Consider the following 57,671-nt stretch of genomic DNA (forward strand, 5'->3'; position numbering starts at 1 on the left):
ACGACAGTACCATCCGCATCCTGCAGCGCGTGATGGCCCGGGGCAATGTCGCTCTCGACTACAGCGTCGTTCCCGGCATCACCAGCATCCAGGCCTTGACGGCCAGCCACCGTATCCCCCTCAATCTGGTCGGCAAGCCGGTCGAGATCACCACCGGGCGACGACTGGCAGCGCGCTTCCCGGAGCTGGAAGGCACAGCGGTCGTCATGCTCGACGGCGAGCAGGCCTTTGCCGGGCTCGACGACCCCGATGCCTATATCTACTGGGGCGCCTATCTCGGGAGCAAGGACGAGATCGTCCTTTCCGGTCGCCTTCACGAGGTGGCGCAGACGATTATCGAGACCCGCGCTGCAGCCCGTGCCCGGCACGGCTGGATCATGGATATCTACCTGCTCCGCAAGGGGCAGGATTTCGACGACTGAGCAGGCCCAGCCGTGCCTGCCAAATTGTTTGCCTCAAGGACGGGATGATGTAAGGAGACAGCAGGAAAGGGTGTGGATATGGCGATAGATGGGCAAACGATGGCCAAACCGGGTCTCGCTGTGCCGCGCGTCGGTCTTGGCCATGACGTGTCGTTGCCGTCCCGCCTCGTCCGCGGTGCCTGCCCCTCGCTGGCCACACCCATGCAGACCGGCGACGGCCTGCTTGTGCGGCTGCGCCCATCGACTGCGGGCCTGACTGTCGCCCAGTTTCGCCAACTCGCCAGCGCCGCCGCAAGACATGGAAACGGCCTGATCGAGGTCACCGCCCGTGGAAACCTGCAATTGCGTGGCCTCGCCTGGGAGACGGTGCCGTGCCTCGAAGCCGACATAGCCGCTGCCGGCATCGTCCCCGTTACCGGCCTGACGATCGAAACGCCACCCCTGTCTGGCCTCGACCCCGATGAAATCGCTGACGCCCGCCGCATGGCAGCCCGCCTCGGAGAGGTGGTCGCTTGTCTTCCTGCGCAGCTGACGCTCGCCCCAAAATTGTCGATCATCGTCGATGGCGGCGGCCAATTGGTGCTCGATCATGTCACCGCCGATATCCGCCTCACGGCAATACCGAGCGTCGATGCAAGGCCGCTATGGCAGGTGGCGGTGGGGGGAACGCGTGCCGCGGCGCTCCCGGTGTTGCTCGGTTCAGACGAGCAGGCCCTGTCTGCGGTCCTCGATCTGCTGAAGAGCCTGGATGCACTCGGCCCCCGCGCACGCGGCCGCGACCTTGCTAAAAGCTTTCGTGGCGAAAAGGAGAGGCTCGCCAATACCTCTTTGGAAATCCAATCTTCAAAGGCCTGTGTCGGCATCCATCCGCTGGGTCCGACGTCGGTCGCACTTGGCCTGCAGCTGGCTTTTGGTCAGATCCACGCCGTCGAGCTGACTGCTTTTCTCGATATCGCCAAGGCGAAGGGCATTACCGAAATCCGGACGGCACCCGACCACGCGCTTCTGCTCTTGGGCGCGTCGACCGATGTCATGGCCGAGATACTAGCACAGGCTGTAGACTTCGGTTTCTGGACCGACGCCAATACGCCAGCCAGCGCCATTGCCACCTGCGCTGGCGCCGGCGGGTGTGCTTCGGGCACATACCGTACCAAACATCTGGCGGCCAAGGCGGTGGGCTGGGTCCCGGAATTACTGGATGGCTCTGTCGTGCTACACCTTTCGGGTTGTCCAAAAGGCTGCGCCCACCCCGCCGCGAGTGCCCTTGCGGTCGTCGGCATGCCTTCCGGTTTTGGCATCGGCGTCAATGAAAAAGCCTCCGGCGTCCCAGCCGTTTCCGTTGACGAATACGGACTGCAAATCGCCCTGGAGAGACTGGCACGAATGGTCGCAGCGACGAAAGCGGCTGGCGAATCGGTCGGGGACTGCCTTACACGGCTTGGCAGCGACGCGACCGTCGCCGCGTTGAGACAGGAATAGGCATGGTTGACTACGATTATATCCATCAGGGCGACGCGATCTACGAAAAATCCTTCGCGATTATCCGGAGCGAGGCGGACCTGTCGCGCTTCTCGGAAGACGAAGCCGATGTCGCCGTTCGGATGATCCATGCCTGTGGCCTCGTCGAAGCGGCCGCTCATTTCCAGTTTTCTCCCGATTTCGTGACCTCGGCCCGTGCAGCGCTTGCTGCCGGCGCTCCGATCTTCTGCGACGCCGAGATGGTGGCGCAGGGCGTCACCCGCGCCCGGTTGGCCGCCAAAAACGATGTCATCTGCACGCTCCGCGATCCGCGCACGCCTGACCTCGCGAAGGATAGCGGCAACACCCGTTCGGCTGCCGCCATGCACCTCTGGGGTGAGCGGCTGGGCGGCTCCGTGGTGGCCATTGGCAACGCGCCGACGGCTCTCTTCCATCTGCTCGAAATGCTGCGCGACGGCGCCCCGAGGCCGGCGGCGATCATCGGCATGCCGGTCGGCTTTGTGGGCGCTGCGGAATCGAAGGATGCGCTGGCGGAATATTCCTATGGCGTTCCCTATGGCATCGTCCGTGGCCGGCTTGGCGGCAGCGCCATGACTGCGGCGGCCGTCAACGCCCTGGCGCGAGGCGGCCTATGACCCTTGTTTCGACCGGTCGCCTGATCGGAGTCGGCACCGGTCCCGGCGATCCCGACCTTTTGACCGTCAAAGCCGTCAAGGCTCTGGAGCGGGCAGATGTCGTCGCCTATTTTGCCAAGGCCGGTCGCCATGGCAATGGACGCACGGTTGTCGATGATCTCCTGCGCGCGGACGTCTCGATGCTGCCGCTCTACTATCCCGTCACCACCGAGATCGACCGACACCACGAGGATTACAAGCGGCAGATTACCGCGTTCTACGATCTTTCGGCCGAGGCGGTCGCCGCACATCTCGACGCCGGACGCACCGTTGCCGTCCTCAGCGAAGGCGACCCGATGTTCTACGGCTCCTATATGCACCTGCATGTCAGGCTCGCGCACCGTTACCCGACCGAGGTTATCCCTGGGATCACGGCGATGTCCGGCTGCTGGTCGCTGGCCGGCATGCCCATCGTCCAGGGCGACGATGTGATGTCCGTGCTGCCTGGCACCATGGAGGAGGCCGAGCTGGCCCGTCGTCTGGTGGACACGGAGGCCGCGGTTATCATGAAGGTCGGGCGCAACCTGCCCAAGATCCGCCGTGCGCTTGCCGCCTCCGGTCGGCTTCACCATGCCGTCTATGTCGAGCGCGGTACGATGAGAAATCAGTCGGTGACCCGGATGATCGAGCGCGACGACGGCGAGGCGCCGTATTTCTCGCTGATTTTGGTGCCCGGCTGGGAACGCAGTTCATGACCGGCCGCCTCTATGTAATCGGCACCGGGCCGGGCAACCCCGGGCAGATGACGCCGGAGGCCATGGCAGCCGTCGCGGCCTCGATAGAGTTCTTCGGCTACGGCCCTTATCTTGACCGCCTCTCGCTGAGGCCTGACCAGTTGCGGATCGCCTCCGACAACCGCGAGGAAATCGATCGTGCCAGGGCATCGCTGGAGCGGGCGGCAGCGGGTTCGACAGTCTGTGTCGTCTCCGGCGGCGATCCAGGCGTATTCGCCATGGCTGCCGCCGTCTGCGAGGCGATCGACAACGGGCCCGAACACTGGCGCAACATCGACCTCGTCATCGTTCCAGGCATCACTGCGATGCTGGCCGTGGCTGCGCGTCTTGGAGCGCCCCTCGGGCATGATTTCTGTGCTATGTCGCTGTCCGACAACCTCAAGCCATGGGAACTGATCGAGCGGCGGCTGACGCTTGCAGCGCAGGCCGGTTTCGTCATCGCGCTGTATAATCCGATCAGCAAGGCACGTCCCTGGCAGCTGGGTCGCGCTTTCGAGATTTTGCGCCTAGCCCTGCCGCCGACGACACCCGTGATTTTCGGCCGTGCGGCGGGACGCCCCGACGAGAAGCTGGCCATTGTCCTGCTGGCGGATGCCGATGCGTCGGTCGCGGACATGGCCACCTGCGTCATCATCGGATCGCCGGAAACGAAGATCGTCAGGCGGCCGGTCCTGCCGGACCTGGTTTATACCCCGCGTTTTGCTTCCCCGGAGACAAAATGATCGATCCGTGCCAGCGCAGCCTCGAGCGAAACGACCGATGCCACCGCGGTGGCCGCGCGGCGGGCAATCATCAGCACAGGAATGCCGAGCAGCCTTGCCGCCTCGATCTTGGCATAGGTGGCGCTTCCACCGCTGTTTTTGGCAATGACGCAATCGATCAGGTGAAGCTTCATAAGGCGCAGTTCGGCGTGAAGGTCAAACGGCCCGCGTTCCAGGATGCTGACGACATCGGGTGCGAGCAGAGGCGGATCGACGGGATCGACGCTGCGCAACAGATAGAAATGCTGCGGAAAAAGATCGGTCCGGTGTGCCTCCTGCCGGCCGACGGCCAGAAATACGCGGCGTGGCACGGAGCCCAGCGCGGTAAGAGCCTCCGTCACATCCGCGACCTCGTGCCAATGGTCGCCGGCAACCCGCTGCCAGGCTTCGCGGCTGAGGGCAAAGATCGGAATGCCCGCTATCGTCGCGGCGATGGCGGCGTTTGCGGATATCTGCGTGGCAAAGGGGTGTGTAGCATCGACCACGAGATCGATGGCTTCAGCCTTCAGAAACGCGGCCAGTCCTTCTCTGCCGCCAAACCCGCCGGTGCGAACCGGAGCGTGCTGGGGGAGGGGATCCTTCGTCCGTCCGGCCAGCGACAGCAGCACGTCGATGCCATCGCGTGTCGCCAGCGTCTCTGCCAGCAGCCGCGCCTCCGTCGTGCCACCCAGAATAAGGATGCGAGTCCTGCCCATGTCTGAGACGCTTTCTTCGTTGCCAACGCAATGGCTCACCCTTATCGGCCTCGGCGAGGACGGTCCAGCCGGCTTGACCGAGGCAACCAGGCAGCGGATCGCCTCAGCACCGATCGTCTATGGTGGGGCCCGCCATCTGGAACTGGTGGCGCCACTGATAAGCGGCGAAACTCACAGCTGGCTCAGCCCGTTCGAGCGCTCGATAGATCACCTGCTTGCCCGGCGTGGAATGCCAACCGTCGTCCTGGCATCGGGCAACCCCTTCTGGTTCGGGATCGGCGCCACCCTCTCGCGCTTCATTCCGCCCGAAGAAATGTACGTCATCCCGGCGCCGTCGGCTTTCAGCCTGGCAGCAGCAAGGCTGGGGTGGCCGATGCAATCGGCGACGCTCCTGTCGCTGCATGGGCGCCCGATCGATCTTCTCCGGCCCCATCTCCATCCCGGCCGAAAGATCATCGCGCTGACCTCTGATGCTACCAGTCCGCAAGCGATAGCCGCACTTCTGACAAGGCTCGGCTTCGGTCGTTCGACGCTGACGCTGCTGGAGGCGATGGGCGGAGCACGCGAGCGGGTAACCCTGCACAAGGCATCAAGCTTTACACTCGAGGATATCGACGCCTTGAATGTGATGGCGGTCGAGATCGTCGCCGACCGGGATGCACGGCTGTTGCCGCTGGCGCAAGGCCTGGACGACGCCCTGTTCAGCCATGATGGCCAGATTACCAAGCGGGAGGTGCGGGCGATGACGCTGTCGGCGCTGGCCCCCCGTCACGGCGATCTGCTCTGGGATATTGGCGCCGGCTCTGGCTCGGTCTCCATCGAATGGTTACTGGCCGATCCGAGCCTGCGGGCAATCGCGATCGAGGCGGTGCGGGACCGTGCCGCGCGCATCCGCCGGAATGCCGACGATTTCGGCGTGCCGATGCTGCATCTGGTCGAAGGCACGGCGCCTGAAGCCTTGACCGGGTTGGCCCAGCCAGACGCAATTTTCATCGGCGGCGGCGGCAGCGAGGCCGGGGTGATGGAGGCTGTAAAGGCAGCCTTGAAACCGGGAGGCCGGCTCGTTGCAAACGGGGTAACGACCGAAATGGAAGCCGTGCTGCTTGCCGAATATGCCCGCCACGGCGGATCGCTGACAAGGATCGACATCGCCCGTGTCACACCCGTCGGCACGATGCACGGATGGCGTCCGGCGATGCCGGTGACGCAATGGTGCTGGACCAAGCCTGAAACCACAGAGATCGCCCAATGACAGTCCATTTCATCGGCGCCGGACCTGGCGCCGCCGACCTCATCACCGTGCGCGGCCGCGACCTCATCGCAAAGTGCCCGGTCTGCCTCTATGCCGGCTCGCTGGTGTCGAGGGACCTGCTTGCCTACTGCCCGCCGGACGCCCGCATTATCGACACGGCGCCGCTATCGCTCGATGAAATCGAGATGGAATTCCGGCGCGCCAATGAGGCAGGCGAGGATGTTGCGCGTCTGCATTCCGGCGATCTGTCGGTGTGGAGCGCGGTCGCCGAGCAGATCCGCCGGCTGAATGCATGTGGTATCGGCTACACGATGACCCCCGGCGTTCCGGCATTTGCTGCGGCTGCCTCGGCACTCGGTCGCGAGCTGACGATACCGGCCGTGGCGCAAAGCCTGGTGCTAACCCGCGTCTCCGGCCGTGCCTCGCCGATGCCATCGGGCGAGACATTGCGGGCTTTTGCCGTGACGGGGTCGACGCTTGCCATTCACCTGGCCATCCATGCCTTGCCTCAGGTGGTCGAGGAACTGACGCCGCACTACGGCGCCGATTGCCCCGTTGCCATCGTCGTCAAGGCGTCCTGGCCCGACGAGCGCATCCTGCGCGGCCGGCTGGATGATATCGAAGCAAAAGTTGCGGCCGAGCCGATAGAACGCACCGCGCTGATTTTTGTCGGGCGGTCGCTTGCATCCGACTATTTTCGCGAAAGCGCGCTGTACGACCCTGCCTACCAGAGACGGTTTCGCGACCGGTTATAGGCGCGACCGCCTATCCCCTGGCTCCGGCTTGGCGCAAATAACTATGATCCAGAACGGATCTCGCTTAAACTCCAGTCGCGAAAGCGGTTCTCCGCCTCCCTCCCGCCACTGCTATTTCCAATGTTTGCCGCGAGTAGTCATGAACGTCACCAAAAGCGGCTATATCTTCACGATCGTCGCTATCACGCTTTTTTCCATCCAGGACGGCATATCGAAGCACCTGGCCGGCGCCTATCCTCCGTTTCTGGTCGCAATGATCCGCTACTGGACATTCGCCCTGTTCGCCATCGCCCTTGCCGCCCGTTCGCGCGGCGGTCTCGCGGTGACGGTGCGCACCAGGCGCCCGTGGCTGCAGATCCTCCGCGGCCTTCTTCTTGCGGCGCAGATCGTCATCGTCATCCAGTCCTTTGCCATGGTGGGGTTGGCCCGTTCCCAGGCGATTTTCTCGTCCGGCCCGTTGATCGTTGCCCTGCTATCGGTGCCGATCCTCGGAGAAAAAGTCGGCTGGAGGCGCTGGACGGCGATTTTTGTCGGTTTTCTCGGTGTGTTGCTGATCCTCAAGCCGGAAAGTGGATTTTTCGACGTCCGGTTTCTGGTTCCGTTGTCCTCCGCCCTGCTGTTCTCGTTCTACGTCATCGTCACCCGCCTGGTCAGCCGGCAGGACGCGTCGATGACCAGTTTCTTCTACACCGGCGTGGTTGGCGCCATCGCCATGAGTTGTATCGGGCCGTTCTTCTGGATGCCGCTGACGCCCCATGACTGGATCTGGATGGGGCTGCTCTGCCTTACCGGCATGTCGAGCCATTATTGCCTGATCCGCGCCTATGACCTGCTGGATGCCGTTGTCATCCAGCCGCTGACCTATCTGCAGCTGGTCTACGCCGCCATCATCGGGGTCGTCGTGTTCGGGGAGGTCTTGACGGCAAACATGGTGGTTGGCGCGGCAATCGTGGTCGGCGCCGGAATGTTTACCGTGTGGCGGGAAAATGTCCTCGCCAAACGAAGGGCCGGGCACTGAGGCCCGGCCGCAAGGATCAATTGTCGTGGTAATATGACGTGTAGCGCGAGTAGTAATATTCGCTCGAGCCGTGGGCACGATACAGCTTCATCTTTTCCGTATCGACCTTGTTGAGGATGACGCCTGCGCACTTGCTGGCGATTGCCGGTTCCGAGGTAAACATGCTGCGGACAACCTTGCGCGATGTCTTGCCCCACTCGACGACGAACAGAAAGGCGTCGATGTTGGGGCTGATCGCCCGCGCATCGACGACGGGTCCGAGCGGCGGAAGGTCGATGACGATATAGTCGAAGTTCGCCCTCGCCATGTCGAGCAGTGCGTTCATCGCCGGTGATGACAGCAGTTCAGACGAGTGTGGCACACGCCGTTTGACGATAGCGGGCAGGAAGGCGAGCTTGGTCTTCTGGTCGATAAGCAGCAGATCCTGGATCGGTCTGCGTTCCAGAAGTGCTTCCAGCAGGCCGGCCTCGGCATGCCGCCCGATGCTCCGGGTGGCACCAGGATTGCGCAAGTCGGCGTCGATCAGCAGTGTTCGCGCACCTTGCATCGCAAGCAACTGCGCGAAGTTCATGGAGATCGTCGACTTACCTTCGCCCGGCAGGCTGGATACGATGCCGACGACTTTGGCCATTCGCTCGCCGCTTTCGACATCGATGGCGATCTTGGCGCTGCGCATCGTCTCGGCGAATGCTGAAAGCGGATGCTCGGCAACATAGTTCGAAACGCCGTTCACCTGCCTGATACTGCGCGGATGATCCTGCACGATCTCGGCGGCAGTCACCGGTTTGACGATCGGCGCGATGCCGAGATACTCCTGATGCAGGCTGTCGCGCACCTGATCGCCGGTGCGGAAGAAGCGGTCGCGGAACTCCCTGAAGACCCCGATGCCGCCACCGACGATACCGCCAAGGATGATCGACAGTGCAAGCACGATGATCTTCTTCGGCTTGCTGGCGCCGATCGGGAAAGTCGCCTTGGTGATCACGCGGGCTTCGGTGATCGGAAACGACTCCTGCTGGGAAGCCTGCTGGTAGCGGGTGAGGAAGCTCTGGTAGAGATCGCGGTAGGTATCGCGCGTCCGCTCCAGTTCGCGCAATTGCACCTGCGCATCGCTGGCCGTCGCCGAAACCGTCGTCGCCGAGGCAACGCTGTCGGCCAACGACTTCTCGCGCGCCTTGGCGACATCGAGGTCGTTGCGATAGCTCTGGGCAATACGACCGAGCTCCTCGAACATCAGGCGCTGGTATTCCTGCATTTCACCGCGCAGACGCACCGCTTGCTCGTGATCAGGACCAAGCCGGCGGGCAATGTCCGCCTGCATCTTCGAGGCGTCGAGGTACTTCTTGCGCAGGTCGTTGATCGTAGTGCTTCCCAGCACATCGGAAACGACAGCATCCATGTTCTTGGATTGGATGATGGATTCGACGCGGTCATATTTCGCCTGCGCGGCTGCCGTGTCGCCTTGCGCAGTCGTCAGCGCGGTATTCAGCTGTGACAGCTGCTGGTCGCTGACAAGCTGGCCGCTGGTCTCCACCAGTCCGTTGTCGGACCGGAATTTCTGGACGGCCAGGTCGGATGCGAGCGACTTCTTGCGCAGTTCCTCGATGCGGTCCTGCAGCCAGTCGCTGGCACGCCGGGTGGCGTCGTATTTTGAATTCAGCTTGTCGACGAGGTAGGCGTCGGCGATGCCGTCCGCAATCTGCTGTGCCAGCTTGGGCGAGGGCGATGTATAGCTGATCGAGAGCACGAAGGAGCGGTTGACGCGCTCGACAAGCATGTTCCGCTCGATCTGGGCTGCAGCATTCTCCAGTTTGACTTCGGCTTCATCGACAGGAACTGCGGGTGTTCCAAGCCCAAGCCAGGATTTGATCTTGATCGACCCGATGAGCTTGCTGATCCAGGAGGGGCCCTTGCCGACGAAATCGGGATTGTTCAAGAGGTCGAGTTTCTGGATAACGGCAACCGCAATCGTGTCCGATCGAAGCACTTCGACCTGGGTGAGGATGTTGCCTTCTTCGTCCACAGACCCCGGCGGCACGGTCGTGTCCGTCATCTGGTTGACGATGGTGGACGTGCCATGGTCGATCAGTACGCTGGTGTTTGCCGTATACTGCGGCGTGGCCAGCAGCAGGTAAACGATACCAAGCACGATGAAGGCGCCGATGGCAGCGGCAACGACCTTCCATTGCCGCCGGGCGGCAGCAAGGATGCGGTCGAGATCGATGATCTCGGAAATCTCGTCGTGGTCGAAGCCGGCCCAGCTGTCGGTGTTGGACTTTTTGGGTGATAGCAAAGAGCGATCTCCTACTCTCGGTGGCTGAGCGTTTCATCCTCCGGCCACGCCGAAGGAGCACATAAAAGAGGCAAAAGCCCTGGGTCTGGCCGGTCTTGCCGAGCCGCGTTTCAGGCGGCCCGGCAAACTTGTCGGTTCTATAGTTCGCGTATCGATTTGCGCGTCGTAACGGCATCGCTTGTCGTTCCCGCCGCCGTCGATGTGACGGAGTTGGCGATGTCGAGGAACTTCAGCAGTTCGACGGAGTCGGAGTTGGAGATGTAGATGACATCCTTGTCCTCCATCGAGAACTTCTGGGCAGCAAAGAAGCCGGCTGGATCACGCAAGTTGGCACGGAAAACGACAGGCACCAGTTCGTCGCGGAAATGCGTGGTGTCGACTCCCATTTGACGCAGCAACGTCTTGTCGACCAGGCGGTACAGCAGCACCTGCGCCGGATTTGCCTGCGTATCGAGCGCGCCTCCGGCCTTGCCCAGACCATCCGCCAGGGTCAGGTTTTCATCGTCGAAGGTGTAGCGTCCGTTGGTGCCGGTCGCACCGAAGGCGACATAGCTACGCGGATGATGATCGGCGATAACGGTGTCCATCGGCGACACGAAGATGTTTTCCGACGGGTTCTTCAGCAGTGTCTCGTAGGGAACTGTGACAGTCTTGCCCCGGCGCTGCAGTGTGATGTTTGTTTCCATCGCCGCCGTCGACAGGCCGCCGGCCTGAGAAATAGCATCAAGGACGCGTTCACCGGCCGGGCTGAGTTCCACCTTTGCCGGCGCGTTGACGTCGCCGAGAACGGAGACCTGGCTCGAGTTGCTGGTGACCGTCGTGATCACCACCTGCGGCTCGATGGCCCGGCTGGAGAGCTTCTTGACGATATCCGCCTCGACCTGCTCCTTGCGCTTGCCGGCAGCGACGATGCGTCCGGCATAGGGAACGCTGATCGTTCCGCCACGGTCGATCGTCTGACTTGGAATGGTCACGAAATTGCCGGCGCGGCTGCCGGCATCTGCGGGAATGAACAGTCCGCCTGCCTGGGATTCAAAGATCGTCACCTGCACGACGTCGCCATAGCCAAGCGGGATATCAGGCGCAGAGGAACGCGAAGTGCCGAAGGTTGCCTTCAGCGATGCACTCGCCTTCCCGTCGAAGTATTTCAATGTGTTCTGGTTGAGGTCGACCAGTGCGTAGTCGATGCCGACCTTGCGGTCTTTCGACGAAACCTTGACGACCGCCTGGCTGTCGATCAGGCCGGCATCCGGTCCTGACCGAGGGAGCGAGGTGCAACTGGACAGCATGACCATCAGCGCAACAACGGAGCCTCGACGTATACGGATAGTGGTCTTCATGCCCAATCCCATCTTCATCCCCCCGTAAACAGCCCCCTGGGCAGATCGATAGCAGGCTTTATTTATAAATTCGATGAGCAACCGGCCGCGCCACTTCAGGTTTTTGCCAGTGGCACCATGGAAGACGATCGGTGGATTGGGATTTGACGTAGAGAATGACAATCCTGCTTTCGACTGGATCGTGGAAGACGTCCAGTCATTCATCGCAGGTACGCTGTCGGTTACAAACAAAGCATTCATAGATCGCGGTACTCTTTATTAGCCTGTATAAGGCTCGGGATAACGAAAACACATGGCAGCTCGATGTCAGTTGGCATCAGACGAACCTCCTCAGGATAGTCTTGCGGAACGGGATCTCGATAAATCGGCAAGTAAGCCAGCCAAGGATCACAGCAGCAACGATTGCCGCCAGGAAGCATAGCCAGCTTGCAACGGGCTTTGTCGGATCGATGCCCAGGACGAGCGGTGCCAGTTTCATCCATAAGCTGATCCCCACGATGCTGACCAGGGCGTGCGTCATATACAGGCTGTAGGAAATCTTGCCCAGAAACAGGGCAGGCCGGTTTGTAAACAAAAGCGCAGACCCCGGAGATTGCAGGACGGCGAGGACGAGAACCGGCGCCAGCAGCACTGAAAACGAGGCGATGGACGGAACGCTCAAGATAACGAGAAGAGCGGCGATGACTGCCCAGACGGTCCATCGGGCGAACAAAAAGTGACTATAGGAGAGATTGAGGCGAAACAGCGCCATCCCCGCAACAAACAGCGGCAGCACGCGCAGCAGGACCACGAGCGAGTTGGTCGGATACTGGTCGGTGTGCATGTCGATGTTGTAGAGCGCAAAGGCACCGAGGCAGCAGAGCGTGAGGATCACCGCAGAAAAACGCGCGCTCCACCGGCTTGCAAAAACCGCCATGAACGGAAAGATCAGATAGGCATGCCATTCGGCACTGATCGACCAGGATGGGAAATTCCATGTCCGATGATCGATCCAGGGACCGTGCAGCATGAACAGTGCTGCGAGCGCGGAATTCCATGAGTAGCGCCCGTCAACCGACGTGAAATCCGGTTTGGCATGAATGAACGGCAGCAGCGCCAGTATCAGGATGCCCATGGCAAACAGGTGCACGGGATAGAGTCGCGCGATGCGGGCCGCAAAGAAGTCGCGGAAGTCTGCCCAGCGCACTTTGTCGGAGAATGCCGTTCCATAGACGTACATCATCACAAAGCCGCTCATGATGAAGAACACGTCTACCGAAAACCAGGCCTGCGAAAGGATCGGCAGATAGGCCGTCAGAGTGCCCGCTACCTGCGCGAACGGATCCTGGAGGTGATACACCACGACGAAAAGTGCGAGGATGCCGCGCAGGCCATCCAGTTGCTCCAGTCGTTCACGGCGCTGCTTTGGCGCGTTTTCCCCGTGAACGTCTGTCGCTGGCGCCGGGTCTGCATTGGCCACGGCTATCGCTGCTACTTGCGAGGTCATGCAGAAAATCCTCCTGTCAGAGGAATATTAAAGCAAGCGGCGTGCCGGCTGCGAATAGGAGAGACGTTCTCGCTCAAGCGGCGTTCTCCTCGGCTGTCGCGGCGAATTCGGGCGTCGCCTTGTCCTCGACCAGGAAGGCTGCAAGCCACATCGCTCCCGCCAGGCAGGCGTGACTTGCAAGGAACGCCATCACCAGCCCGGGAACGCCGGCAATCTTCACCCCGAGCGCCATCAGAAGTCCGAAACCGAAAGTGGCGCAGAGTGAGATGAAGGCGCGAATGCCCTGCTTTCCCGCACCGGTGAGCGCGTCGGCCGGCGGATATTGCAAGGCGATCAGCGGCAGGGCCAGCCCGAGCATCGCAGAGATATTCGCCATGCTGGCAAAGTCCTTGCCGAGCGCAAAAGGCGCAAGATAGCCGGCGGCAGCGACTGCGATGCTGGAAGCAATGCCCACTCCGAAGAGCATGGGCGTAATTTTCAGCGCATAGCTGCGGCTTGCGGCAAGGCCGCTTTTGCCGTGGACGAAGAAATTGGGATAGGTGATGCGGGTGACCACCTGAAGGGGGAACAGGCCGAGCGCCAGCACGCGCGAGGCGGCGCCATAAATCCCGACGCTGGCGGCATCGGCGAAACGGCCGAGAATGATACGGTCGAAATTGCCCTGCGATGCACGGGCTGCCTGGTTGACGCAGAATGCGCCGCCGGCCTTCCACTCCTGTCGCTTCAGCATGAAATCCGGGCGCCCGTAAAGCTTCACCACGAGCGCGATGTAGACGAGGGAAGTCACTGCGCATTGTGCGAACGCGACTTCTATCCAGCCGCCGAGATCGGTTAGCCCCAGGAGGCCGAAATAGACGAGGGCAAGCAGCATCCGCACGGAAGCTGTGGTCAGCCGTATCCAGCCGGCCCGCACGGTATGGCGATGCGCAACCATGATCAGTTCGACGGACGCGGCAATCCTGTTGAGCGCCACTTCGCCGACGATGATTGCCAGCACATGCCAAATCTCGATCTGCGTCTGCATGAAGCTGACCGCAACGACGACACCGGCGGCAACGACGACAGGGAACGTGGCTGCAGCAAGAATCAGGAGGTTGCCGAAATAGGACGAGAATTTCTGAGGCTCGCGCGACACCGCCCGCACCAGCAGGTCGGCGCCACCGAAGCCAACCAGTTCGACGCTGACGACCGTGACGGCAAGGATCGCAGTGTATGAGCCGAAAGCCTCGACGCCGAGACCGCGTGCCGTTACCGCAAAGGCCACAAGCTGTACGGCAAGCGCCGACACCGTCGGCATCAGGGCGCCAACGAAGGTCATCAGTTTGAAGCGGCTCTCGAGATGACGGACAAACGTCATCAGTCGTTTCAGCATGCCTTCCCGGCTCCTTGCTTGGTCCTAAAACAGGCGGGCGTGTCAGCCCGTCCTCGCTGCATCAGCGGCAAACCCTGCCGCTGTCTTCCGGTTTCTGGGTGTCGGACGGCTTGGCTTCGTCAGGCTTCGGCCTGGCATATTCTACAAAGACATCACCGAAATGTGCATTGTAGCGACCGCGAACCTTGTCGTATTCCAGCATCCAGCCGAGCATTCGAGATTCAGGCTCGCGCTGCAGGAGAGGATAGAGAACCAGCCGCGCTGTAAGCCCTAGTGTCTTCGCCAGGCTTTTGCGCCCGCCGCCACCGAGGCTCTCCCAGCGAACGGCATGGTTGCCTACGCGAAAACGTCGCTGCCGCATCCAGGCGATGGAAGCGCGAGATTGCGGCACTTCCTCATAGACGAAGGCTTCTTCCGACCAGGCCATCTTCATGCCGGCAAAGAACAGGCCACGGAAGAACACCGTGTCGCCGCCGCCCGAAAGTCCGAATTCCTCATCGAAAAGCGGCCTCGGGATGGCCGCGACAGCTTGCAGGTCGATCAGGAAGTTGCAGGTGCAGAACACGAACGGCTTGCCGTTCAGGAACTGCTTATCCACTGACCAGTAGCGCGAGTATTTGCGCAGATGGGCTGCGTTGTCCGGGAATACCGGGCGCACCGGACCGCCGACCACGGCAGCGCCCTCGGACGCTTGTGCTTTCAGCATTTCGCTCAGCCACTCCGGCGACGGCCATTCGTCGTCGTCGATCATCGCGACGAACCGCAGGTTCAGCTTTTCGGCTTCGTCGAAAACGGCATTGCGAGCTGCCGAAATGCCTGGATGTGTCTCGATCCTGTAGTGGACCTTCAGTCCCGATTGCTCGGAAAATGCGGCAACGCTCGCAGCGACAGCGGGATCCTGCCCGTCATTGTCGGCGATGATGATCTGCGGCGGCGACGACAGTGCCTTGGCGCTGATGGCAATGTGATCGAGAAGCCTCATCAGCGATGGCAGGCGCTTATAGGTGCACAGGCCAACTGCCAGACCCTCGCGGGGCCCCTTCGTACTCACATGTGTGTCAGGTGGCGTCACGGTCTCTCCTTGACGTTAAGTGTATCGCGCGGTGCTTCCGCCGAGCAGGCCGACGGCCCGTCCTGCGTAATGCGCCGTTGAAAGCATTCCCTGTGCGACCGCGTTCCGGTCACGGCGAAATCCGGCGCCGATCGTTCGCAGCAACGAAGAGGCAAAGCCCTTGAACGCTGTGGTGTATGTCTTGCGCGGCCCGTCGTAGAAGCGATCGATCTGCGACATGTAGATCCCGGTCGTATAATATCGCGAGAGCACGCTGCCATGCGACAGCCTGTTTTCAGGTGTGGGCTCGAAGACGACCGCCTCGTCGCACCAGGCGATCCGGCCGCCGCTCTGCCTTACCCTGCGGAACAGATCGTAGTCCTCACCACCGGACGCACTGTATTCGTTGCGAAACAGAGGTGCCGGTGCAAGCGTCAGTAATTTTCGCGAGATCAGCAGGTTTTGCGTTGTGTTCAGTGAATCCACCAGGCCGGTCTTCCAGCGCCGGCGCCGCGCAAAAATGCTGTTGCGGGCAAGAATGTTTGCGCCCTCAGGCAGCACCCCCTCGACCGGTCCGCCGGTGAGATGGGCATCGTAGGTTTCGCCGCACGCGACGATGCGAGCCAGCCAGCCTTCGGACACATAGCCGTCATCGTCGAGCATCGCCAGCCAGCGCCAATCCGGCACAAGATCGGTCACTGCACTCACCAGCCCGTTACGCACGGGAGCCAGCCCGCGTTCCGGAATTGGGACATAAAAACAACGCGGAAAATCCGCCGCAAAGGCAGTGACAACTGCCTTCGTATCGTCGGAACATCCGTTGTCCGCTACAACCAGCCATACGCTCTGGTTAATTTCGTTAACCAAACTCGACAGAAGTTTTTGCAGCAGTTCCGGCCGCTTAAAAGTGGGAATGCCGATCACAATATCAGCCATCTAGTGCAATCTCGTTTGTCAAGGTTGTCGTCCTAGCCTGGGTCCAGTCTATAGTGCAATGCAGCATTAGGCTATGGCAAATCGGTAAATTTTCCTCTACAGTCCGCTTCTAAGTGCGGGTCTTTGGCCGGTTATTGGATGAATATGCTATTACTATCAATGGCATATCTCTCGGTGTAGGTCTGTCGAAGATGTCGATGCGTAAGCCCTCGGAACACCACCTGAGAAACCAAGCGGGATGGGAATTTAGATGGTTCGAAGTGTTTTGGTTGCTATTCCGACGCTGAACGAAGCTGCTCATATAGAGGCTGTCCTGGATCAGCTTTACGTCGATCTTCCCGACTGCAATATACAATTTGTAATTGCAGATGGCGGAAGCACCGATGGCACCGTGGATGTCGTTCGGCGCCTCGAAAAGCAGCGTGATGGCCTTTCGTTCGTTCACAATCCGCAGCGTCTCCAGAGTGCCGGTGTAAACCTCGTCGTGCGCCAGTTTGGACAGGATAAGGACGTGTTGGTTCGTTGCGATGCACATGCATCTTACCCGAGGGGCTTTCTCCGCTCACTGGTCAATAGCCTGCAAGGGGTCGAAGCAGACTCCGTCGTCGTACCGATGGATTCGGTCGGAAACGGCTGCCTGCAGCGCGCTGTCGCCTGGGTTTCGGACTCGCCGATAGGCTCCGGCGGATCTGCGCATCGGGGCGGTCGCCAGAGCCGTTTCGTCGATCACGGCCATCATGCCGCTATGCTGATGGAAAGTTTTCGCCGCGCAGGCGGATATGAAGAGACGTTCACCCACAATGAGGACGCGGAGTTCGATTGCAGGCTGCGCGCGCTCGGCGGCAAGATCTACCTCGATACCGATATCCGCATCGAGTACCAGCCGCGCGCAACATTCGCCAAACTTGCCAGGCAGTATTTCAATTACGGCAAGGGGCGCTCCCGCACTGTCCGCCGTCACCCGACATCGTTCAAGATTCGCCAGTTCGCCGTTCCGGCTTTCATGAGTGCCTGTGCTGCGGCAATCGTTCTGAGCCCGCTGTTTCCGCTGCTGCTGATGGTGCCGGCCTTCTATGTCTTCGTACTGGCGGTGACCTCGGTTGCCATCGCCTTCAACAAGCGGTCTGCCTGCGGCCTGCTGGCCGGGCCTGCGGCTTTTACAATGCATGCCTCATGGGCGCTTGGCTTTATCACAGGGATCCTGACGCTGCGGGAAACCCAGTGGCAGCCGGACAAGGCCTATCGTGGGCTGGGAGAAGCTGTTTGAATTCCGTAACGGAAAAAGCGCCCGTGCGGGCCTTGCTGATCGACCCCTCGCTGTTCACGCCGGCCTATGACGCCGGATTGACGCGGGGCCTGCGCGCTGTCGGCATCGCGCCCTATTGGGCAGCGCGGCCCTTGCGCAAGGGGGAGCATTCCGAGATCACGGTCGCCGATATCGGCATCACCTTCTATCGCGGCGTCGAAGCTATCCCCGCGAAATGGAACAAGCTGCGCGGTCTGGCCAAGGGCCTGTCGCACATCGTCGATCTGGTTCGCTTGGTAGCCCATGTCCACCGTCGCCGCCCGGCGGTCATGCACGTGCAATGGGCCGTCCTGCCGTTGTTCGATGCCTTGGCGATGCGCCTCGTGCGCCGTGTTTGCCCGGTCATCATGACCGTCCATGACACGGTACCATTCAACGGCGAGAAGATTTCCTTTCTGCAGAACTCTGGCTTCGACATGCCGATTGCGGCCGCTGACCACGTCATCGTCCACACCCGCGGCGCTCGCCAGAACCTGATCGCGCGCGGCATCGCCGAAGGCAAGATCTCCATCGTCCCGCATGGCCCGCTGACCCTCAATGTCGAGCCTGCTCCTCTTGCGCCGGGTGCGATCCGCGATCCGCGCTGGACGTTCGTCATGTTCGGCCAGATCAAGCCGTACAAGGGACTTGATGTGTTGATCGAGGCGCTCGGTCAATTGCCGCCGACCCTCCGCCAGCGTGCCCGCGTGGTCATTGCCGGCGCCGCTCACATGGACATGGCGCCGATTAGCCAGCGCATTGCGGCCCTCGGTCTGGAGGATGTTGTTGAATTGCGCCTTGGCCGACTGGACGAAACCCAGATGGCCTCGCTTTTCGAGGAGGCCGACAGCTTTCTCTTTCCCTACCGGCAGATCGATGCCAGCGGTGTCTACTTCCTCTTGAAGCCGACGGGCAAATGGATGATCGCATCCGACGTCGGTATCTTTGCCGAAGACATGCAGGAGGCCAACGGCGCGCTGGTGCCACCGGCGGATGCCAATGCGCTTGCGGCAGCCCTTGCCGATGCCATCGAACGCCGTCCGGAGATCACGATTACCGCCGGCGGCGACTGGACCAGCATCGGCGAGCGCACCTTGGAAATTTATCACGAGGCGATGCGCCAGCGCGGCGCCGTCGTGGCTGGCCAGCCTTCGCCAGCCCGTTCCTCCCTCTAGTCCCAGAAGGGTTCTTCCCACTTGCAGCAGCCCCAGAAGAAGCAAATCCAGGAAATTCAGGTGCTTCGCCTCGTGGCGTCGATGATGGTGCTGATCAGCCATCTCCAGCACGAAGTGATGGATCAGTCATTTGTCGATACGGCAAACTTCAAGCCATTCGATCCGGTCTTCTGGGCCGGGGGTGTCGATCTGTTCTTCATCATCAGCGGCTTCATTATGTACCACCTGTCGCGCAACAGCTTCGGAAAGCCGGGCGCGCCGCTTCAGTTCATCCTGCGCCGCATCGTCCGCGTCGCGCCGCCCTATTGGTTCTTCACCATCGCCATGCTCTGCGCCATGGTGGTGTTTGCAAGTTCGATCCGCTACGGCAGCCCGTCTCTCGAACAGATCGTCGGCTCTTTCCTCTTCATTCCGCTGCCTGATCCGTATGGCCACTTCTATCCGGTCCTCATCCTCGGCTGGACGCTGAATTTCGAGATGTTGTTCTACGTCGTCTTCGCGATCGGCCTTTTCTTCAGCAAGGGCTGGGGCATGACCTGGGTCATCGCCGCGCTTCTGGTACTCGGCGGCTTGCCGTATTTTCACGTTGTCCAGACACCACCGTTTGCATTCTGGGCCAACCCAATCGTCTTCGAGTTCTTGTTCGGCATCGCGCTGGCGCATCTGCGCGACCGCGGCGTCCGCCTCGGCGCGTTGGCCGGCTGGTCGCTGTTCGTCGCCGGCATGCTGCTGATGGTGGTCTTCAAGTCGACAGGCCTGACGGAACTTGGCGGTCTCTGGCGGCCGCTTTGGATGGGGCTTCCCGCTTTCGTCGCCTGCGCCGGACCTGCCTTGCTCGATGAAAAGCTCGACAACGCCCTGAAGCCGCTGATGCGCGTTCTGGTGTTTGGCGGCAATGCGTCCTTCGCGCTCTACCTGTCGCATCCGTTCTCGATAAACCTGGTGGCGCTTGTTGCCCCGCGCATCGGCATCCACAGCCCCTGGCTTTACATCTTCGTCGCCGGTGGCTTTGCCATGTTCGTGGCTGCCTTCGTCTACCTGTTGCTCGAACGACCAATGACCGGCTGGTTGCACCGGCGCTTCTGGGGGCCAAAGGTGCCGAAGAGTTTCGACGTTCCGGCGGTGGGTCCAAGATGACGTGCGCTCGCTATCTTCATACGGCCACGAGCCACACGCTATCGGGAGACAGCCATGACTGACGCCAAGGTCGCCATCATCACGCCGTCCTATCGCAACGATTTCGAGAACGCCGTCGACCTCTGCCAGAGCATTGACACGTTCTGCCAGTTCGACTTCGAGCACCTGGTCATCGTGCCCCAAAGCGACATGAAGCTGTTCGCCTCGCTGCAAGGGCCGCGTCGCCGGGTCATGGCGCGCGAAAGCATCCTGCGGCCGCACGGGTTTATCAGGCTTCCCGTGCCGACTATCATCAAGCTGCCGTTCGGCAAGACGCTGCGCCTCCGCGAGCAGTACTATCTGCCCGGCGTCGGGCGGATCAGCGGTTGGCTGGTGCAGCAGATCGTCAAGCTCTGCGCGGGAGATCTTACCAAGGCCGACATCTTCATCTTTGCCGACAGCGATGTCTTCCTGGTCCGCCCGTTCTCGCTCGAAGCGCTGCAGAGCGGTGGCCAAATCATCCTACAGCAGCATGTCAGGGGTCGCGATCTCGATACGCACCGGCTCTGGAGAAAGACGGCGCACGAGCTTCTCGGCGTCGGCAAGCCCCCGGAGACCGAGCATTTCAACTATATCGGCCAGCTGATCCCCTGGGATCGCGCTACCCTCGATGGGCTCATTAAACGCATCCAGTCGGTGAAGGGCCCGGACTGGCAGCGCGCCATCGCCAAGGCCAAGACCGTCTCGGAATACATTCTCTACGGCGAATACGTCGTCGAGATCGCCGCCGTTGCCGAACCGCGCCCGATCAAGGACATGAAGCTCGCAAACTCCGTCTGGTCGCCGGATGCCGTGATCGACGTCGAGGCGATCATTGCGGCCATGGAGCCGGAAAATATCGCCGTCCACATCCAGTCGACGAACCCGCTGCCCATCGCGGAAAGACGTGCAGCCATCGCGACAATCAGCGGCCGGGTCCTGGATCCGCAAGTTGCCTAGTTTCAAGGAAACAGCATGAACCGATCCCGCAAGATTCTCGCCATGCTCATCTCGCGCTTGCCTCACAAGGCTTTGCGCGCGGGAGCATACCGTATGCTGATGGGTTACAGCTTGGCCCGGGGGGCAAGCATCGGCTTCGGCGTGGTCATCGCTGTCGACCGCTTCTCTTGCGGACCCGATGTCATCATTCGCCGCGGCACAAGCTTCATGGGCCCCATTTCGGTGACGCTTGGCGAAGGCACGTTTATCGGCCGATGGAACCGCTTCGAATGCGGTGACGCTGCTGCCGATCCGCGCCAGGCGCATATGGGCTATGCCCGCAGCTTCGGGACCGGGCGCGATTGCCTGATCAACGAAAGCCACCTGTTCGATATTCTCGGCAGCATCTCCATCGGTGACGGCACCTGGGTCGCAGGCTTCGCCTCGCAATTCCTGACGCACGGCGCGGGCACGATGAACCGTGACATCGTCATTGGCGAAAAGAGTTTCCTAGGCACCGCCGTACGCTTCGCCCCAGGCAGCGGTGTGGCCGACCGGGTGATCGTCGGCATGGGTGCGGTGGTCACGAAAAGACTTCCGGAGAGCGACGTCATTGTCGGCGGCTTGCCGGCCAAGGTGCTGCGCGTACGCAGCGAAGCCGATGTCTATTCATTCGAGCGGACGTGGTGAAGGTAAGCGCGCGATCGTGAGATCGGGCCCTGGGCAACGTCAAGGAACGAGTGCGGAATGAGCAATGTGAAATATCGCGGCGATATCGATGGCCTGCGTGCCGTCGCTGTCTTGTCGGTGATCCTCTACCATTTTCAGTCAGGGATTTTTCGCGGCGGCTTCGTCGGGGTCGATGTATTCTTCGTCATCTCCGGCTATCTGATCACCAGCATCATCAGCCGCGAGATGCTGGCCGGCCAGTTCTCCTTCATCAAATTCTATGAGCGGCGCGTGCGGCGCATATTTCCGGCGCTTGCCTTCATGCTGGTGGCGTCGGCCATCGCAGCCTTCGTGCTGCTTTACCCGTCGGAACTGATCGACTACTCGAAAAGCATCATCTCGACGCTGACCTTCACTTCCAACTTCTACTTCTACGGTTTTCGCGGCTATTTCCTCAGCGATGTCGAGACCAAGCCGCTGCTGCACACCTGGTCGTTGGCGGTCGAAGAGCAGTACTACATTTTCTTTCCACTGCTGCTGCTCGGCCTCTATCGCTTCCTGCCGCGCTTCGTCACTGCAGCTATCGCCGTCATGGCTGTCCTTTCCTTTGGCCTCGCGCTCTGGCTGATGCACACGCAGCAGCCAGCGGCCTTCTATTTCTCTCCACCGCGATTCTGGGAGATGCTGGCCGGATCGCTGCTGGCGCTGGCAAAGATCCCCGTCTTTCCGCAGCGCATCCTGCGCGAGGGTGCCGGCGCGGCTGGCCTGTTTCTGATCCTTGCCGCCGGCCTGCTCTACAAGCCGACGACGGCCTTTCCGGGCATGACAGCCCTTGCTCCGGTGCTCGGGGCGACGCTGGTCATCTATTCCGGCTCCGGTCCGGCAACCCTTGTCAGCCGGCTCCTGTCGCTCAGGCCGATGGTCTTCATCGGCCTGCTCTCCTATTCGCTCTACCTCTGGCACTGGCCGGTTGCCGTCTTCTATCATCTGTTTGTCGAGCGGCCACTCGAGCCGAAGGACATTGTCATCGTCGCGCCAATTACGGCGGTTCTTTCCTATGTGTCCTGGCGTTTCGTCGAGCAGCCTGCCCGTGACCGAGTTGCCGTACCGCCAAGGCGGCTGTGGATCGCGAATTTCGCGATCTCGGCGCTCGGTATTGTTTTCGGCCTCTGGTGCATCGTGGCGTCCGGCCTGCCGCTGCGCTTTTCGCCCGAGGTCGACCGGCTGGCGACCTACCTTCAATACGATGACCGTGCCGCCTACCGCCGTGGTACCTGTTTCCTCGATGGCGAACTGCAGACGCCGGCCGACTACGACACGCAGTCCTGCCTTCGCTTTTCGGACACAAAGCCGAACTACGTTCTGATCGGTGACAGCCACGGTGCCCACTGGTGGAGCGGTCTGAGCAAGACGATGACCGACGTCAATCTGATGCAGGCGACGTCGTCGGGCTGCAAGCCGCTGATCTCGGGCAACGGGCTGAAAAATTGTCGCGCCTTTATGGAAGGTATCTATGACACGCTCGGCAAACAGCATCCTCAGGCCGTGATCATCTCGGCACGCTGGGTGGCAACCGACCTGCCGGACCTGCTTGCGACCATAGATCGGCTCAAGTCTTTCGGCAGCCGGGTCTACGTTCTCGGGCCGATCCCGGAATACAAGATCGGACTGGCGCGCCTGCTGGCCACGCAGGCGCTTTGGGGCCCGGCAGACCTTACCCAGGAGAGGCGGGTGCCCGCCATGAAGACTATCGACGAACAGTTCGCCACTGCTCTGAAGACAACAGGTGCGACCTACGTCTCCATTTATGACCTGCTCTGCCCGCCCGGCACAGCCACATGTCAGACGACCACCGACTCCGGCGTGCCGATGCAGTGGGACTACGGCCATCTGACTGCGTCGGGATCCGTTGTCCTTGCCCGCCGTGTTGCACCGGAATTGATGCCGCACTGAAGTCGAAAATCACCGAGGATTACCCCATGAGCCACAGCCCTCTGAAAGCTTTCGCCACCGGTCTGCTATTCGTCTCTTTTGGAGCCCAGGCCTGGGCTGCGGAGGAGACGGTAACTTTGCCCGTTTCCTCCAAGCCGGCGACCGCGACATGCCAGCCGGCGACCGCAACCGGCGACGTGCCGGACGTGCACCTCACCCGCACGTTCTTCGACAATTTCGACAAGCTGGATCTTTCCGACAAGAAATGGACGCCGCACTACGATGGCGACTATAGCTGGATGACGAAGCGCACGTTGCAAGGCAACAAGGAGCAGGAAATATACGTCGATCCGGGCTACAAGGGGCAGGGACAGACGCCGGTCGGGATTAATCCCTTCAAGATCAAGGACGGCGTGCTCTCGATTATTGGCGAGCGGACCCCCGACCAGTTCAAGCAGGCGCTCTACAATTACCAGTTCACGTCGGGTGTGCTGACGACCCGCCAGTCGTTCTCCCAGACCTACGGCTATTTCGAGATGCGCGCCAAGATCCCGGCTGGCAAGGGGCTCTGGCCGGCCTTCTGGCTGCTGCCGACCGACAAGAACAAATGGCCGCCTGAGCTGGATATTCTCGAGGTCGTCGGCCAGCAGTCCGACAAGATGGTGATGACCGCCCACTGGAAGGCCGGCGGTACCGGCGCCTATCAGCATTCCGGCTGCCGTGTGCCGTTTGCGCAGGCGACCACGGGTTTCCATACGTTCGGTGTGCTCTGGCAGCCGGATCGCCTGACTTGGTATATCGACCGCAAGCCGGTGCAGGTCCTGACAACGCCACCCGGCTATGACATACCGATGTACATGATCGTCAACCTGGCAATCGGCGGCAAGATGGTCGGTGTAGCAGATGCAGAAACGCCGCTGCCTGCCGCCTTCCAGATCGACAAGATTGCTGCCTACCAGATTGACGGGTTGCCACACCCCGGAGCGAATAAATGACGCAGGCCTACATGGCTGAGGACGTCTATACACCGATCTCGATGAAAGAGCGCGACTTGCCCGTGCTGGTAAGGCTGGGGCTGGTCGTGCTGCTCGTTCTCTGCCTGATCCAGTTTTCCGGCGCCTGGTACTGGGGCGGGGTGGACCTGACGCAGGAAGACCTGGAGGGGGTACAGCCCTTCGGCGTGCCTTTCCGCTATGGCGTATGGTTGTCGATCAGTATTGCCATCTTCTATTATTTCACTTCCCATTCCTACAAAGCTGTCGGCACTGCGCTGATGCCGTTCCTGCCCTTCGTCGGTATGGGCTTGATCTCCGGCGTGCAGGGGTTCTCGTTCATCACCTCGTTTCGCATCGAGATCTTCTGGCTGCTGATGGCCCTGAGCGGCACCATCATCGGCTTGCTTTTGCCTGCCAACCTCATGGCCCGGGTGATGTCACGATATCTGACCGTCATTCTCATCCTGTCGATCGTGCTGGTCATCGCTATCCCGAAGGCCGGCACGGAGGTGTACGGCGGCGCCAGCGTCTGGAAGGGAGCGTTCCAGCAGAAGAACTACCTCGGCGCCCTTGCCATGTGGGCGGCCGTCTTCGCCTTTTTCTTCTCGAAGGCCGTCGGCCGCTGGAAAAGCCTGCTGTTGTTTCTGGTTGCCGCCATATGCCTGGTCGGCTCGGACTCGAAAGGGTCTCTTGCGGTCGCCTTTGCCGCCATCGGCTACTATGTGCTGCTGATGTCCATGTCGAGGTCGCGGCTGTCGCCCTTTATCGGATCGGCGGCGCTGATCGGCACTGTCCTGCTCCTGGCGGTGGGCGTCTATTTTCTTTGGGTTCCGATTACCGGCGCATTCGGTCGCGATGCCACGCTGACGGGACGAACGGATATCTGGATGGCCTATCTCGCCCGCGTGGTGGACCACTGGTTCCTGGGGCAAGGTCCCGGCGCCTTTACCTCCGTGTCTCCAGTGACCGAAGACCTGTTCTACCAACTGGCCGCGCTTGGCTCCATTCGCCAGCCCCATAACATTTTCATCGCGGTGGTCGGCGACGGCGGCGTGGTCGGGCTATTTCTGTTCGTGTCCGCGCTCTTTTACGTGGCTTTCGTGCTGCCGTTCCAGAAGCGGACATTCGAGGCGCGTCTCTGCGCAATCGGCGCCTTCCTCATCATTGTCGGCGGTATGGTCGAGGGCCGTGTCGGATACAATGCCAGCCTCGACAGCTTCTTCCTCTCGCTGCTGCTTGCCGCCAGGGTCCGGGCAGAGCGTGCAGTTTTGCGGCGCCAGCGGCAATCCCAGGTCGCGACCGATGAGGATGCCCTGCTGGCGCCGTAAGTCTCAGGACTGTCCGGGAATTAACCCCGACGCCGGCGTAACTGGTCGAAATAGACGATCAGGATGATCAGGAAACCGGTGATGACGCGCTGCCAGAACGAATTCAGGTTGAGCAAGTTAGCACCGTTGTTGATGGTGGCGAGTATGAAGGCGCCGATCAGCGGGCCGTAAGCTGTGCCCACGGCTCCAAACAGGCTGGTGCCGCCGATAACGCTCGAAGCGATTGCCTGCAGTTCCCAGCCATCGGCTTGCGTTGCATTGCCGATGGCGATGCGCGAGGCAAGCAGCACGCCGACAAAGGCAGCGAAGGTCCCGGAGAGAATGTAGGCGAGGTAGATCATGCCCTTGACGTTGACGCCGGAGAGCCGGGCTGCTTCGGGGTTCGAGCCGACGGCGAAGAGATAACGGCCCCAGCGGCTAAGATGCAGGAAGACGAAGGCCGGTACTGCCATGACGATCACCATCCAGAACAGGCTCGGAACGCCCAGGAAATCTGCCCGGGCAAAGTTGCTGAAGGCTTCATTGGTGATGTTGATCGACGATCCGTTGGTGATCAAGAGGCCAATGCCGCGCAGCGACGTCAGCGTCGCCAACGTGATGATGAACGGCGGCAGGCCCATGCGGACGATACCGAAGCCATGGAAGGCGCCGATCAGCGTTCCAAACAGCAGCGTGATGATGATGGAAGCCCAGACGGGCACGCCCGCCTGCAGCAGCCAGGCAATGATGACCCCGGCAAAGCCGACGATGGCGCCGACCGAAAGGTCGATGCCGGCCGTGATGATCACGAATGTCTGCCCGAGGGCCAGGATGGCCGTCATTGAGCCCTGACGCAGCAGGTTGCTGATGTTCAGCGACGTCCAGAAGCTGTCGGTCGCAAAAGCCAGCACCAGCCAGAGGAAAAGCAGCAGACCGATCAGCGTCAGGCTGAAGAGGATGTTCATCCGCTTGCGGGGGACGGGCGCGGCGGCTTCTGTAGGAGTGACTGTCATCGAATTCTTCCCTTAATATTGATGTCTCAGGCGCCGATGGCTTCGCCGAGGACTTCCTCGTGCGATGCGGCATGGAAATCATGGCTTGCCACCAGATGGCCGCTACGGAAGACGTGCAGCCTGTCTGCCAGCTCATAGACTTCCGGCAAATAGGAGGAGATCAGTATGATGCCCGCTCCTTCCTTGAGGAGCTTCGCGAACAGCCGGTAGATTTCCGCCTTTGTGCCGACATCGACTCCGACCGTGGGTTCGTCGAAGATGAAGAGCTTGGCGCCGTGGCTCAGCCATTTGCCGATCACCACCTTCTGTTGGTTGCCTCCCGACATGCTGGACGCGGGCACGCGCCTGGTCGGCGTCTTGATGCTGAGGTCGCGGATCTGCTTGTCGGCATTGGCAGCCTCCTTGCCGCGGTTGATCACCGGCCCCATGCTCAGCCGCTGGAACACCGGCAGATTGATGTTGAGCCCGATCGGCAGGTTGAGGCAGAGCCCTTGGTCGCGCCGGCTCTCCGGGGCAAGCGCGATGCCAAGGGCCATGGCGTTCCGTTCGTTCTTGATGTCGACCTTGTTGCCCATCCAGTGGATTTCACCGGCCGTTTTCTTTTCGCGACCGTAGAGGCCGAGCACGAACTCGCTGCGACCGGCGCCGATCAAACCATAGAGGCCGACGATCTGGCCGGCCTTGACGGTCAGGGAAACGTCTTCGAAGCCCGGTCCGGAAAGGCCGCGAACATCAAGGATCGTCTCGCCGATCGGGATATCTTCCTTGTGGTAGATCTGCTCGATCGAACGGTTGATCATCATCGTGATCAGCTCTTCGTCGTTCGTCTCGCCGATCAGGCGCGTGCCGACATGCGTACCATCGCGCAGCACGGACACGCGGTCGGCAAGCTCGAAAACCTCTTCCATGCGATGGCTGATATAGACAATGGTGACGCCCTCTGCCTGGAGGCGGCGGATCAGCTTGAAAAGCTGCGTCGATTCCTGGCGGGTCAGATAGGCAGTCGGCTCGTCGAAGATCAGGAACTGCGTGCCGCGCATCGCCGCGCGCGCTGTCGCCACCAGTTGCTGTTGGCCGATCGTCAGGGAGTTTAGCGGAGCAGCGGCGGGGAGGCCGAAGCCGAGGTCATTCAGCACAGTCTGCGCCATCTTCTCCATCTGCTTCTTCCGCATCAGACCGAAGCGGCTGACCTCGTCACCGAGAAACAGATTGGCTGCCACCGAGAGATGCTGGCACAGTACCACTTCCTGATGGACGGCGTTGATGCCGCGCTCGATAGCCTCGTTCGGCGTCGATAGCGCGACTGGATGTCCGCACCAGTGGATTTCGCCTGACGTCCGGCCGATGACGCCGGTCAGAAGCTTGATCAGCGTTGATTTGCCTGCCCCGTTTTCCCCGACGATGGCGTGGATTTCGCCGGCAAGGAATGTCAGCGTCGCAGGCTTCAGCGCCTGAACCGAGCCGTAGTTCTTTTGCAGCGCCTTCAGTTCGAGAATGGGGGAACCTGGCGGAACACGGTTTGCTTCTTTCAGCGCGGTGCGGTCATCGTGACGATGACTGACCTCTTCCAATCCGGCCATGGGGCTATCCTCTCAATTGCGGCCAATGCCGTTCTTTTCCGGGCATCGTTCGCATTTCTCCAAACGGCAGTTTCTTGTCAGGTAAAAAGGCCGCGCAGGTTTCCGCGCGGCCTCCAGTGTCAGTTGGCTTACTTCAGCTTCGGGTTCAAAAGAGCGTCGATCTTCGGCTCGCTCATGTTCGCCTTGGTCACGAGGTTGGCGCCGGTGTCGACGGTAGCCTCGACCTTTTCACCCTTGGAGACGGCAAGTGCTGTCTTGATGCCATCATAACCCATGCGGTAGGGGTCCTGAACGACGAGGCCTGCGATGGCGCCGTTTTTCAGGAAGCCGATGGTCTTGTCGTCGCTGTCGAAGCCGATGACCTTGACCTTGTCGCCGAGCTTGTTTTCAGCGATTGCCTGGCCAACGCCCTGTGCCATGATCAGGTTCGAGGCAAAGACGCCTACGATCTTCGGGTTCGACGTGATCAGGTCGGTCATGATGTTGAGGCCGGTTGTTGCCTGGCCGTCGGCATACTTGTCAGCAACAACCTTGAGGCCCGGATACTTGGTCTTGATTTCATCCAGGAAGCCGGCGCGGCGCTGCTCGAGAGAGCCGGCACCGGGGGTGTTGGTGATGATGACGACATCGCCTTCTTCCTTGCCGGTCATACCCTTGATGGCAGCAGCAAGACCGTCGGCAGCAATGCGGCCGCCTTGTGTGTTGTCGGTCGTCAGGAACGACTTGAACGCCTTGGAGTCGGCGCCGGAATCGATCCCGATGATCGGAACGGACTTGGCGGCTTCATCGATCGGCTTGCCGAGTGCCTTGGACTCGGTCGGCGAGATGACGATGGCAGCAGGTTTACCGGCAACGGCATTTTCCAGGATGCTGATCTGGCCGTTGACGTCGGTCTCGGCCTGGGCACCAAGTTCTGGCACCTTGACGCCGAGGTCCTTGCCGGCCTTGCGGGCGCCGGCGAGCACGATCTGCCAGTAGAAAGACGTGGTGTCCTTGACAATGATCGGGATCGTCACTTCGGCGGCGAAGGACGTGACAGGTATCGCTGTGGCAAGGACGGCAGCGCCGGCAAGGGCGGCAAATGCACGGCGGGAAAGAATGGATTTCATGATGTGAGTTCTCCTCTCAGGTGCGTTCCCTCCAGATAAATCGTGCCGCTGAACGCATGCGGACGACCTTTGTCGATAGTCTCTTGATTGTTCGTCGCGAAAGGAAGCCCGCGTCTGGCGTATCAGCCAATGGTGGCTCGAACTGTTTTGAAAAACGGACGGCGTCCGTAGCTTTCCCTCCCTCTCCAAGGCCGTCTCCCCTCGGCCAGTTGTCTCAACGAAACATAAATTCCACAAAGGTGTCAAGATGGAATATATGTTCCAAATAGCGGTTGCTGCCCTTTCGGCCCGGTAATCCGTGCAGCCTTATACGCGTACAGCATCCTCTCCCAACGGTGGTGCTACCAGCACGTAGCGTTCGAATAGCGGATAGACGCTTTCCGGAACCGGCTGCGCGAAGTTTTCCATGTTACGATACAGGCTTGCAGCCTTTCCAGTGCCGATCAGCACCGAGGCTACAAGCGGGTCCTGGAGCGGAAACTGCAGCGCCGGTGCCGCCAGAGGAATCCCGCTTTTCGAGGCTATGGCTTCCATCGCCGCGACCTTCTCGAGCACCTCTTCCGTTGCCGGCATATAGTCGAAATTTGCACCGGCAACCGGCCCGGTTGCAAGGATGCCGGAATTGAACACTCCCCCAATCACAAGCGAGGTCTGCGCTGTCCGGCAGAGCGGCATCAGTTCGGCCACTGCCGAGCGATCAAGCAGCGTGTAACGTCCCGCCAGAAGGATGCAGTCGAGCGAGGCGGCGCGCATGACGTCGAGGCAGACCGGAATTTCGTTCACGCCAAGGCCGTAGGCGGAAATGGCGCCCGAAGATTTGAGCTGCTCTAGTGCCTTCAGTCCTGAGCCGAGCAACTGTCCGAGATAGTGCTCGTTTGCGGCCCGCCCGTGGGTGTAGGCGCCGATATCGTGAACATAGAGGATGTCCATGTGGTTGAGGCCGAGGCGTGCATAGCTGAAGTCGACCGAGCGCATGATGCCGTCGTAGGAATAGTCGTAGTCGGCATCGAAGGAGAGCGGGTCGACGTAGCTGTAGTCCGGAACGGTGCCGGTCGGCACCGGCCGCAGCAGTCGCCCGACCTTGGTCGACAATACATAGCTGCCATCCGGCTTGTCGCGCAGGAAATCCCCGACATAGCGTTCGGCAAGGCCAAGGCCGTACCAGGGTGCGACGTCGAAATAGCGGATGCCGCTATCCCATGCCGCCTGCAATGTCTCCATAGCCTGATCGCGTGGGCAGGCGCGGTACAGACCGCCGAGCGCTGCGGCACCGAAACTGATTTCGGTGACTTCAAGCGCCGTCCTGCCGATTTTCCTCCTGTTCATCATCTCTCCTCAGACGATTGTAGATCCTCAGTCTTAAAGCGTCGCACCCAGATGCCAAGGGACAAACTCGTTGTCGCCATAGCCGAAGGCTTCGCTCTTGGTTTTCTTGCCCGATGCCGTTTCGATGATCAGCTCGAAGATCTCGCGGCCCTTGGCCTCGATGGTCGTCTCGCCGGTGGCAATCGTGCCGCAGTCGATATCCATGTCCTCTTCCATCGCTTTGTAGAGCGCGGAGTTGCTGGACAGCTTGAACGACGGGGCAGGGCGCGAGCCGAAGCAGCTTCCACGTCCTGTCGTGAATGCGATCATGTTGGCGCCACCGGCAACCTGTCCGGTCGCCGACACGGGGTCGTAACCAGGTGTATCCATGAATACCAAGCCGCGGCCGGTGACCCGTTCAGCATAGCCATACACGTCGGTCAGCGGCGAGCGGCCACCCTTGGCGACTGCCCCCAGCGATTTCTCGAGGATAGTCGTCAGGCCGCCGCGCTTGTTGCCGGGCGACGGATTGTTGTCGAGAGAGGCGCCGTGCAGGGCGACATACTGTTCCCACCAAGTGATCTTGGCGTCGAGCTTGGCAGCGACGTCTTCGCTGACCGCCCGGCTGCGCAGCAGGTGTTCTGCACCATAGATTTCCGAGGTTTCCGAAAGAATAGCCGTCCCGCCGGCAGCAGCGAGGATATCTGCCGCAGCCCCCAGCGCCGGATTGGCAGTGATTCCGGAAAAGCCATCCGAGCCGCCGCACTGCAGGCCGATGATGATCTCGCTGACGGAGATCGGTTCGCGGCGAGCGGTGCCCACTTCCTCGCAGATTTCCTTGAGCACGCCCATGGCAAGGTTGACGGCACGGCGCGAGCCACCGGCATCCTGAATATTGAAATGACGCTTGCTGGCACCGGCGCCGCTCTGGCCGTAGAGCGTCAGCTGATTGACCTCGCATCCAAGCCCAATCATCAGCACGCCACCGAAATTGACGTGACGTGCATAGCCGGCCAGTGTCCGGTGCAGGATATGCATACCATCGCCGGTCGAGCTCATACCGCAACCCTGATCGTGGACGATCGGCACGAACCCGTCGATACCGTCATAGTGCGGCAGCAGCGTCCGGTTTGCCTCTTCTGCGATGGCGCGGCAAACCGTGGTGGAACAGTTCACGCTGGCAAGGATGCCGATATAGTTCCGGGTTGCTGCGCGTCCGTCGGCGCGCCGATAGCCCTGGAACGTACGGGCCTTTTCAGCCTCGGTGGCCGGCTCCGGCGCGGCTGCTGCCGTCACGGAAAGCCGGTCGTTCTCGAAATGCAGGTTATGGCTGTGCACATGATCGCCAGCCTTGATCTCAGCCGTCGTGCGGCCGATCGCCTGACCGTACTTGACCACAGCTTCGCCCAAACCAAGATCCCTCAGCGCGAACTTGTGGCCCGGGTCGATCTTTTCGCGCGTCGTCAGCAGTCCGCTAAACGCAGTTCCGGCTGCGATCGGTGCAGTCGCAACGGCGACATTGTCACCGTTGGACAAGATGATCCAAGGCTGGTTGTTCAACTTCGTCTCCCTGTCCAGCGCCTGCTGCATTGGCAATCGCGCATTGATTTTGTTTTTTATCTACAATAAACATTTTGAAGTCAACGGGGAATTGCCGCTGACGAGGGAGAATGCGCCAACAACAAGCGCTTGTGAAAAGGCGCGCTACACTGGCCACGCAAGCTTTGCCGCCTTAAGAGGTGGCCGGGTTGCGCGGGGTCGTGCAGGCAGCAGGGGGTCGGCATGGCCAGACAAAACACGGTGTTCAAGGAGGCGTTCAATCGCTACGCGGCGACGCTCGTCCCGCATGCTGCATTGCCGTCAGAGCCCGATATCGCGGCCCAGCTCGGCATCAGTCGCAGCACTGCGCGCGCAATTCTCCTGCGGCTGAGCGATGTCGGTATCATCCAGTGGAACAAGCGCGAGAAGACGGTGCTCCGCCCGCCCGTCGCTGCCGATCTGTTTCCAGAGCAGGAAACGAATTCGCTGCACGACATCATCGAGCGCAGCTTCATGCTGCGCATATTGTCGGACGAAGCCCAGCCGGGCATGCAGATCAACGAACTGGAACTCGCCCGCGAAATCGGCACCGGCACGACCAGCGTGCGTGAGTTCCTCATTCGCTTCTCGCGCTTCGGGCTGATCGAAAAACGCCCCAACAGCCATTGGACGCTGAAGGGTTTTACCCGCGAGTTCGCGTTGGAACTGGCTGACGTCCGCGAAATGTTCGAGCTGCACTCGGCAGCGGAGTTCGGGCGGCTTCCGGCCGATCATCCCGCATGGGCAAGCCTTGCCGCGATCCGCAAGGAGCACGACGAGTTGCTTGCCGACTTCGACGAGAGATATCGTGACTTCTCACAACTCGACGAGAAATTTCACCTGCTGATCCAGCGCGCGTCCAACAACCGTTTCATCGCCGATTTCTACGACGTCATCGCCATCGTCTTCCACTATCACTACCAGTGGAACAAGGCACAGGCCCGGGAGCGGAATGCCAGGGCGGTTGCCGAGCATCTGGCCTATATCGACGCCCTGCAATCGCGCGACATCGGCCGTATCGACGAGGCTTGCCGCCATCACCTGAGGTCTGCCCGGCAGACATTGCTGCAATCGATACCGCAGGCCCCGAGCGAGGAAGGAAACCCAAAGTGAAGACCCCCATCATGCAGTTCGGCACCAGTCGCTTCCTCCAGGCCCATGCCGATCTCTTCGTCAGCGAGGCGATGGAGAAAGGCGAGGCCCTCGGGCCTATTACCGTCGTGCAAACGACAGGTGCAAGCGAGCGCGCCGAACGCCTCAAGGGGCTCGCTGTCGAAGGCGGCTTTCCTGTCCATATCCGTGGCATTGAACACGGCCGCCCGGTTGACCGCGTGCAACAGGTGACCAGCGTCAGGCGTGCACTCTCCGCATCCGCGGATTGGGCCGAGGTCGAGCGCATCTTTGTCGAGGAAGTCGAACTGGTCCTCTGCAACACCGCAGACCGGGGATACGATATTTCCCTCGAGCCCGTGACGCTTCCGCCGAATCTGCCGGTGTCCTTCCCCGGAAAACTGACGGTTTTGCTGCATCGCCGGTTCGTGTCAGGGCGAACAGGTCTGACAATCCTGCCTTGCGAGTTGATCAGCAGGAATGGCGAGGCGTTGCGAGCTATCGTGACCGGCCTTGCCTCCAGCTGGTACGCGGACGACGCCTTCAATGCGTGGCTCGCTACTGACGTGATCTTCTGCAACACGCTGGTCGACCGTATCGTCTCCGAGCCGCTGTCGCCGGCCGGCGCGGTTGCCGAGCCTTACGCTCTCTGGGCAATACAGAGGATGCCGGGGCAAGCCTTGCCCTGTATCCATCCGGATATTGTCGTGGCCGATGACATCGAGCCGTACGAGAAACTCAAACTGTTCATCCTCAATCTCGGCCATACCTTTCTTGCCAATCGCTGGATCGAGCAGGGCAGCACGGAAGCGATGACCGTGCGCGAAATGCTCGGCGATGCGCAAACGCGAAGCGCTCTTGTGTCGCTCTACGAGACCGAAGTCGTTCCGGGTTTTGCGCGAAAGAAAATGCAGGTCGAGGCGGAAGCCTATGTGGTCGCGACATTGCAACGCTTCGACAATCCGTTTCTCAACCACAAGCTTTCCGACATCGCACAGAACCATGCTGAGAAAATTCGCCGACGTTTCCAGGGCTTCGTGGAGTGGTCGGGCATCACCGCTCCGACCCTGCAGGCCATTATCCGCTCCAATGCCGACGTGTAACCGCTTCCCGGAGTGTCCAGGGTAGCCGGCAACGGTTTCCTCTGGTCAAGGGCTTCGAACGACGTGTATCACACCTGCTCCTGAAGCCGTCGGACCGATGCACCATGCGCCTTGCAAGCCTAGCCATGTACACCACGCCAGCCCCGGTTGCTGCTGCCAACGACGCACTATGGGCTTATCTCGGAAACCGGTTGCGCCAGCTAGGGCTCGATGGTGTCCCGGACGATCTGGACAGGCTTGTGGGCTACGATCAGGCCTGGCTGCGTCCAGACCTGCTGGTGGCGCAGACCTGCGGCCTCCCCTTCGTGACGAAGCTGCTTGATCGTGTTCGCTTGCTCGCAACACCCGTCTACGATCTGCCGGGCTGTAACGGACCTCTCAACCGCAGCAAGATCATCGTCGCGAAAACCAGTCCTGCCACGGGCCTCAAAGACCTGCGCGGATTGACTGCCGCCATCAACGAGCCCGGCTCGAATTCCGGCAGCAACCTTTTTCGCGCAGCCATCGCACCGCTTGCTCGAGACGGCCGATTTTTCGGCTCCGTAATCGAGACCGGTGGCCACCTCGCCAGCATCGAAGCCGTCGCCTCCGGCAAGGCTGACGTGGCCGCTATTGACTGCGTCACTTTCGGCAACACGCTGCGATTCGATCCCGATCGGCTTGCCAACATACGCATCCTTGCCGAAACCCCGGAAGGGCCAGGCCTGCCTTTCATCACGTCGATCAGGACGACGGACGACGAGATTGCGGCAATCAGGCTCGTTCTGGATGAGGTCGCTGTGGCAACGGAACTCGTTGAAGTCAGGGAAGTCCTGTCGCTTCGACGTTTCGAGGTCCTGCCCGAAAGCGCCTATGAGGGTCTTGCCGAACTGGCGCGCGGTGCCGCATCGCTCGGCTATCCCGTCATAGCCTGATTTGAAGTCTCTCTGATCCGATGGTGGTCAGTTCGAAGGATGAGCTTGCTCATTTCGGGCATTGGTCAGGCCCGTGATGGCATCATGGTCGCCGGTAGCAGCGGCCGCCTCGAAGATTCGAATGGCATCGGAGTAGCGATTGAGGTTCAGGTAGGCGTAGCCGCGCAGCACCATCAAACCGATCTGCTCGGGCTGGATTTGATTGAGCTGGTCGAGATACAGAATGGTCTCCCGATACCGCTTTTCGTCATAGGCGGACGAGGCGCGTTTGGTGAGGATTGCCACTTGCAGGCTCAGCGCCCGCTCGCGGCTCTGCGGCGCCTTGATTGCCGAGACTGCGGCGTTGCTGGCGAGATTGAGCTGCAGGTAGGCAAGGCTCTGGCCGTAAGCCGCGTCCTGGCGATCTTTCGGTAGCGTGCTGCGAAGTGCGATTTCAAAGGTGGCGGCCGCCTCGACTGGCCGCTTTTTGCTCATCAGGCACCAGGCGCGGGGTAACGCGGCCTCTGGCGATAGCATGGCGGGATCGATGGTCGTCGTGCAGCCGGCGCCGGCAGGCCTGCGGGCTTCCCGCACTCTTACCACCTGAGCCTCCTGTCGTGGAGCAGACGAGAGATAGCTGGTCTCGCGAACAGGTGCCGGTGGCTCCCGTCGCACGCTCTGGGGTGCAGTTTCGATCGCCTGCGTCTCGCCACCATCGACACGGGCTTGCCGCGGCGCTGCACCGGTGTCGCGGAGCGTGGCGATACGCTCGGATCTCCCGGCCCACTGGCGCTGGATATCCACCACGCCGGCCTTGTCGTTCAACTGCGCAAGGGTGATGGTCAGGCCGTAGGCAGAAGGCTCATCGTCGGCCTTCCACCCGAGCGCCGCCCTGAACCACTGTGCCGCCGTCTGTGGCTGGTTGAGGCCGCGCGCATACCAGCCGAACTGCTGTGCGCTGGGCACATCGCGGGCCTTGAGCACCGCGCCAGCGATCCGCTGCAGGACGTCGACCTTGAGGATAACCGGTGGGTCGATTGCCAAGAGGTTCGCTGCCGCCGCGAGGTAGGTGGCATTCGCGTCCTTGGAGTCGTCACGCCACTTGAACATGACCTCCTCGGCCTCCTCCGGTGACTTGCGAGCAATCAGGGTCAGGGCAAGCCCTTGCGATGCCGACGCGGTGTCCTCCTTGGTGCGCGCAAGACGAAACCACTTTTCCGCGTTCGTCAGGTCTCCGCGCGGATAGTTGTACCAGCCGAGCAGCAGGGCGTCGGACGCCAGCCCTTGGGTCTCGCTCAGGCGCTCGAGGCGGCTCAGATATTCGGGGGCAATCACGAGTTTGGGGTCGGCATTGGCCTCGGCCACGAAACGGCGGGCGAGATCGTCGCGGATACTCTCGAATTCCCGCGTCCCATCTGCCATGGGCTTTTCCTGCGCCATCAGGTCCTGCATGGTGCTGTAGGGCAGCAGCGCCGACGCCTTCTGGATAGTCGCAAGCCGCTCGGCAGCATTGGTGCAGTTTTTCATGACGTACATGTAAGCGTCGCGCGCACGGGTCAGGCGGTCGGAATGACCGAAGGCATCCGCCACCCGCCACAGCACGTCGACTTCGCTGCAGGTCAGCAGACTGGGAGTTTCGGACGCCACGCTGACGACGGTCTCGTATTGCTTCAGATCAGAAGCGTTGATGAGGCGGGTGCGAGCTTCCGCGACATTCAGGCGCTCGGTAAGGTCAGCAGGTGGCTGCCAGCCCGGCTCGGTGGCCTGACGGTCGGAGATTGCCTTGCGCACCTCCGCATAACGAGCCTCCGAATAGAGCTGCCACATCGATTCCAGCTGCTTGTCCTGGTTCTGGGGCACAGCCAGCGGATCGGCCGGTGGGGTCCATGTCGGATAGAGGGCTTGAAGCCTGGAGATTTCGGCCTGCAGCCGCGCCTTGTCGCCGCGGCTGGCAAAATACCGCAGAGCGCTCTCATCGACTGCCGGCTGGGCAGCGGCAGGTGGGTTCGATGGCGGAGGGGAGGCCGGGGGGGCTGCGAGAGGCTGGTCGTTAGCCGTTGCCGGCGCATCGGAAGCAGCCGTATTCTGGGCGAGGTCCACGGCAGGTGCCGCATCCACATCACGCGCCAGTTCTGGCTCTGTCGTCTGCCTGTCGAAGGGATGAAAGTCTGGGCCGCTGATACGCCCCATACGCATCAACTGAGGTATCTCCCCAGGCGTGTTCGTTCCCAACAGGTCTGATACCCTGTCGGCGATCTGCGAGCGGTCCTTGAGTGCGACTATGCCCACCGTCATGATGAGCGTCGCCGACAACAGGACTAGGGACGGTCTCATAGGCACTCCGGATGCTTTTCCGCAACAAAGGCAAGCCCCAGCAGGTGGAGCGTGGACGGGAAATACAAAGTCGGAACAAATGATTTGGCCGACGCTGGGAGTTTCGTCCCCACAAGCATACAGGCCATAATATGGTTAATAATCTGATAACCGGGGTCGTCCAGCGTCGCCTTGACGCTGTCGTTGTTGAGGTCGATGAGCCGGATAGAGCCGTCGGCAGCGCTCATTCCGGACTGCAGCCGGCCCAGCATATCCTTGTCGTCGATGCCGCCGCGCATCAGGTAAAGGGGAATCCGGATTGAATTATAGCCGAACTCCGGCACGAAGCCTTCAGCGGGCTTTGCCTGCCTCTTCAGGCTGACCCAATCTGCCGGCAGTTTTTCTTTTCCGAATTGCATCTGCGAAATCAGGACGTGGCCATCATCGAAAAGCTGCTGCCACTTCGGTGATGGCACCAGCGCATTCATCAACGGAAAGGCCTCGAAGATCCAGTAGGACGGATTGATCACCGGCCCATCGGCACGGTCGGCCGCCGCAAAGCCGGAAACGCCGGGCAGCAGCAATGTCCGGCCGCCGCTTTCAACGACCGCCTTGTCGAGCAGCGTCGCCGCAATCTTCGTTGCAGCCTGCGTATAGTCTGCCCGGCTCCAAGCTGCACCGGCGCGCGCCAGGGCATAGGCAATCAGGAGGTCGCCATCGGTCGCATCGTTAATGTCGTTGACATGCGGGGTCTTGTCTGGGCTCCAGCTCCAGGCGGCAAGGCCGTCATCGCGGATCAGCAGCTCGGTGCGCGTGAAATACCATATCTGCTCGAAATCGGCGGGGCTTTCCGAAAGGTAGGCGAGCAGCAGTCCGTAGCCCTGTCCCTCGCTGTGGCTGATCCCACTGTTTCCATCGTCCACGATGCGACCGGAGGGATCGAGAAACTTCGCCTTGTACGCCTGCCAGGACTGCGTTTGTATCATCGGCTCCTGTGCTCCGGCCGGGTTGTCGCAGACAAAGAGGAACAGGGCTCCGATGATGCAGGCGGCAACCTGCCGCAAAGTCATCGGCGCCGTCCAAGATTGGATAGAAGCGCGGCAGTGGCGAGCCCCATCAGCATCGTCAGGGCTGCAAAGAGCAAGGCGTAGGAGAGGATGTTGGTCGACAGCCAGTTAGCGGCCACGAGCCGGTAGTTGGAGAAGGAGAAATCCTGCGTCGGCACGAAGGCAAACCGCGCCACCGGCACTGTCTCGATCTTCTTGGTTGCTGCCGCATAAGTCGTGACGCGACCGGAAAGCTCCGGCCACGTGTCCTCTGCGGACAGAGCCATCAGGCCGGACCTCAGGTCGCTGGCCGTCGGCGACGTGACGATGGTCCAGGTCCCGTTGCCGTCCGGGCTGGCACCTTGCGCGACCATGATAGTTGCAGCATTGCTCGGCATGAACGTTGCCTCGGCACTCGGTGCAAACCGCAGGGAGCTGAAGGATATGTCAAAATTCCGCCTCATCCAGTCCTCGAACGCGGAGATCTGCCCGGTCCAGCTGCCGCCACTGACCATGGACCGCCACTGCTCGAATGTTGCGCCAGTATCCACATCTGCCGGCTTTCCAGCCGTATTCGGTCTCCAGCTGACCTGGCTTGCCGGCGCAATATTCAATTGCGTGAGTGCTGTCGGTGGTATCTGCGAAATGGGGCCGATGAACAGCGCGTTGCGATCGCCGATCCCGGCGGGCGATGTTGCGACCTCGATGGGAATGGGACGACCAGCCATCAAGGCCAGTCTCGCGAGGAAGGTCGCCGATGCAGAGAGCGTATCGGCGTCCACCCGGTCGAGATAGACCGGCAGGACGTTCTCGATCAGGCCGTAGGGGTAGCCAGTGCCGCCGGTTGCCGCGAGATTGGGACGCTGGCCGACGCGGGCGAAGTCCGGCATGCGGAATTCGGATGTATCGAACAGCGCGAAATGTGGCGTTGCCGACGAATTCGAGCCCGGAGCGCAGGCGGCGTCGGTGCTGGTCAGGAGCGCTGCCTCGACGGCAATGTGGTTCAACCCGGGCTTGAAGTGCCGGAGAGTCACACGGATCGGCAGGTGCCGGAAAATGCCACCGCCCTTGTTGGTGATCGGCACGGTCGAAGCAACGCTTCCGTTGACGAATACGTCGATATGGCTGCCGGGCAGGACGTCCGGCGAATAGGCCGCGTCAAGCAGTATTGTCGCCTCGCCATAGGCGTTGGCATAGAAATCGGCCGGCACGCCAATCCCAAAGTCTGTCCGGAATCGACGCCCGGTAAATTGTGTCGTCGCGACGCCAAGCTGCGAGAACGGCAGGACTGTATTGCTGAAAATCAGCGGTACGTCGGGTGCCTGCCATCGTTGCGTCGCTAGCACGTCGCGGCGGTTGTCCACAGCCCGGTCCGTGGATGTTACCAGGCTGTCGATGGCGGTATCCATCGACTGCCACGAAGGACCCGTGACCAGCAAAACCGGCCCACCGCTGCGGGGATCGTTGACGAAAGCCGCCATTGGCGCCAGTTGCGCTGCCTGTGGCAGAGCTGGAAAGAGGGGCTGCAGTTCGCTTGCCGTCCCGACCAGGACCGTGAGCTTGCCCGGCGCCAAAGCCGGCAGGCCGGCAGTCTGGAAGTTGAAGGACTGGTTGGGCATGCCGCTCAGCACCGAAAGGCCCTGCGCCAGTCGCATGAGCGGCTTCGTGGTGCCAGGCTGGGAAAGCCCCGGCACGACGAAGTCGAATTCAGTCGCACCCTTTTCGTCGACGCCCACTGCCCTGACACCATCGGTACTCACCAGCCGCGCGGCGTCCGTGCCGCCAAAGCTGAGATAAGTGCGGCTCGGGTCGATATCGGTCCAGAGTTCATAGGTCGAGGAGATGCTGCAGTCGGTCCGGTGGCGTTGCTGTGTCTCGAAACTCACCAGGTTGGAGCCTGCCTGCAACAACCCGGCCGGTACGTCGAAGCTGAGCTCTTCCGGCTTTTCGGCAGAGCGTATGGGAGTCGATCCGACCGAACGGCTGTTGATCAGCACAGTCAGTTGAGACGCCTCGGGCGCGACGACGATGGCGTTTTGATAGGCGAGGTTGAGCTTGACCGAGGCAGCCGCTTGCGCCGGCGTCAGGTAGATCGACCATGTCTTCTTGTCGATTTCGCCGTTCAGGCCAAGATCTGAGGCCGGGACGAGAAAGCGCCGGAAGCGCTCTGTCGTGACAGGTTTGCCCGCCGGAGTAGCACCTGCACTCTTTGGCGGAGCCGGGGCGACTGGTGTGGCTGGTGGCTTTGCGGTGGCCGGCACCGGTGTAAAGGGCGGTATTGGAGGCTGCGTAGCCGGCGCTGGTGCCGGGGCAGGCTGAACCGATGGGCTTGCGGGCGCTGCACCCTTCGGACGCTCGGGCGACATGTCGAAGGGCGTCGTCTGCGCAATTGCAAACGGTGCTAGCCATGTTGTGGCGAGGGCGGCCGCAACCGCGATACGACCCGGCTTCATTGCGCGCCCGCCTTTACCGGCTGGATCTGCTCCTCGGGCTTGCCCCTGAAACTGCGGAAGAAATACACAAGCCCGCGGCTCGTTTGGTACGCCGATACACCGAGAAACCAGATCGTTCCCCTGATCAGCCCGGGATTGCGGCGACGGGACAGCTGGAATTGCGTCCACTGGTCGGAGTTTGCAAAGATCAGGTCCGCGATCAAGCGGTGATCCAGCGCGCTTTGCGGATTGTAAAGGCAGCCGATCGCGGTGATTTCGCCGCTGGGCTGGGTGTTGCGCACAGTCACGATCAGTGTCTCTTCCTGGGCGCCGCTGTAGGGCCTGAACTTGATCGTCGCGCGGGTGTCCACTCCCAGCGGATCGAAGGTCTTGCTGAAAACGTGCAGCCTCGCACCATGGACGGATACGTCCTCGATAGAAGCCGGATACCAGCGCCCGTCGACGCCGAATTCGCACCGTCGGTTGACACGCACCCGCCGCGACGAAGACCGCTCGCCGCGCTCGGAGACGACGCCGAGAGCGCAGCCGGCCATGATCAGGTTGAGCAAGGTCCAGCCGGCAACGACCAGCGTCACGTCTGCCTTGTAGGGCTCGGCGTAAAGGCGGTAGATCGCCATTCCGAAAGCTACCAGCAGAACCCCGAAGATGACGAAGAACGGTCGGCTGATTTCGGAAAGGCGCGCGACGGCAATGGATTCGTCCTTGGCTGTCACCTTGAATGTCGGCTTGCGCGGGTTGAGGATGACCGAGATAACCGCCGGCAGCAGATGCACTGTCTGCACATATTCATAAAGCTCGGAAATCCACGGCCAGCGGAAAGATCCGTAGAGATAGTTCTGCATCATCATGTTCACGACCATGTAGGCCAGCGAATAGGCCAGGAACTCGCCGCCCGACGAAGTGAAGATCTCGAGATTGAAGAACAGGTAGAACAGTGGCGCGAACAGGAACATCGTCCTTGGGAACGGGAAGAGCCAGAACAGCGTCGACGACATGTAGCAAAGCCGCTGCGGCAGGGAGAGCCCGCGCTTGAAGAGCGGGAAGCGGAAGCGGAGGATCTGCATCATGCCCTGCGCCCAGCGGCTGCGCTGGCCGATGAAGCTGGCAAAGGTCGCCGGCTGGAGCCCCGCGATCAGCGGCTTGTCGACATAGATGCTGTTCCAGCCTCGGGAGTGCAACTCGATCGCCGTCTCGCAGTCCTCGGTGATGCTCACGCCGCTGAACCCGTTGGTTTCAGCCAGAGCCTTGCGCCTAAGGACGGCAGCTGAGCCGCAGAAGAAAGAGGCATTCCACTTGTCGAGACCGCGCTGGATAATGCCGTAGAACATCTCGTTCTCGCTGGGCATATGGTCGAACGTCTGCAGATTGCGCTCGATCGGGTCAGGATTGAGAAAGAAATGCGGTGTCTGGCACAGGAAGAGCTTCGGATCGTCGTCGAAGTAGCCAACGGTTTCGAGCAGGAAGTCACGCGCCGGCGCGTGGTCGGCATCGAAAACGGCGATGAGCTCGCCGGTTGAGTGCTGCATGCCGTTGTTGAGATTGCCGGCTTTGGCATGCTCGTTGCGATCGCGGGTCATATAACGGACGCTGAGTTGTTCGCACAATTCCTGCAACTGGATGTGGCGGAGCGAGGCTGCCTGCGCATCGAGGATGTTGTTGGCATTGCGCTTCTGCAAGGTGCTGCCGTCGTCGAGCAGCCAGACGGTGACCTTTTCGGGCGGATAGTCCATGGCCTTGGCCGCCGCCAGCGTATTGCCGAGAAGCGCCGCATCCTCGTTATAGGTCGGCACGAAGACATCGACATGCGGAAACTTGCCTTCGGTGGCGGCACGAGACGGTCGTGGCGGCAGCGGCATGGCAACGACAAACAGGCTGAGAGCCCCCATCATCACGCTGTACATTTCCGCGAGATAGACGAGGAAGCCCGGAATGAAGTTTTCAGGCTGGTTGATTGGCGGCAAGGTGCTGGTGGTTCGCCAGAAGACGTAGCGCAGGATGATCGAGCTTCCGAAGGCGAGCGCTACGAGGCGCCACTTTCCCTCGCCCTTGAACAGCTTGATCAGCGCCATGATGATGACCACCGTGACGCTGACGATCAATTGCGTCTGGAGGCTGATCGGCAGGGTAATGAGGGTAATTACGCATACCGCGACGATCATCCAGATCAGGATACTGGCGGCTTTGCGCATGGTTATTCCTTTACCTCAAGTCAACACTCAAGCACGACGCGATCATGGCGACGACACCAAGCACCGTGACACCGGATGGTTGACAAACCGTTCATTCTACTCGTCTCTTGATCGATATAATCGCAAGACCTTAGTTAGGGGCAGGCACAATGACCGCCGGAGCCGCTGTCGTGCTGCTTTTGTCGTGGCCGATCGGCGACGGAACGACCGGCCCCCTGGGCGCCGGCGCGGGTGCCTGCTGTTGCGCGACAGGACGCGGTGCTGCGCGCAGCTCTACCCTACGCGGGCTTTGCGGTGCGATGCCAGGTGATGCCGCCGGCAATTGGAAAGCGGCCGGTAACTGGCCGGCGCTCGTAGGCGATACCACCGGGTAGATCGGATTGCCGGTGCGGCCAAGCGTCGGATCGACCGGCGGAGCGCTGTCATACGGGTTCCAGCCGGGCGCCGGGAAAGTGCCTGTGATGGTGTAGCCATACATGACACGAAGCAGTTGTTCGGCGGGTGCATGGGTGTCGCAAAGTCGCAGCCGGACCTGCACGGTGCCGCGATTCTGGAAAGCACCACGAGCATTGTCGCTGGAGCGCACCTGCTGCCAGGCATAGAGGCAGGTGTCTCCCTGCGCACTTTTGCCCGTGGCATAGCCGAACGGTCCGTAGTTGTTCTGGACGTAAATACCGGACCGAACCATCGCCACGCCAGGCAATGCACGACGCATGTCCCTGTCGACCGTGCTGTCGCGGATCGAGGCATAGCCCAGCCCCTTGCGATTGTCGTAGTCGAGACCAACCGGCCCGAAGAACGTCACCTGCAGGTCGTTCTGTCCCGAGGTTGCGGCCGAGGTAAACAGGTAGATGTCCTGCTGGACGGCGTTGTTGTAGGAGTGCTGCACGACGTTGACGATCGACGGACCACCCGGAGGTGGCAGCGCAAACGCCTTGTCGCTCGTCACCGTCTCCGCGGGACCGGGAACCCGGATACCATCCCTTGACGCGCAGCCGGACATAGCCAGCGCCGCCGTGAGCCACAACGCGCCATAGACACTTTTTGTCATGCGTGACGGCGCGACGTGCCGAATCAGAGAACGAGGGACCATGCGCATGAAATAGCCAAATGCGCTACATAAGCAACATGAACATCGTTTTGCGGGTATTGGTGGATGCGCTGAAGGGCCCGGTCGAGAATGAAATCTTCTGCCGCGCGTGCCTTTCCGGCGGCAATTGACAAGCCAGCGTGGATGAAGAACATGCCCTCGGGATCGCGTGATGCCCGGGAGTGCGGCGCGCGATCAGAAAAAATCAGGGCAGGAGACGGTAAAATGGCAGGCGATATCGGCATGTTCGAAGCGGGAAGCTTCATCGGGCGTATCTGGGATGCGGCCAAGGACGGTCCATCCGTTGTCGTTATCCGCGACGGCACTGTCTATGACGTCACGTCACGAGATATTCCGACCGTCTCTGCCCTTCTTGAAATGGACGATCCCGTCGCTTTTCTAAGCACGCAGGCAGGTGAAGCTGTCGGTAGCCTCGCGGCGCTGTTTTCGGCCGACGCCAATTCGCCCCACACATTGCTGGCGCCGATCGACCTGCAGGCCGTCAAAGCCTGTGGCGTAACGTTTGCCCGCTCGATGCTGGAGAGGGTGATCGAGGAGCGCGCTGCCGGTAATCCGGATCTGGCGAACAGCATTCGCGGCCGCATCACCTCCATAATCGGCGACAGCCTTCGCAATCTGAAGGCGGGATCGCCGGAGGCCGCAAAGGTCAAGTTGGCGCTGATCGAGGATGGCGTCTGGTCGCAATATCTGGAAGTCGGCATCGGTCCTGATGCCGAGGTCTTTTCCAAGGCGCAGGTGCTTTCCTCCGTCGGTCACGGTGCCGATGTCGGCTTGCACCCCATTTCCAAATGGAACAACCCAGAGCCGGAAATCGTGCTGGTCGTCGATAGCCAGGGGCGCGTCAAGGGCGCAACGCTCGGCAACGACGTCAACCTGCGCGACGTCGAGGGCCGCTCTGCCCTGCTGCTCGGCAAGGCCAAGGATAACAATGCTTCCTGCTCGATCGGGCCGTTCGTCCGCCTGTTCGACGATACCTACTCCATCGACGACGTCCGCAACGCCGACCTCGATCTCACAATCGAGGGAGAGGACGGCTACGTGCTGCACGGCAAGAGTTCGATGAAGGAGATCAGCCGTGATCCGCTCGATCTCGTCTCCCAAACAATCGGGCGGCATCATCAGTATCCCGACGGAATGGTGCTGTTCATGGGGACGCTTTTCGCGCCGGTCGAGGACCGAGACGTGCCGGGGCAGGGCTTTACGCACAAGATCGGCGATGTCGTCACGATTTCGAACGACAAGCTGGGCGCACTTCGCAACCGCGTCATGCTGTCGACCGATTGCCCGCCCTGGACCTCGGGCATTACAAAGCTCATGCGCAATCTGGCTTCGAGGGGCCTGCTCTAGGAAAGTCCCTCGCTCGTTGCAGCTATTCGGAGACGAGCAGCGCCACTGGTGAAGTGGCCAGCAGGGCTGCCAGTTTCAGCGGCTGGCCTGTCTCGTGGACCGTACCGTCCATGACATTTCGCACTCTGCCGACAGCGCGCTCGGGCAAGGCTATTGCACTGCCTCCCCAGTAATCGCCGCACGGCCATTCGCCTTCGCCGAGTCCGTAAACCAGCCGAGGAGCAATGGCGACGACCATTTTGTTCTCGTGGCTGCGCAGGAATGCAATGGCGTTGTCGGCGCGTTCACCGGTGACGGCCAATGGCTGATAATCGCCTTTGGCAAACAGCGTTGGCTCGGCGTTGCGGAGCGCAAGGCCCTTCTGGACGAGGCGCTGCTTGAAGAGTCCCCGGGCAAGCGCGCCCTCATCGCGTGTCTGGAGAGGCACGGCCAGGTCCTCACCCAGGCGTTTATAGTCTGGCAGGCGGCGATTGTCGGGATCGACGAGGCTGAGATCCAGTTGCTCGGCGCCCTGGTAAACGTCGGGTATCCCTAGAGCTGCCAACTTGATGAGCGTCTGTGTCAGGCCGTTAAATAGGCCCGCCCGCACGAACGGCTGCAGTGTCTTGCGGAAGTCCTGCAGGAAAGCCGCATTGTCGCTCGCAAGCAGGTTAGCCGCGAAAGCCTTTACGGCGTCCTCGTAGGCACCATCCTCCTCGCCCCAGTTGGTGCGCTGCTTGGCCTCGCGCAGCGCTTTCTCGACATAGGCAATGAAACGGTCGGGCAGGTCGGCCGGAGCAGGCGCTTCGAGCGCGAGGTCGGCCGGCCAGGCGCCGGCGAGCGCCTGGTAGAGCATCCATTCGACCCGTGGTTCCGGCGCGGCGCCACCCTGCAGGGAAGCGACGGTGGCTGCATTGATCTTGCGCCAGCGCTCCACGCCATCCAGCCATGCCTCCGGAGCTTCGGTAAGCGCATAGAGCCTCGCCCGCCCGTCCTCGCCGCGTTTCGTGTCATGTGTCGAGGTTGCGGAGAGGCCGGCCGGCTGCGTCTCCATCCGCTTGGCCATCTCATGGTGGAAGCGCTGGAGGCCGAATTCACTGGCGGCAGGTTCGCCGCCGACCTCGTTCAGGCCGATCAGACGGTTATATCGATAGAACATAGTGTCTTCGATAGACTTCGCCGTCAAAGGCCCCGTCAATTGCTGGAAGCGTCGTCGGAATTCGAGCGCATCCGCCTTGGCCTCCGGTGCCACATTGCCTTGAAATACCTTGTCGACGAAGGACAACGCGGCGTGGTCCGGCTTTTCGGATGAGCCGCCCGCAGTTTCGACGATAGTGCTCCACATCGCGCCATCGGCCGCGTCGAGGGCGCCATCCGTCCCGTAGGTGCGATACACCGGGCAGGCGACAAGCACAGATACCAGCGCCTGTTCCAGTGCCGCTTGCTCGGGCACGTCGCCATTGATAGCTCCGACACTCAGAAGCAGCTGCAGCAAATTGTTGGTTTCAACAGCGAAGTTTTTCCGGGCAAGCATCGCCTTGACAGCCAGCGCGCCCTCGGCAAATTCCGGCTCACCATCGGCAATTTCCCGATAGGTCTCGGTGATTGCCTTCATTCCGGACGTGTTCACCAGAACGTCGGGCAAGGTGGTGATAAATTCATAGCCTGTGGTTCCGGAGATCGGCCACGCCTCTGGCAGCGTCTCTCCTTCGGCGAGGATTTTCTCGACGACGATATAGGTATCCTCACCGACGGCACTTCGCAGACGCTCGAGATAGCCGGCCGGATCTGCCAGCCCGTCGATATGATCCAGCCGCAGTCCATCGACTGCACCGCTGCGCACCAGTTCGAGTGTCAATCGATGTGCATCGTCGAAAACAGCCGGGTCTTCGACGCGCAAGCCTACAAGGCCAGTCACCTCGAAAAAGCGACGATAGCTGAGCTCGCGCGGTGCGTCCTTCCAATAGATCAGCCGCCAGGGCTGCTCATCCAGCACGGCCTGAAGCGAAGCCGGGTCGCTGAACTTTTGCTCGAGCGCCTTGTTTATGTCCGCCGTCTCGCCCGATACCATGTCCCGCATGCTCTGGCGAAATTCCGTCTCCCGCTGTGGATCTGCAGCAGACGCGAGAGTGCACATTGCGGCGACGACCGGGAGATCAAGTCGCGATAGGACGGCGGCATAGGTGCTCGGCGACAGCGGCAGCCGCTGCTCGTAGTAGGCAACAGTGAGCGTGCCGGCATCCGAGTCCACCGTCAGCTTCAGTTCGCCTGCCTCCAGCGCGTCCTGCAGCGGCTTGCCGAGGATTGGCAACGTCAGCTTACGGCGCCAGTCGATGTCGAAATGCTGGCTGAAAGGGCTCTCCTCACCCCACTCGACGACGCTGCGCCACCACGAATTTTCCAGCGAGGCGGCCATATGGTTCGGAACGATGTCGACCAGCAGGCCAATGTCGGCTTCCCGCAGTGCCTTCGATAACTTGTCGAACCCCTCGCGGCCGCCAATCGCGGGATCGATCTCGTTGGTGTCGGTGACGTCGTAGCCGTGGGTGGAACCCTTGGTCGCGGTGAAGATCGGGGACGCGTAGAGATGGCTGATGCCCAATTGGCGGAGGTAAGGAACCATTTTCCGGGCATGGTCAAAAGTCATGCCGTCGCGAAACTGGATGCGGTAGGTAGAGTTGGGCAATGTCATGGGATACCTGGCAAATTGGGAAGGCCGTCGGGTGGCGTGGTCAGCAATTAAGTTCCTGGAGCCGATTTCAGGCCGCATGAAAACGAATTAACCGGCAACGCAATGCCCTTAGCCTCTCGGTGAAGCCTCGACCTGCAAACTTGCGGAAGCAAAATAAGTTCCGTCCACTGACGATGCGGGGTGGCGCAGGGCGCCTCTGCCTAGTGGGTCGGTGCCGGTTGCAATGCCGGCTGGCTGCGCGCTGCGGTCAGTTCTGCGGTGGTGTGGTTGAGGCGGTCGGCCAGCACTCTCATGATATCCACGGCCATTTCGGGGAAGTCGGAGAGCAGCTTGAGGAAGTGCTCTTTGCTGATCCGCAGTGCCTCGACATTCGAGGTGGCCTTTACGGTCGCAGTACGGGAGACGTCGCAGAGTATGGCGATTTCTCCGACAATCGAGTTGACGTCGACATCGGCCACCTTGATCTCACCGGTCGGCGTATCGACCAGGATATCGGCGGTTCCTGCCAGCACGACATAGGCAGCGTCGCCGAGATCGCCCTGGTGGAAAAGTATCTGGCCAGCACGGTAGCTGACGCGATCGGAGGTGAAGGCGAGCAGTTTCAGCTTCGCCGGCGCAATGCGTGCGAAAATCGGCACTCGCCGCAACATTTCGACTTCATCTCTTAACAGCATGCGCGTTCAACCCCGGGATCACAGCCGCCAGATAGCCTATAACGATAAAAGTTCTTTGAACATCCCGTCGTGCTGCAAAAGATCTTCGGTTGTGCCGCTTTCGGCCAGCGTGCCGCCCTGAAATACCAGGACGCGATGGAACTGCTCCGCCAGCGCAACATTCGACAGAACCCAGATGATTGCCGGGTTGTGGTCGCTGTTTTCAATGTCGCGTAGAACGGTGCGGACGATCTGGTCCTGGATGCGATGGTCGAGTGCAACCAGCGGCCTGTTAAAGATCAGATAGTCTGCGCGCTTCAGCAGCGCGCGGGCAAGGTTCAGCTTCTGGCGCTGGACGTTGGTCAGGCGCTTGCCGCCGGAGCCGACGTCGAAATCGAGGCCGATTGCCAATACGCTGTCCTGCAGGCCGAGCCTGTCGAAAAGATCCCGCATGATCACATGGATCTGCTCAGGCGCATCGGCCTGCTGGTGGGCGATGCGCCCAAACAGCACGTTGTCCATCAATGTGGCCGAAGCCGTGAAGCGCTCGGGATCGTAGCGTTCGATGACGGCGTTCAGATCGGCCGGGATATGCTTGTGAAACTCCGTACGTGCCTCGACGATCTTGTTCATCAACTGCTTGGTGAGCAGACCGAAGCGATGACGCGGCTCGATGTAGGAGAAACTGAGACGAATGATCGATGCCCGCTCTTCGGGTGTCGCCGTCTCGAAGTTGCGGCCGCCCCGTTTCTGCAGCAGGGCCTGATAGTCGGGAATGTCGTCCGCCGTCATGAAGGTCAGTTGCTGGAAGAAGGGATGGTCCGGCGGCAGGTCGTTGAACAACTCGACGGTGTTCTCGGCGATCTCGATGCCCATGTCGTAGAGTTCGCTATTCAGGCCGCTGTCCTGGAAGAGCTTGATGAAATAGGGATGGGCTGCAAGCTTCCTGTTGGTCATCAGCGGACGCTTCAGCGTGCCGAACAGCAGGTTTTCACCTACCGTCGCCTGCGTATTGTAGGCGGTGAATTCGAACGGCACGACCAGCCCGTCGAGATCCTGCTCCTTCAGCCGTTCGATGAGGGCGTGGCGCAGTTCGACGATCCGTTCGGTCAGGTCCTTGTGCGTCTCTGTATCGACCGTGGAGCGCAGCGCCATGTCGAGAATATCCTGCGACATCAGCACCGAATCGAGCACCGGTCGGATGACGCTGTAAAGATCGTCCGGTCCGGTCGCCCCGGCAGATGTGTAGTCGACCCAGTCGCTGTCGAGGCTGAGAGACGGGTTGCCGGCTCGCTTGGCCTCCGAAATGGCCCACTTGTTGCGCACCGCCGCCTCGCCCTCATAGGTGACGGTCGTCAGCGGGGCATGCTTCAAGCCATAGAGAATGTTGTCGCGCAACGTTCCGTGGAAGAAGTAGGTGTCCGAGCCGGCATAGGCGATGCGTCGGCCCGTTACCGATTCGGGTAATTCCAGGATGTCGTGCCCATCGACCGTCACCTTGCCACTGTCCGGCCAGACCAGCCGTCCGAAGGCCTCCGCCAGATACTCGCCGCCACTGCCACTCTCGCCGACGATCGCCACGGTTTCGCCGGGCTGGATCTCGAGCGAGATATGGTCGAGAACACGGGCGCCGCTGTCGTCGCTGATTGTCAGGTTGGTGGCGACAAGCGCATGCTCCAGCCGTGTCGGAGATTTGGGGTCCATGACCTGCACGCGCGGGTCGATCAGCCTGTCGACGCTGAATTGCTCGACCACCTGATTGTATTTTACCTGCACATCCTGACGCGACTGGTCCCAGTCGATCAGTTCCTTGAGCGGTCCTGGCAGATCCTTGTAGGCGTTGATGACTGCCACCAGTTGGCCGATGTCCAGGCGCCCCTGCAAGGCGAGAAACCCGCCGATCGAATAGAACAGGAACGGTGTAACCTGGGCCAGGAAGTTATTGATGAACTTGACCAGGAACTTCCACTGGTAAAGGTCATAGCGGATCGAGAAGATCAGCCCCAGCCGCGCGGCGATATCAGCCCTTTCGAAGTTGGAAGTGTCGTTGCCATGGATGGTGCCGATGCCATCGACTATCTCGCCAACGCGGCCGGAAAGCTCGCGCGCCGTCAGTTGGCGCTGGCGGCCAAGCTCCAGCAGTCGCTTGCGCATACGGGGAATAATGATCGCCTGGACCGCGACGATGCTGGCAGCGATCATGCCGAGCCAGAAATTCTGCATGATGATGAAGATCAGCGCGGTGACCGCCTGGCCGCCGAGCAGCGCAGGCTGTACGAATGCGTCGCCGGTAAAGCCGCCGAGGGGCTCTACCTCGTCCTTGATCATCGTCGCGATTTCAGCAGCCTTGACGCGCTTGAAGTGCGAAGGCGGAAAACGCAGGACCCGATCGACGAGTTCGAAGCGGATGCGGCGCAGCATGCGCTCGCCAAGCCTGCCCTTGTAGGTATTGATGTAGAGTTTGAAGAGACCGTTCAGCACCACCAGCGCCAGAAAAACCAGGCTCAGCGCGATCAGCATCTCGAAACGGTCGAGCTTCAGGCCCTTGAACACCTCGATATGGCCAACGAAAGGGATGTCGTAGGCGATATGCATGAAGGACTGCGTGGCGCCTTCGCCCTCGAAGCCCTTGCCCTGGATCGGGCCGTTGACGATCTGCTTTGGCAGGTCGAAGGACAGGAAGTAAGGCACCATGGACGCGGCAACGACGAGCAGGATCCATATCTGCTCGAGGCGCGTGTTCGACCAGATATATTTGGCGAGGCTTTTTTCCATTGCTTACCGCATGCTTCTAAATTCGGGGGTCGCCACGCTCGTCTTGCTCTCTCGCATGCCGCTTTTCCCTGTCGCTCGGAATGCGAAATGCCATGGCGGCGATCCGTTCCGATTCCCCGCCTTCAAGCTTATATCACAACAGTCTGCAAAACGAGGTCAAAGCTGCAACGGTCAGGCGGCATCTTGAACGATAACAGCCGTCTTTTCGGCGCCATCCAGGTCGATAGAATGCGAAGCCGGCTTTGGTTTCTGCAGTGCTGTTGCAACGGACTGCTCCAGCATCTCGGCCGTAAGCCCTGCCTCCGGCAAAGCCGTCGCCAGACCGAGCGCCTCCAGCCGTTCTGCGCGGACAGATTGCTCCGTTTCACCACCGGCGGTGAACGGTACGAGGATAGAGCGGCAGCCGGTGACCAGCAGGTCGCAGACCGTATTGTACCCCGCCTGCGAGATCGATAGCTCGGCCCCACGCAGCAGCGACGGGAAATCGCTGCGAAAACGAACCAGCTGTGTATTGGCTGGAGCTTCGTTCTGAAGGGCCATGAAGTCCGCCTCGGGCATGTTCGGCCCCGCGATCAGGCACCAGCGCCGCTCGGTCGCGACGCGTCTCGCCGCTTCGAGAGAGGCGCGGACGAGGTCGCGACCAACCGCGCCGCCGCCGGCAGACACAACGATATCGAAGACCTCGACCGGCTCCGGTGGCATCGCCGGTGCCACAAGTCCGGTGTAGCGTATCTTGCCGGCGATATCGGCGGCCAATGGAAACGTTTCCTCAAGACGTACGAAACGGGGATCGCCATGGACCAGCACGCCGTCGAAATGTGCACTGAGCGTGGCAACGGTTTCAGCGTCGCGCCCCGCCTTCTTCTGCTGCTGAAGGATGTCGCGCACCGATGAGAAAAGCTTTGGCCGCGGCTTTGCAGTCTCGGCGGCATCAAGCAGCGGCAGCAATTCGAACCGCATTTGCCGACGACCGAACGGAAAGGCCTCTATGATGACGACGTCCGGTCGCGTCGCATGAAAGGTCGCAAGCAGCCGGTCGCGGCGGTGGTCCAGGAATGCCTGGTCGACCGGCGTGCCATCCTTGTGGGCAAGTCCCGAAAATCCCGATGTCGCAGCCACCACCGGAGGCAGGGCAATTGATGTGACATCGTCACCCGGAAATCCAGCAACGGGCAAACCGCCGGTCACCAGCGTAACGCTGCAGCCGCGACGCGCGAGCGCATTCGCAATGCGGCTTGCACGGGCGAGATGGCCGATGCCGAGCAGATGTTGAACGTAGAAGAATACCTTTGGTCCGCTCACGCCGAATACTTCCGGTTGTCGTCTTTTTGCCATTCCTCTTCGAACAGCCGGCTGAGGTGTCGGATGCTGGAATGATAGTCGAAGTTCTCGCGCACCCGCCGCTCTGCGGCCAAACCCAGACGGTGGCGCAGGGCAGGGTCGCGGATTGCGGTTTCCAGGGCCCGTGCCAGGCCGGTTGGGTCTTCGGAAGAGACCAGCAGCCCATTCTCGCCGTCGATCAAAAGTTCCGGAACGCCGGAGACCCGCGTCGAGATGCAGGCGAGACGCTGGCTGGAGGCCTCGACCAGCACGTTCGGCAGCCCATCGCGGTCGCCGTCGGCAGCAACGCGGCAGGCAAGCGCGAACACATCGGCACGTCGATAGTGTGCCAGCACCTCTTCCTGCGCCATCGCACCCTTCCAGATGATGCGGTCGGCAATGCCGAGACTGTCCGCCAATACCTTAAGGTCGGGCAACCGGTCGCCGCCGCCGATATGCTCGAAACGCCAGTGAAGCGTCTCCGGCAACAGCGCCAGCGCCCGCAGCAGCACGTCGTAGCCCTTTTTTTCGACGGCGCGGCCGACGCTGAGCAGCAACACCGGTGCAGCGGGATCGCTGCCGTTGCGGTCGGAATGGTCAACTTCCGGAGGGCTGAAACGGGCGAGGTCGAGGCCGTGGTAACTTAGGTGCACACGCTCCTTGAACGGGGTCAAAGTTCGCATGTGGTCAAAACCACTATGAGTGCAGGTCACGGCCCATCGTGCCTGTCCGAGCTTTTCGGTCAGTTCCCAGTCGGGCGATGTCCAGATATCCTTGGCATGCGCCGAACAGGTCCAGGGGGTGCCGGTGAGAATGCTTGCATAGGCGGTTACGGAGGCGGGGGTGTGTATGAAGTGGGCATGTAGCCACTCGGCTCCGTCAGGCCACTCATGCGCCAGCACCATGGCCTGGCCAAGGCGGCGAAATCGGTTGCGCGTCGGGTCACGCTTCAGGTCGGTCCAGAATTGGCGCAGCAGCGGCCGAAAGCCGGGTCGGCGCCTGACCGATAGCAGCGCCTTGACGACGCGCAACGGCTCCTCGTGCAGATATTCCGGCAGGTAGACGACACGCGCCTTGATCTCGTCGTGGACCGGATGCCGCTTCTTGTCGGTGGGACGGCGCATCGAGATCAGCGTCAGGTCGAAACCGGCCTGTTCCAGCCCAAGCAGTTCCTGGGCGATAAACGTTTCCGACAGCCGGGGATAGCCCTTCAGGACGACCAGAATTTTCTTTCGGATAGTCAATGGCTGCGCTCTACTCACCGACGACGGAAAGCGAGGGATAGCTCTCCCGCCCGTCGAGCCACTCGCCGACGATCTGCGAGATATTGACGAGACCCTCGAGCCGCATGTTTTTCTCGCCGCTCTTCGATGGAGGTGCACGATTGACCAGCTTCTTCAAGGCTGCCGATAACTGCAATGCGTCCTCGGACTCTTCTGGAAGCAGCATGTCGACCAGTCCCAGTGCACTCGCCCGCTGGGCGCGGATCAGTTGTTCCTCGCGCGGTCGCGTCCGCGGGATGATAAGCGCCGGCTTGTCGAAAGACAGGATTTCGCAATAGGTGTTGTAGCCACCCATGGCGACCACGGCTGTCGCACCATCGATCAGTTCTTCCATGCGCTTGTCGAACTCGATCACCTCGAGACAACTGATCTTGTTGGCACGCTCGACAAGTTCGGTCCGCTCACGGGCCGGCATGTAGGGTCCGAGCACGATCAGCGTCTTGTACTGCAGCGAGCGATCCTGTTCGTAGGCGTTGACGATATCTCGCACGAGATCCGCGCCATCGCCGCCGCCGCCTGTTGTCACCAGAATGTAGTCCTCATCCGGCACGTGCTCGGATTTCTTGCCTTGCGGAACGCTGCGCTGCAGGAAGCCGACAAAGTCCATTTTCCGTCGTACGCCGGCGGGAACGTCGAGGCCGAGAAGCGGATCATAGAAATCAGGCGGCCCATAGACCCACACCCGGTCATAATACTGGTCGATCTTCTCCAGCATGTTGCTCTTCTTCCACTCGGCATCAAGCAGATGTGGTGCATCCATCACATCGCGCATGCCGAGCACCAACGTCGTTCCGCGCGCCTTGAGATATTGCAGCGTGTCCTCGACTTCGCCCTTGAGACCGAGCGGTTCCTTGTCGACGATGAAGATGTCCGGCTGGAAATTTTCGGCCGTCTGGCGGATGATCGCCTGGCGCATCTTCAGCGTGTCTTTCAGGTCGACGTCGCCGGACATCGAGGTGTATTCGCCGTCCTTGAGTTTGATGACGCTCGGCACCTGAACGAAGTCGACGCGGGCACGGTAGTCGAATGCCCCGGCGATGGTTGCGCCGGAAATAATGAGGACATTCAGCCCGCGATAGTCGCCAACCAGCGAATGTGCGATCGTCCGGCAGCGGCGCAGGTGTCCGAGCCCGAATGTGTCATGGCTGTACATGAGTATGCGTGCATCTTCAACGCGCCGTTTCATGGGCAAAACCTCAAGTCCAAACGTCTTTCGCAGTTAGTTTGCAAGAGGGAGCCAATGCCGTCATGCGCGGCGCGCGCTGTTTCGCGTCCGCACCACACGCTATTTGTAGGGATCGGCAGCATCGCGCAAGCCATCTCCCAGAAAATTGAACGCAAGTATCACAAGAATTACTGGAATCATCGGGAACAGAAGCCAAGGATAAAAGGCGATAACACTGACGCTTCGGGCCTCTGTCAGCAAGATACCCCAACTCGTGATGGGTGGTCGCAAACCAAGTCCCAGAAAGCTCAGCGCGGTTTCGCCGAGGATCATGCTCGGGATCGAAATCGTCGCGGTGGCGATCAGGTGCGACATGAAGCCTGGTACGAGATGCCGGCCGATGATGCGTCGCGATTTGGCGCCCATCAGCTGTGCCGCCAGCACATAATCCTCTTCGCGCAGCGACAGGAGTTTTGAGCGGACAGCGCGCGCAAGCCCGGTCCAGTCCAAAATGCCGAGAATGATGGTGATCCCGAAGTAGACCAGGATCGGGCTCCAGGTCACCGGCATGATCGCCGCCAGCGCCATCCACAGCGGCAGGCTCGGTAGCGATTGCAGAACTTCGATAACCCGCTGCACCAGGAGATCGAACCAGCCACCGTGATAACCGGCAAGTCCGCCGAGCACGATGCCGAGAATGAAGCTGATGGATATGCCGATCAGGCCGATGGTCAGCGAAATGCGTGCACCGTAGATGATCCGCGAGAACACGTCCCGCCCGAGCCTGTCTGTTCCCAGCAGATACATCTGCCCGCCCACAGCCGGGCAGACCAGATGGATGTTGGAGGGAATGGCGCCCCAGAAATTATAGGCATCCCCACGGCAGAGGAAGCGGATCGGCTGCACGTCGTCAGGCTTATCCGTATAGGACCTGCGCAACGTCTCGATATCGAGCGACATGCTGCGACCGTAGACGAAGGGCGCCACCAGCTTTCCGTCATGGAAGATGTGGACCGCCTGGGGCGGCGCATGGATGAAGTCGACATTGCGCGTGTGCAGGCCATAGGGCGCAATGAACTCGGCGGTGATAACGACGCCGTAGAGGAAAAGCAGGAATATGCCGGAGGCGACAGCCACCCGATGGCGCTTGAATTTCCACCACATAAGCTGCTTTTGCGACGCCATGTGATAGCGCGTCTGGCCGGCCGACATCGCCTCGAACTGCATCGGGTCGAATGGTGCCGTCGAGACGTAATGCTGCATCGGCGCCCCGGGTTCTGGCAAGGATGAGGTCAACGGATGCTCCTGCCCTGCAAGCGGATACGGGGGTCGAGAAAGCCAAGGGCTATGTCGGAAATCAGCACGCCGATAACATTGAGTACGGCGAGGAACATCAGGAACGATCCGGCAAGATACATGTCCTGGCTCTGCAACGCCTTGATCAGCATAGGCCCGGTGGTCTCCAGCGACAGCACGATCGCTGTTATTTCAGCGCCTGAGATGATCGACGGCAGGATCGAACCGATATCGGCGACGAAAAAGTTGAGGGCCATGCGCAGCGGGTATTTGATCAGCGCGCGCAGCGGGTGAAGACCCTTGGCCCGCGCGGTGATGACGTATTGCTTCTGCATCTCGTCAAGCAGGTTGGCGCGCAGCCTCCGGATCATGCCGGCGGTACCGGCCGTGCCGACGATGACGACGGGGATCCACAGATGCGAGAGGATGGAACTCGCCTTCTCCCAGCTCATCGGCTGGGACAGATATTTTTGATCCATAAGGTGGCCGATGGAGACGCCGAACCAGACATTGGCGAAATACATCAGGATGAGCGCCAGCATGAAGTTCGGAATGGCGATCCCGAGCAGCCCGAAAAACGTCAGGCTATAGTCGCTCCAGCTGTACTGATGGGTCGCCGAATAGATGCCGATG

45 protein-coding genes (2 of these 45 cut by a window edge) are annotated in these 57,671 nt (G+C 61.0%); 20 read left to right on the forward strand and 25 right to left on the reverse strand.

Annotated elements, in window-relative coordinates; translation table 11 throughout:
• The 5 genes from cobF to PR017_RS17340 all read left to right on the forward strand — a co-directional run.
• A protein-coding gene (cobF, locus tag PR017_RS17320) for a precorrin-6A synthase (deacetylating) (RefSeq protein ID WP_111216227.1) crosses the window boundary here: on the forward strand, positions 1-422 show its 3' portion. The gene continues 349 nt to the left of window position 1, outside the view; the window shows 422 of its 771 coding nt (coding positions 350-771); its start codon lies beyond the left edge, outside the window; its stop codon occupies positions 420-422.
• Positions 423-500: 78 nt separating this feature from the next.
• Entirely contained in the window at positions 501-1,901 is a 1,401-nt protein-coding gene (cobG, locus tag PR017_RS17325; RefSeq protein ID WP_279619522.1) for a precorrin-3B synthase, read from the forward strand.
• A 2-nt stretch (positions 1,902-1,903) separates the two neighbouring features.
• On the forward strand, positions 1,904-2,536 hold the full coding sequence (locus tag PR017_RS17330; RefSeq protein ID WP_111216229.1) for a precorrin-8X methylmutase: 633 nt from the start codon (positions 1,904-1,906) through the stop codon (positions 2,534-2,536).
• Positions 2,533-3,270, forward strand: coding sequence for a precorrin-2 C(20)-methyltransferase (locus PR017_RS17335; RefSeq protein ID WP_111216231.1), 738 nt, complete (start codon positions 2,533-2,535; stop codon positions 3,268-3,270). The genes PR017_RS17330 and PR017_RS17335 overlap by 4 nt, the downstream gene beginning before the upstream one ends.
• Positions 3,267-4,031 (forward strand): precorrin-3B C(17)-methyltransferase, encoded by a 765-nt coding sequence (locus PR017_RS17340; protein WP_111216233.1) that lies wholly within the window; start codon positions 3,267-3,269, stop codon positions 4,029-4,031. Before PR017_RS17335 ends, PR017_RS17340 begins: the two co-directional genes overlap by 4 nt.
• Here PR017_RS17340 and PR017_RS17345 read toward each other — a convergent pair.
• A complete protein-coding gene (locus PR017_RS17345; protein ID WP_111216234.1) occupies positions 3,995-4,765 on the reverse strand; it encodes a cobalt-precorrin-6A reductase in 771 nt (256 codons plus the stop codon). The two genes, PR017_RS17340 and PR017_RS17345, sit on opposite strands and share 37 nt — an antisense overlap.
• On the opposite strand from PR017_RS17345, the gene cbiE reads away from it, so the two are divergent.
• The 3 genes from cbiE (at position 4,764) to PR017_RS17360 (ending at position 7,790) form a co-directional block, all read left to right on the forward strand.
• The gene (gene cbiE / locus PR017_RS17350) at positions 4,764-6,017 is read left to right on the forward strand and encodes a precorrin-6y C5,15-methyltransferase (decarboxylating) subunit CbiE (RefSeq protein ID WP_161959274.1); all 1,254 of its coding nucleotides are present in this window, start codon (positions 4,764-4,766) and stop codon (positions 6,015-6,017) included. The genes PR017_RS17345 and cbiE overlap by 2 nt on opposite strands.
• A complete protein-coding gene (gene cobM, locus PR017_RS17355; RefSeq protein ID WP_111216236.1) occupies positions 6,014-6,772 on the forward strand; it encodes a precorrin-4 C(11)-methyltransferase in 759 nt (252 codons plus the stop codon). The genes cbiE and cobM overlap by 4 nt, the downstream gene beginning before the upstream one ends.
• Positions 6,773-6,911: 139 nt before the next feature.
• Entirely contained in the window at positions 6,912-7,790 is an 879-nt protein-coding gene (locus PR017_RS17360) for a DMT family transporter (protein ID WP_111216238.1), read from the forward strand.
• 16 nt (positions 7,791-7,806) lie between these two features.
• Here the strand turns inward: PR017_RS17360 and PR017_RS17365 are convergent, their stop codons facing one another.
• From PR017_RS17365 to PR017_RS17390, 6 genes are all read right to left on the reverse strand, one after another.
• Positions 7,807-10,083, reverse strand: coding sequence for a polysaccharide biosynthesis tyrosine autokinase (locus PR017_RS17365; RefSeq protein WP_111216240.1), 2,277 nt, complete (start codon positions 10,081-10,083; stop codon positions 7,807-7,809).
• 137 nt (positions 10,084-10,220) lie between these two features.
• A complete protein-coding gene (locus PR017_RS17370) occupies positions 10,221-11,423 on the reverse strand; it encodes a polysaccharide biosynthesis/export family protein (RefSeq protein WP_111216934.1) in 1,203 nt (400 codons plus the stop codon).
• 316 nt (positions 11,424-11,739) lie between these two features.
• Entirely contained in the window at positions 11,740-12,909 is a 1,170-nt protein-coding gene (locus PR017_RS17375; protein WP_111216242.1) for an acyltransferase family protein, read from the reverse strand.
• A 73-nt stretch (positions 12,910-12,982) separates the two neighbouring features.
• The gene (locus PR017_RS17380) at positions 12,983-14,281 is read right to left on the reverse strand and encodes a lipopolysaccharide biosynthesis protein (protein ID WP_111216244.1); all 1,299 of its coding nucleotides are present in this window, start codon (positions 14,279-14,281) and stop codon (positions 12,983-12,985) included.
• A gap of 61 nt (positions 14,282-14,342) precedes the next feature.
• A complete protein-coding gene (locus PR017_RS17385) occupies positions 14,343-15,353 on the reverse strand; it encodes a glycosyltransferase family 2 protein (protein ID WP_133255537.1) in 1,011 nt (336 codons plus the stop codon).
• Between the two features lie 15 nt (positions 15,354-15,368).
• The gene (locus PR017_RS17390) at positions 15,369-16,268 is read right to left on the reverse strand and encodes a glycosyltransferase family 2 protein (RefSeq protein ID WP_111216248.1); all 900 of its coding nucleotides are present in this window, start codon (positions 16,266-16,268) and stop codon (positions 15,369-15,371) included.
• A 250-nt stretch (positions 16,269-16,518) separates the two neighbouring features.
• Here PR017_RS17390 and PR017_RS17395 point away from each other — a divergent pair, with 250 nt between their 5' ends.
• From PR017_RS17395 to PR017_RS17430, 8 genes are read left to right on the forward strand one after another with little or no spacing between them, the layout of a single operon-like run.
• On the forward strand, positions 16,519-17,535 hold the full coding sequence (locus PR017_RS17395; RefSeq protein WP_111216935.1) for a glycosyltransferase family 2 protein: 1,017 nt from the start codon (positions 16,519-16,521) through the stop codon (positions 17,533-17,535).
• The gene (locus PR017_RS17400; protein ID WP_161959275.1) at positions 17,532-18,728 is read left to right on the forward strand and encodes a glycosyltransferase; all 1,197 of its coding nucleotides are present in this window, start codon (positions 17,532-17,534) and stop codon (positions 18,726-18,728) included. The genes PR017_RS17395 and PR017_RS17400 overlap by 4 nt, the downstream gene beginning before the upstream one ends.
• Before the next feature lie 60 nt (positions 18,729-18,788).
• Positions 18,789-19,865, forward strand: coding sequence for an acyltransferase family protein (locus tag PR017_RS17405; RefSeq protein ID WP_111216253.1), 1,077 nt, complete (start codon positions 18,789-18,791; stop codon positions 19,863-19,865).
• Positions 19,866-19,919: 54 nt separating this feature from the next.
• Positions 19,920-20,843, forward strand: coding sequence for a DUF6492 family protein (locus tag PR017_RS17410; protein ID WP_111216255.1), 924 nt, complete (start codon positions 19,920-19,922; stop codon positions 20,841-20,843).
• Positions 20,844-20,858: 15 nt separating this feature from the next.
• Positions 20,859-21,512, forward strand: coding sequence for an acyltransferase (locus PR017_RS17415; RefSeq protein WP_111216257.1), 654 nt, complete (start codon positions 20,859-20,861; stop codon positions 21,510-21,512).
• Positions 21,513-21,569: 57 nt separating this feature from the next.
• Positions 21,570-23,444, forward strand: coding sequence for an acyltransferase family protein (locus PR017_RS17420; protein WP_111216259.1), 1,875 nt, complete (start codon positions 21,570-21,572; stop codon positions 23,442-23,444).
• 26 nt (positions 23,445-23,470) lie between these two features.
• Positions 23,471-24,418 (forward strand): glycoside hydrolase family 16 protein, encoded by a 948-nt coding sequence (locus tag PR017_RS17425; protein ID WP_161959276.1) that lies wholly within the window; start codon positions 23,471-23,473, stop codon positions 24,416-24,418.
• On the forward strand, positions 24,415-25,746 hold the full coding sequence (locus tag PR017_RS17430; RefSeq protein ID WP_111216264.1) for an O-antigen ligase family protein: 1,332 nt from the start codon (positions 24,415-24,417) through the stop codon (positions 25,744-25,746). Before PR017_RS17425 ends, PR017_RS17430 begins: the two co-directional genes overlap by 4 nt.
• 20 nt (positions 25,747-25,766) lie before the next feature.
• On the opposite strand, the gene PR017_RS17435 is transcribed toward PR017_RS17430, so the two are convergent.
• The 5 genes from PR017_RS17435 to PR017_RS17455 form a co-directional block, all read right to left on the reverse strand.
• Positions 25,767-26,738, reverse strand: coding sequence for an ABC transporter permease (locus PR017_RS17435; protein ID WP_111216267.1), 972 nt, complete (start codon positions 26,736-26,738; stop codon positions 25,767-25,769).
• Positions 26,739-26,764: 26 nt separating this feature from the next.
• Positions 26,765-28,318, reverse strand: a complete 1,554-nt coding sequence (locus PR017_RS17440; protein ID WP_111216270.1) for a sugar ABC transporter ATP-binding protein — start codon at positions 28,316-28,318, stop codon at positions 26,765-26,767.
• A gap of 128 nt (positions 28,319-28,446) precedes the next feature.
• Positions 28,447-29,427: an ABC transporter substrate-binding protein gene (locus PR017_RS17445; RefSeq protein ID WP_111216272.1), complete on the reverse strand. Its 981-nt coding sequence runs from the start codon at positions 29,425-29,427 to the stop codon at positions 28,447-28,449.
• A gap of 306 nt (positions 29,428-29,733) precedes the next feature.
• Entirely contained in the window at positions 29,734-30,753 is a 1,020-nt protein-coding gene (locus PR017_RS17450; RefSeq protein ID WP_111216274.1) for an aldo/keto reductase, read from the reverse strand.
• Between the two features lie 33 nt (positions 30,754-30,786).
• Positions 30,787-32,292 (reverse strand): UxaA family hydrolase, encoded by a 1,506-nt coding sequence (locus tag PR017_RS17455; RefSeq protein WP_111216278.1) that lies wholly within the window; start codon positions 32,290-32,292, stop codon positions 30,787-30,789.
• A 222-nt stretch (positions 32,293-32,514) separates the two neighbouring features.
• On the opposite strand from PR017_RS17455, the gene PR017_RS17460 reads away from it, so the two are divergent.
• From PR017_RS17460 to PR017_RS17470, 3 genes are all read left to right on the forward strand, one after another.
• A complete protein-coding gene (locus PR017_RS17460) occupies positions 32,515-33,423 on the forward strand; it encodes a GntR family transcriptional regulator (RefSeq protein ID WP_111216280.1) in 909 nt (302 codons plus the stop codon).
• Entirely contained in the window at positions 33,420-34,523 is a 1,104-nt protein-coding gene (locus PR017_RS17465; RefSeq protein ID WP_111216282.1) for a mannitol dehydrogenase family protein, read from the forward strand. The genes PR017_RS17460 and PR017_RS17465 overlap by 4 nt, the downstream gene beginning before the upstream one ends.
• Before the next feature lie 104 nt (positions 34,524-34,627).
• Entirely contained in the window at positions 34,628-35,437 is an 810-nt protein-coding gene (locus tag PR017_RS17470; RefSeq protein ID WP_111216284.1) for a phosphate/phosphite/phosphonate ABC transporter substrate-binding protein, read from the forward strand.
• Positions 35,438-35,464: 27 nt separating this feature from the next.
• On the opposite strand, the gene PR017_RS17475 is transcribed toward PR017_RS17470, so the two are convergent.
• From PR017_RS17475 to bcsN, 5 genes are all read right to left on the reverse strand, one after another.
• Positions 35,465-37,750: a tetratricopeptide repeat protein gene (locus PR017_RS17475; protein ID WP_111216286.1), complete on the reverse strand. Its 2,286-nt coding sequence runs from the start codon at positions 37,748-37,750 to the stop codon at positions 35,465-35,467.
• Entirely contained in the window at positions 37,747-38,799 is a 1,053-nt protein-coding gene (locus PR017_RS17480) for a family 8 glycosyl hydrolase (protein ID WP_111216288.1), read from the reverse strand. Before PR017_RS17480 ends, PR017_RS17475 begins: the two co-directional genes overlap by 4 nt.
• A complete protein-coding gene (locus PR017_RS17485) occupies positions 38,796-41,228 on the reverse strand; it encodes a cellulose biosynthesis cyclic di-GMP-binding regulatory protein BcsB (protein WP_111216290.1) in 2,433 nt (810 codons plus the stop codon). Before PR017_RS17485 ends, PR017_RS17480 begins: the two co-directional genes overlap by 4 nt.
• Entirely contained in the window at positions 41,225-43,417 is a 2,193-nt protein-coding gene (gene bcsA, locus PR017_RS17490) for a UDP-forming cellulose synthase catalytic subunit (protein ID WP_111216292.1), read from the reverse strand. The genes PR017_RS17485 and bcsA overlap by 4 nt, the downstream gene beginning before the upstream one ends.
• 130 nt (positions 43,418-43,547) lie before the next feature.
• Positions 43,548-44,468 carry a cellulose biosynthesis protein BcsN gene (gene bcsN, locus PR017_RS17495; protein WP_161959277.1) on the reverse strand — a complete coding sequence of 307 codons (921 nt, stop codon included), beginning with the start codon at positions 44,466-44,468 and terminating at the stop codon, positions 43,548-43,550.
• A gap of 264 nt (positions 44,469-44,732) precedes the next feature.
• Here bcsN and PR017_RS17500 point away from each other — a divergent pair, with 264 nt between their 5' ends.
• Complete coding sequence (locus PR017_RS17500) at positions 44,733-45,875, forward strand: fumarylacetoacetate hydrolase family protein (protein ID WP_164498222.1); 1,143 nt, start codon at positions 44,733-44,735, stop codon at positions 45,873-45,875.
• A gap of 22 nt (positions 45,876-45,897) precedes the next feature.
• Here the strand turns inward: PR017_RS17500 and treY are convergent, their stop codons facing one another.
• The 8 genes from treY to PR017_RS17540 form a co-directional block, all read right to left on the reverse strand.
• Entirely contained in the window at positions 45,898-48,546 is a 2,649-nt protein-coding gene (treY, locus tag PR017_RS17505; RefSeq protein WP_111216296.1) for a malto-oligosyltrehalose synthase, read from the reverse strand.
• A gap of 200 nt (positions 48,547-48,746) precedes the next feature.
• Positions 48,747-49,220, reverse strand: a complete 474-nt coding sequence (locus PR017_RS17510) for a Crp/Fnr family transcriptional regulator (RefSeq protein ID WP_111216298.1) — start codon at positions 49,218-49,220, stop codon at positions 48,747-48,749.
• Between the two features lie 36 nt (positions 49,221-49,256).
• On the reverse strand, positions 49,257-51,974 hold the full coding sequence (locus tag PR017_RS17515) for an ABC transporter ATP-binding protein (protein ID WP_111216300.1): 2,718 nt from the start codon (positions 51,972-51,974) through the stop codon (positions 49,257-49,259).
• A 171-nt stretch (positions 51,975-52,145) separates the two neighbouring features.
• Positions 52,146-53,276: a glycosyltransferase family protein gene (locus PR017_RS17520; protein WP_111216302.1), complete on the reverse strand. Its 1,131-nt coding sequence runs from the start codon at positions 53,274-53,276 to the stop codon at positions 52,146-52,148.
• Positions 53,273-54,538, reverse strand: coding sequence for a glycosyltransferase family 4 protein (locus tag PR017_RS17525; protein WP_164498223.1), 1,266 nt, complete (start codon positions 54,536-54,538; stop codon positions 53,273-53,275). Before PR017_RS17525 ends, PR017_RS17520 begins: the two co-directional genes overlap by 4 nt.
• 10 nt (positions 54,539-54,548) lie before the next feature.
• Complete coding sequence (locus PR017_RS17530) at positions 54,549-55,763, reverse strand: glycosyltransferase family protein (protein ID WP_111216304.1); 1,215 nt, start codon at positions 55,761-55,763, stop codon at positions 54,549-54,551.
• Between the two features lie 99 nt (positions 55,764-55,862).
• Positions 55,863-57,005, reverse strand: a complete 1,143-nt coding sequence (locus tag PR017_RS17535; RefSeq protein WP_161959283.1) for an ABC transporter permease — start codon at positions 57,003-57,005, stop codon at positions 55,863-55,865.
• Between the two features lie 29 nt (positions 57,006-57,034).
• Positions 57,035-57,671: the 3' portion of an ABC transporter permease gene (locus PR017_RS17540; protein ID WP_111216308.1), read on the reverse strand. 362 nt of this gene lie beyond the right edge of the window; only the last 637 of its 999 coding nucleotides appear in the window; its start codon lies off the right edge, out of view — the gene reads right to left on this strand; it ends in the stop codon at positions 57,035-57,037.

The organism is Rhizobium tumorigenes (genome assembly GCF_003240565.2).
GTDB classification, from domain to species: domain Bacteria; phylum Pseudomonadota; class Alphaproteobacteria; order Rhizobiales; family Rhizobiaceae; genus Rhizobium; species Rhizobium tumorigenes.

What these genes read in the sequence shown, in the direction of transcription:
- cobG (WP_279619522.1), top strand. Translation starts at nt 501, where the DNA reads ATGGCGATAGATGGGCAAACGATGGCCAAACCGGGTCTCGCTGTGCCG.
- PR017_RS17330 (WP_111216229.1), top strand. Translation starts at nt 1,904, where the DNA reads ATGGTTGACTACGATTATATCCATCAGGGCGACGCGATCTACGAAAAA.
- PR017_RS17335 (WP_111216231.1), top strand. Translation starts at nt 2,533, where the DNA reads ATGACCCTTGTTTCGACCGGTCGCCTGATCGGAGTCGGCACCGGTCCC.
- PR017_RS17340 (WP_111216233.1), top strand. Translation starts at nt 3,267, where the DNA reads ATGACCGGCCGCCTCTATGTAATCGGCACCGGGCCGGGCAACCCCGGG.
- cbiE (WP_161959274.1), top strand. Translation starts at nt 4,764, where the DNA reads ATGTCTGAGACGCTTTCTTCGTTGCCAACGCAATGGCTCACCCTTATC.
- PR017_RS17345 (WP_111216234.1), bottom strand. Translation starts at nt 4,765, where the DNA reads ATGGGCAGGACTCGCATCCTTATTCTGGGTGGCACGACGGAGGCGCGG.
- cobM (WP_111216236.1), top strand. Translation starts at nt 6,014, where the DNA reads ATGACAGTCCATTTCATCGGCGCCGGACCTGGCGCCGCCGACCTCATC.
- PR017_RS17360 (WP_111216238.1), top strand. Translation starts at nt 6,912, where the DNA reads ATGAACGTCACCAAAAGCGGCTATATCTTCACGATCGTCGCTATCACG.
- PR017_RS17370 (WP_111216934.1), bottom strand. Translation starts at nt 11,423, where the DNA reads ATGAAGACCACTATCCGTATACGTCGAGGCTCCGTTGTTGCGCTGATG.
- PR017_RS17375 (WP_111216242.1), bottom strand. Translation starts at nt 12,909, where the DNA reads ATGACCTCGCAAGTAGCAGCGATAGCCGTGGCCAATGCAGACCCGGCG.
- PR017_RS17380 (WP_111216244.1), bottom strand. Translation starts at nt 14,281, where the DNA reads ATGCTGAAACGACTGATGACGTTTGTCCGTCATCTCGAGAGCCGCTTC.
- PR017_RS17390 (WP_111216248.1), bottom strand. Translation starts at nt 16,268, where the DNA reads ATGGCTGATATTGTGATCGGCATTCCCACTTTTAAGCGGCCGGAACTG.
- PR017_RS17395 (WP_111216935.1), top strand. Translation starts at nt 16,519, where the DNA reads ATGGTTCGAAGTGTTTTGGTTGCTATTCCGACGCTGAACGAAGCTGCT.
- PR017_RS17410 (WP_111216255.1), top strand. Translation starts at nt 19,920, where the DNA reads ATGACTGACGCCAAGGTCGCCATCATCACGCCGTCCTATCGCAACGAT.
- PR017_RS17415 (WP_111216257.1), top strand. Translation starts at nt 20,859, where the DNA reads ATGAACCGATCCCGCAAGATTCTCGCCATGCTCATCTCGCGCTTGCCT.
- PR017_RS17420 (WP_111216259.1), top strand. Translation starts at nt 21,570, where the DNA reads ATGAGCAATGTGAAATATCGCGGCGATATCGATGGCCTGCGTGCCGTC.
- PR017_RS17425 (WP_161959276.1), top strand. Translation starts at nt 23,471, where the DNA reads ATGAGCCACAGCCCTCTGAAAGCTTTCGCCACCGGTCTGCTATTCGTC.
- PR017_RS17430 (WP_111216264.1), top strand. Translation starts at nt 24,415, where the DNA reads ATGACGCAGGCCTACATGGCTGAGGACGTCTATACACCGATCTCGATG.
- PR017_RS17435 (WP_111216267.1), bottom strand. Translation starts at nt 26,738, where the DNA reads ATGACAGTCACTCCTACAGAAGCCGCCGCGCCCGTCCCCCGCAAGCGG.
- PR017_RS17440 (WP_111216270.1), bottom strand. Translation starts at nt 28,318, where the DNA reads ATGGCCGGATTGGAAGAGGTCAGTCATCGTCACGATGACCGCACCGCG.
- PR017_RS17445 (WP_111216272.1), bottom strand. Translation starts at nt 29,427, where the DNA reads ATGAAATCCATTCTTTCCCGCCGTGCATTTGCCGCCCTTGCCGGCGCT.
- PR017_RS17450 (WP_111216274.1), bottom strand. Translation starts at nt 30,753, where the DNA reads ATGAACAGGAGGAAAATCGGCAGGACGGCGCTTGAAGTCACCGAAATC.
- PR017_RS17460 (WP_111216280.1), top strand. Translation starts at nt 32,515, where the DNA reads ATGGCCAGACAAAACACGGTGTTCAAGGAGGCGTTCAATCGCTACGCG.
- PR017_RS17470 (WP_111216284.1), top strand. Translation starts at nt 34,628, where the DNA reads ATGCGCCTTGCAAGCCTAGCCATGTACACCACGCCAGCCCCGGTTGCT.
- PR017_RS17475 (WP_111216286.1), bottom strand. Translation starts at nt 37,750, where the DNA reads ATGAGACCGTCCCTAGTCCTGTTGTCGGCGACGCTCATCATGACGGTG.
- PR017_RS17480 (WP_111216288.1), bottom strand. Translation starts at nt 38,799, where the DNA reads ATGACTTTGCGGCAGGTTGCCGCCTGCATCATCGGAGCCCTGTTCCTC.
- PR017_RS17485 (WP_111216290.1), bottom strand. Translation starts at nt 41,228, where the DNA reads ATGAAGCCGGGTCGTATCGCGGTTGCGGCCGCCCTCGCCACAACATGG.
- bcsA (WP_111216292.1), bottom strand. Translation starts at nt 43,417, where the DNA reads ATGCGCAAAGCCGCCAGTATCCTGATCTGGATGATCGTCGCGGTATGC.
- bcsN (WP_161959277.1), bottom strand. Translation starts at nt 44,468, where the DNA reads ATGACAAAAAGTGTCTATGGCGCGTTGTGGCTCACGGCGGCGCTGGCT.
- PR017_RS17500 (WP_164498222.1), top strand. Translation starts at nt 44,733, where the DNA reads ATGGCAGGCGATATCGGCATGTTCGAAGCGGGAAGCTTCATCGGGCGT.
- treY (WP_111216296.1), bottom strand. Translation starts at nt 48,546, where the DNA reads ATGACATTGCCCAACTCTACCTACCGCATCCAGTTTCGCGACGGCATG.
- PR017_RS17510 (WP_111216298.1), bottom strand. Translation starts at nt 49,220, where the DNA reads ATGCTGTTAAGAGATGAAGTCGAAATGTTGCGGCGAGTGCCGATTTTC.
- PR017_RS17515 (WP_111216300.1), bottom strand. Translation starts at nt 51,974, where the DNA reads ATGGAAAAAAGCCTCGCCAAATATATCTGGTCGAACACGCGCCTCGAG.
- PR017_RS17530 (WP_111216304.1), bottom strand. Translation starts at nt 55,763, where the DNA reads ATGAAACGGCGCGTTGAAGATGCACGCATACTCATGTACAGCCATGAC.
- PR017_RS17535 (WP_161959283.1), bottom strand. Translation starts at nt 57,005, where the DNA reads ATGCAGCATTACGTCTCGACGGCACCATTCGACCCGATGCAGTTCGAG.